At 49.8% G+C, this 47,742-nt stretch carries 51 protein-coding genes, 2 tRNA genes and 1 CRISPR repeat array; of the genes, 9 read left to right on the plus strand and 44 right to left on the minus strand.

Going from position 1 to position 47,742, the window contains the following annotated elements:
- Positions 1-256: 256 nt before the first annotated feature.
- The 13 genes from PGX44_RS09055 to nhaA form a co-directional block, all read right to left on the minus strand.
- A complete protein-coding gene (locus tag PGX44_RS09055; protein ID WP_498855128.1) occupies positions 257-1,261 on the minus strand; it encodes an NAD-dependent epimerase in 1,005 nt (334 codons plus the stop codon).
- 11 nt (positions 1,262-1,272) lie between these two features.
- Positions 1,273-2,439: a nucleotide sugar dehydrogenase gene (locus tag PGX44_RS09060; RefSeq protein ID WP_498855129.1), complete on the minus strand. Its 1,167-nt coding sequence runs from the start codon at positions 2,437-2,439 to the stop codon at positions 1,273-1,275.
- Positions 2,440-2,632: 193 nt separating this feature from the next.
- On the minus strand, positions 2,633-3,628 hold the full coding sequence (locus PGX44_RS09065; protein WP_498855130.1) for a glycosyltransferase family 8 protein: 996 nt from the start codon (positions 3,626-3,628) through the stop codon (positions 2,633-2,635).
- Positions 3,629-3,630: 2 nt separating this feature from the next.
- Entirely contained in the window at positions 3,631-4,686 is a 1,056-nt protein-coding gene (locus tag PGX44_RS09070; protein WP_498855131.1) for a glycosyltransferase family 9 protein, read from the minus strand.
- Complete coding sequence (locus PGX44_RS09075; RefSeq protein ID WP_498855132.1) at positions 4,683-5,474, minus strand: glycosyltransferase family 25 protein; 792 nt, start codon at positions 5,472-5,474, stop codon at positions 4,683-4,685. The genes PGX44_RS09070 and PGX44_RS09075 overlap by 4 nt, the downstream gene beginning before the upstream one ends.
- Entirely contained in the window at positions 5,467-6,690 is a 1,224-nt protein-coding gene (locus PGX44_RS09080) for an O-antigen ligase family protein (protein WP_498855133.1), read from the minus strand. The genes PGX44_RS09075 and PGX44_RS09080 overlap by 8 nt, the downstream gene beginning before the upstream one ends.
- Before the next feature lie 10 nt (positions 6,691-6,700).
- Complete coding sequence (locus PGX44_RS09085) at positions 6,701-7,633, minus strand: glycosyltransferase family 8 protein (RefSeq protein ID WP_498855134.1); 933 nt, start codon at positions 7,631-7,633, stop codon at positions 6,701-6,703.
- Positions 7,634-7,689: 56 nt separating this feature from the next.
- Positions 7,690-8,445, minus strand: coding sequence for a glycosyltransferase family 2 protein (locus PGX44_RS09090; RefSeq protein ID WP_498855135.1), 756 nt, complete (start codon positions 8,443-8,445; stop codon positions 7,690-7,692).
- A gap of 9 nt (positions 8,446-8,454) precedes the next feature.
- Positions 8,455-9,462, minus strand: coding sequence for a VirK/YbjX family protein (locus PGX44_RS09095; protein WP_498855136.1), 1,008 nt, complete (start codon positions 9,460-9,462; stop codon positions 8,455-8,457).
- 156 nt (positions 9,463-9,618) lie between these two features.
- Positions 9,619-10,608: a glycosyltransferase family 2 protein gene (locus PGX44_RS09100; RefSeq protein WP_498855137.1), complete on the minus strand. Its 990-nt coding sequence runs from the start codon at positions 10,606-10,608 to the stop codon at positions 9,619-9,621.
- Complete coding sequence (locus PGX44_RS09105) at positions 10,601-11,812, minus strand: O-antigen ligase family protein (RefSeq protein WP_498855138.1); 1,212 nt, start codon at positions 11,810-11,812, stop codon at positions 10,601-10,603. The genes PGX44_RS09100 and PGX44_RS09105 overlap by 8 nt, the downstream gene beginning before the upstream one ends.
- A gap of 36 nt (positions 11,813-11,848) precedes the next feature.
- The gene (locus tag PGX44_RS09110; protein WP_498855139.1) at positions 11,849-13,876 is read right to left on the minus strand and encodes an LTA synthase family protein; all 2,028 of its coding nucleotides are present in this window, start codon (positions 13,874-13,876) and stop codon (positions 11,849-11,851) included.
- Positions 13,877-14,068: 192 nt separating this feature from the next.
- On the minus strand, positions 14,069-15,229 hold the full coding sequence (gene nhaA, locus PGX44_RS09115) for a Na+/H+ antiporter NhaA (RefSeq protein WP_498855140.1): 1,161 nt from the start codon (positions 15,227-15,229) through the stop codon (positions 14,069-14,071).
- Positions 15,230-15,315: 86 nt separating this feature from the next.
- Between nhaA and PGX44_RS09120 the strand changes: the two genes are divergently transcribed.
- Positions 15,316-15,714, plus strand: a complete 399-nt coding sequence (locus PGX44_RS09120) for a thioesterase family protein (protein WP_288200969.1) — start codon at positions 15,316-15,318, stop codon at positions 15,712-15,714.
- Between the two features lie 78 nt (positions 15,715-15,792).
- On the opposite strand, the gene PGX44_RS09125 is transcribed toward PGX44_RS09120, so the two are convergent.
- The 20 genes from PGX44_RS09125 to dnaG form a co-directional block, all read right to left on the minus strand.
- Positions 15,793-16,227: a biotin/lipoyl-containing protein gene (locus tag PGX44_RS09125; protein ID WP_498855141.1), complete on the minus strand. Its 435-nt coding sequence runs from the start codon at positions 16,225-16,227 to the stop codon at positions 15,793-15,795.
- 35 nt (positions 16,228-16,262) lie between these two features.
- On the minus strand, positions 16,263-16,763 hold the full coding sequence (locus PGX44_RS09130; RefSeq protein WP_498855142.1) for a hypothetical protein: 501 nt from the start codon (positions 16,761-16,763) through the stop codon (positions 16,263-16,265).
- A gap of 14 nt (positions 16,764-16,777) precedes the next feature.
- Positions 16,778-18,307, minus strand: a complete 1,530-nt coding sequence (mmdA, locus tag PGX44_RS09135; RefSeq protein WP_498855143.1) for a methylmalonyl-CoA decarboxylase subunit alpha — start codon at positions 18,305-18,307, stop codon at positions 16,778-16,780.
- 259 nt (positions 18,308-18,566) lie between these two features.
- Positions 18,567-19,781: a MalY/PatB family protein gene (locus tag PGX44_RS09140; RefSeq protein ID WP_498855144.1), complete on the minus strand. Its 1,215-nt coding sequence runs from the start codon at positions 19,779-19,781 to the stop codon at positions 18,567-18,569.
- A 130-nt stretch (positions 19,782-19,911) separates the two neighbouring features.
- Complete coding sequence (locus PGX44_RS09145) at positions 19,912-20,781, minus strand: peptidoglycan recognition protein family protein (RefSeq protein WP_498855145.1); 870 nt, start codon at positions 20,779-20,781, stop codon at positions 19,912-19,914.
- A complete protein-coding gene (locus tag PGX44_RS09150; RefSeq protein ID WP_498855146.1) occupies positions 20,778-21,710 on the minus strand; it encodes a PHP domain-containing protein in 933 nt (310 codons plus the stop codon). The genes PGX44_RS09145 and PGX44_RS09150 overlap by 4 nt, the downstream gene beginning before the upstream one ends.
- A 189-nt stretch (positions 21,711-21,899) precedes the next feature.
- Positions 21,900-23,012, minus strand: coding sequence for a 4-hydroxybutyrate dehydrogenase (locus tag PGX44_RS09155; protein ID WP_498855147.1), 1,113 nt, complete (start codon positions 23,010-23,012; stop codon positions 21,900-21,902).
- A gap of 132 nt (positions 23,013-23,144) precedes the next feature.
- Entirely contained in the window at positions 23,145-23,378 is a 234-nt protein-coding gene (locus PGX44_RS09160; RefSeq protein ID WP_498855148.1) for a hypothetical protein, read from the minus strand.
- A 65-nt stretch (positions 23,379-23,443) separates the two neighbouring features.
- Entirely contained in the window at positions 23,444-23,644 is a 201-nt protein-coding gene (locus PGX44_RS09165; RefSeq protein WP_498855149.1) for a hypothetical protein, read from the minus strand.
- A gap of 90 nt (positions 23,645-23,734) precedes the next feature.
- Positions 23,735-24,187: a hypothetical protein gene (locus tag PGX44_RS09170; RefSeq protein WP_498855150.1), complete on the minus strand. Its 453-nt coding sequence runs from the start codon at positions 24,185-24,187 to the stop codon at positions 23,735-23,737.
- A gap of 132 nt (positions 24,188-24,319) precedes the next feature.
- The gene (locus PGX44_RS09175) at positions 24,320-24,520 is read right to left on the minus strand and encodes a hypothetical protein (RefSeq protein ID WP_498855151.1); all 201 of its coding nucleotides are present in this window, start codon (positions 24,518-24,520) and stop codon (positions 24,320-24,322) included.
- A complete protein-coding gene (locus PGX44_RS09180) occupies positions 24,504-24,734 on the minus strand; it encodes a hypothetical protein (RefSeq protein ID WP_498855152.1) in 231 nt (76 codons plus the stop codon). The genes PGX44_RS09175 and PGX44_RS09180 overlap by 17 nt, the downstream gene beginning before the upstream one ends.
- Entirely contained in the window at positions 24,700-25,161 is a 462-nt protein-coding gene (locus PGX44_RS09185) for a hypothetical protein (protein ID WP_498855153.1), read from the minus strand. Before PGX44_RS09185 ends, PGX44_RS09180 begins: the two co-directional genes overlap by 35 nt.
- 2 nt (positions 25,162-25,163) lie before the next feature.
- A complete protein-coding gene (locus PGX44_RS09190) occupies positions 25,164-25,370 on the minus strand; it encodes a CPCC family cysteine-rich protein (protein WP_498855154.1) in 207 nt (68 codons plus the stop codon).
- Between the two features lie 43 nt (positions 25,371-25,413).
- A complete protein-coding gene (locus PGX44_RS09195) occupies positions 25,414-25,626 on the minus strand; it encodes a hypothetical protein (RefSeq protein ID WP_498855155.1) in 213 nt (70 codons plus the stop codon).
- 14 nt (positions 25,627-25,640) lie between these two features.
- A complete protein-coding gene (locus PGX44_RS09200) occupies positions 25,641-25,847 on the minus strand; it encodes a CPCC family cysteine-rich protein (protein ID WP_498855156.1) in 207 nt (68 codons plus the stop codon).
- Positions 25,848-25,866: 19 nt separating this feature from the next.
- The gene (locus PGX44_RS09205; RefSeq protein ID WP_498855157.1) at positions 25,867-26,082 is read right to left on the minus strand and encodes a hypothetical protein; all 216 of its coding nucleotides are present in this window, start codon (positions 26,080-26,082) and stop codon (positions 25,867-25,869) included.
- A 111-nt stretch (positions 26,083-26,193) separates the two neighbouring features.
- Positions 26,194-26,268, minus strand: a tRNA-Ile gene (locus PGX44_RS09210).
- A 78-nt stretch (positions 26,269-26,346) separates the two neighbouring features.
- Positions 26,347-27,573 carry an RNA polymerase sigma factor RpoD gene (gene rpoD, locus PGX44_RS09215; RefSeq protein ID WP_498855158.1) on the minus strand — a complete coding sequence of 409 codons (1,227 nt, stop codon included), beginning with the start codon at positions 27,571-27,573 and terminating at the stop codon, positions 26,347-26,349.
- A gap of 26 nt (positions 27,574-27,599) precedes the next feature.
- On the minus strand, positions 27,600-29,390 hold the full coding sequence (gene dnaG / locus PGX44_RS09220) for a DNA primase (RefSeq protein ID WP_498855159.1): 1,791 nt from the start codon (positions 29,388-29,390) through the stop codon (positions 27,600-27,602).
- Positions 29,391-29,669: 279 nt separating this feature from the next.
- On the opposite strand from dnaG, the gene PGX44_RS09225 reads away from it, so the two are divergent.
- From PGX44_RS09225 to PGX44_RS09245, 5 genes are all read left to right on the plus strand, one after another.
- Positions 29,670-30,560, plus strand: a complete 891-nt coding sequence (locus PGX44_RS09225) for an RluA family pseudouridine synthase (protein WP_498855160.1) — start codon at positions 29,670-29,672, stop codon at positions 30,558-30,560.
- Between the two features lie 51 nt (positions 30,561-30,611).
- On the plus strand, positions 30,612-31,580 hold the full coding sequence (gene fba / locus PGX44_RS09230) for a class II fructose-1,6-bisphosphate aldolase (protein WP_498855161.1): 969 nt from the start codon (positions 30,612-30,614) through the stop codon (positions 31,578-31,580).
- Positions 31,581-31,672: 92 nt separating this feature from the next.
- Positions 31,673-31,939 carry a 30S ribosomal protein S20 gene (gene rpsT / locus PGX44_RS09235; RefSeq protein WP_186504315.1) on the plus strand — a complete coding sequence of 89 codons (267 nt, stop codon included), beginning with the start codon at positions 31,673-31,675 and terminating at the stop codon, positions 31,937-31,939.
- 89 nt (positions 31,940-32,028) lie between these two features.
- Positions 32,029-33,360 carry an MATE family efflux transporter gene (locus PGX44_RS09240; RefSeq protein ID WP_498855162.1) on the plus strand — a complete coding sequence of 444 codons (1,332 nt, stop codon included), beginning with the start codon at positions 32,029-32,031 and terminating at the stop codon, positions 33,358-33,360.
- 60 nt (positions 33,361-33,420) lie between these two features.
- The gene (locus tag PGX44_RS09245; RefSeq protein ID WP_498855163.1) at positions 33,421-34,662 is read left to right on the plus strand and encodes an aminopeptidase; all 1,242 of its coding nucleotides are present in this window, start codon (positions 33,421-33,423) and stop codon (positions 34,660-34,662) included.
- A gap of 71 nt (positions 34,663-34,733) precedes the next feature.
- Here the strand turns inward: PGX44_RS09245 and PGX44_RS09250 are convergent, their stop codons facing one another.
- The 6 genes from PGX44_RS09250 to PGX44_RS09275 form a co-directional block, all read right to left on the minus strand.
- A complete protein-coding gene (locus PGX44_RS09250; protein ID WP_498855164.1) occupies positions 34,734-35,300 on the minus strand; it encodes a DNA-3-methyladenine glycosylase I in 567 nt (188 codons plus the stop codon).
- Complete coding sequence (locus tag PGX44_RS09255; RefSeq protein ID WP_498855165.1) at positions 35,300-35,851, minus strand: phosphoribosyltransferase family protein; 552 nt, start codon at positions 35,849-35,851, stop codon at positions 35,300-35,302. Before PGX44_RS09255 ends, PGX44_RS09250 begins: the two co-directional genes overlap by 1 nt.
- A gap of 143 nt (positions 35,852-35,994) precedes the next feature.
- Entirely contained in the window at positions 35,995-36,537 is a 543-nt protein-coding gene (locus PGX44_RS09260) for an NUDIX hydrolase (protein WP_498855166.1), read from the minus strand.
- Between the two features lie 25 nt (positions 36,538-36,562).
- Positions 36,563-36,802 carry a hypothetical protein gene (locus tag PGX44_RS09265; protein ID WP_186504321.1) on the minus strand — a complete coding sequence of 80 codons (240 nt, stop codon included), beginning with the start codon at positions 36,800-36,802 and terminating at the stop codon, positions 36,563-36,565.
- Positions 36,792-37,970, minus strand: a complete 1,179-nt coding sequence (locus tag PGX44_RS09270) for a hypothetical protein (protein ID WP_498855167.1) — start codon at positions 37,968-37,970, stop codon at positions 36,792-36,794. Before PGX44_RS09270 ends, PGX44_RS09265 begins: the two co-directional genes overlap by 11 nt.
- Before the next feature lie 277 nt (positions 37,971-38,247).
- Entirely contained in the window at positions 38,248-38,931 is a 684-nt protein-coding gene (locus PGX44_RS09275; RefSeq protein WP_186504323.1) for an arginase family protein, read from the minus strand.
- A gap of 253 nt (positions 38,932-39,184) precedes the next feature.
- Here PGX44_RS09275 and PGX44_RS09280 point away from each other — a divergent pair, with 253 nt between their 5' ends.
- The gene (locus PGX44_RS09280; RefSeq protein WP_498855168.1) at positions 39,185-39,811 is read left to right on the plus strand and encodes a DUF47 domain-containing protein; all 627 of its coding nucleotides are present in this window, start codon (positions 39,185-39,187) and stop codon (positions 39,809-39,811) included.
- Positions 39,804-40,808, plus strand: coding sequence for an inorganic phosphate transporter (locus PGX44_RS09285; protein ID WP_498855169.1), 1,005 nt, complete (start codon positions 39,804-39,806; stop codon positions 40,806-40,808). The genes PGX44_RS09280 and PGX44_RS09285 overlap by 8 nt, the downstream gene beginning before the upstream one ends.
- A gap of 110 nt (positions 40,809-40,918) precedes the next feature.
- Here the strand turns inward: PGX44_RS09285 and PGX44_RS09290 are convergent, their stop codons facing one another.
- Both PGX44_RS09290 and PGX44_RS09295 read right to left on the minus strand, forming a co-directional pair.
- Entirely contained in the window at positions 40,919-41,695 is a 777-nt protein-coding gene (locus tag PGX44_RS09290) for an HD domain-containing protein (RefSeq protein WP_498855170.1), read from the minus strand.
- A 4-nt stretch (positions 41,696-41,699) separates the two neighbouring features.
- Positions 41,700-42,335 carry a class II aldolase/adducin family protein gene (locus PGX44_RS09295; RefSeq protein ID WP_498855171.1) on the minus strand — a complete coding sequence of 212 codons (636 nt, stop codon included), beginning with the start codon at positions 42,333-42,335 and terminating at the stop codon, positions 41,700-41,702.
- Positions 42,336-42,514: 179 nt separating this feature from the next.
- Here PGX44_RS09295 and PGX44_RS09300 point away from each other — a divergent pair.
- Positions 42,515-42,603, plus strand: a tRNA-Ser gene (locus PGX44_RS09300).
- Positions 42,604-42,662: 59 nt separating this feature from the next.
- Positions 42,663-42,962: direct repeats of the CRISPR family, unit length 32 nt; unit sequence ATTTCAATCCACACATCCGTGAAGGATGTGAC.
- A 666-nt stretch (positions 42,963-43,628) separates the two neighbouring features.
- Here PGX44_RS09300 and PGX44_RS09305 read toward each other — a convergent pair.
- Genes PGX44_RS09305 through PGX44_RS09315 form a run of 3 tightly spaced genes read right to left on the minus strand, consistent with a single transcriptional unit; the run spans position 43,629 to position 47,662 of the window.
- On the minus strand, positions 43,629-45,791 hold the full coding sequence (locus PGX44_RS09305) for a DEAD/DEAH box helicase (RefSeq protein WP_498855172.1): 2,163 nt from the start codon (positions 45,789-45,791) through the stop codon (positions 43,629-43,631).
- Between the two features lie 34 nt (positions 45,792-45,825).
- Complete coding sequence (locus tag PGX44_RS09310) at positions 45,826-46,731, minus strand: type I CRISPR-associated protein Cas7 (RefSeq protein WP_498855173.1); 906 nt, start codon at positions 46,729-46,731, stop codon at positions 45,826-45,828.
- Complete coding sequence (locus PGX44_RS09315; RefSeq protein ID WP_498855174.1) at positions 46,724-47,662, minus strand: hypothetical protein; 939 nt, start codon at positions 47,660-47,662, stop codon at positions 46,724-46,726. The genes PGX44_RS09310 and PGX44_RS09315 overlap by 8 nt, the downstream gene beginning before the upstream one ends.
- Positions 47,663-47,742: the final 80 nt, after the last annotated feature.

Genomic DNA, 47,742 nt, shown 5'->3' on the forward strand with positions numbered 1-47,742 from the left:
TAACGCATCTTCTTTTATGATACCTAAAAAAACTTACACACTTAACTTGACAAACCCTTCTATTCTAAAGAAAAAATTCGTATATTCATCAATGTTGTTCCTTTTCTCATTTAGTTATTTTACAACATGTATCATCATGGCGTTACCCGATATGATGAGCTGTTCTTTCATGCCATACATTCAGTTTGAATTGGTCCGTATAGTAAGACTGCCTCATGAGGAAGTGAATTTCTCACAAGGCAGTCCTTTCGTTAAATTACATACGATAATATTCTTTATACCACTTGGCAAACTTCCCCAAGCCTTCTTCAATAGTAGTTTTTGGCTTAAAGTCAAAATCCCGTTCCAGCTCTGTCGTATCGGCGTAGGTCTGGTACACGTCGCCAGGCTGCATGGGCAGGTATTCTTTTTTTGCCGTCTGGCCCAAGGACGCTTCCAGGACTTCAATGAAATGCATGAGCTTTTCCGGCCGGTTGTTGCCGATATTGTAGACTTTGTACTTATCGCCCAGTTCGTTTTCTTTTGGCGGGTTACACAGCATGCGGACGATGCCGGTGACGATGTCGTCGACGTAGGTAAAGTCGCGGTACATGTCGCCATGGTTGTAAATCTGGATGGTTTCGCCAAGGCGGATCTTGTTGGCGAATTTAAAATATGCCATGTCCGGCCGGCCTAAGGGACCATAGACGGTAAAGAAGCGCAGGCCTGTGGCCGGTATGCCGTAGAGATGGCTATACGTATAGGCCATGAGTTCGTCCGACTTTTTCGTCGCCGCGTAAAGGCTGATGGGATGGTCGACGTTATCCGTCGTCGAGAAAGGCGTCTTTTTCTGATTACCGTACACGGACGAGCTCGATGCAAACAACAGGTGTTCCGGCTGAAAATGGCGGCATGCTTCCAGAATATTAAAGAAACCAATGATATTAGAATCAATGTATGAACGGGGATTATCGATACTATAGCGGACACCGGCCTGAGCAGCCAGGTTGACGACGATGTCCGGGTGGTGTTCGTCAAAGGTTTGCTGCACCGTATCGGCATCAGCCAGGTCGCCTTGGATGAAGGTAAAGCCCGGCATATCATTGAGGAGTTGCAACCGCGTTTCTTTGAGAGCCACAGCGTAATAATCATTGACGTTATCCAGACCGATGACGGTCATGCCCTGCTCCAAAAGCCGTTTGGAAAGGTGGAAGCCGATGAAGCCGGCGGCGCCGGTAATGAGGACTTTCTTTTGTTTATCTAACGGTTTAATATCTGCCATGTCCTTCCTCCTTAATCGCGGTCAAAGAGATCGCGCGTATAGACTTTATCCTTCACATCTGTAAGTTCATCAGCCCAGCGGTTGGTGATGATGACATCGCTCATTTTTTTGAATTCACCTAAGTCGCGAATGACCTTGGAATGGAAGAAATCGTCCGCATCAAGAGCCGGTTCATATACTACAACGACAATGCCCTTGGCTTTGATACGCTTCATGACGCCCTGAATGGCGGACGCCCGGAAATTATCGGAATTTTGCTTCATCGTCAAACGATACACACCGACAATTTTGGGGTTTCGGCTGATGATTTCGTCGGCAATATGGTCCTTACGGGTGCGGTTCGCCTGAACGATGGCGGAAATCAGATTTTGCGGTACGTCGTGATAGTTGGCCAACAGCTGCTTCGTATCCTTCGGCAGGCAATAACCGCCATAGCCGAAGGACGGGTTATTATAGAAATCACCAATACGCGGATCGAGACAGACGCCTTTGATGATTTCCCGCGTCTTGAGACCCCGGATTTCGGCATACAAATCGAGCTCGTTAAAATAGGCCACGCGCAAGGCTAAATAGGTATTGGCAAAGAGCTTGATGGCTTCGGCTTCCGTCGAGCCCGTAAAGAGCATAGGGATATCTGTAGTTTCTGCGCCAGCAGCCAGGAGATGGGCAAAGATCTTAGCCCGTTCCGACCGTTCACCGACGACGATACGCGACGGATGCAAATTATCATACAACGCCTTGCCTTCGCGAAGAAATTCCGGCGAGAACATGATATTTTCCGTGCCGTAACGTTCCTTGATTTCTTCCGTATAGCCTACGGGTACGGTCGATTTGATGACCATGACCGCATCAGGATTGATAGCTAACACTTCTTCAATGACCGCTTCTACTGAGGAGGTATCGAAGAAATTCTTGTTGGGATCATAATTCGTCGGCGTAGAAATGATGACAAACGACGCGTCCGTAAAAGCTTCTTTTGCATCTAACGTCGCCTTGAAATGAATATCTGTACGCGCTAAAAAGCGGGAAATGTCTGCGTCGATAATAGGCGAAATGCCCTGATTGAGCTTGCTTACTTTTTCCGCATCAATGTCCAGCGCGACGACGTCGTTGTGCTGGGCCAATAATAAACCGTTGGACAAGCCTACATAGCCTGTCCCGGCAATGGCGATTTTCATTTTCGTTCCTCCAATTATTAACATATACAGACATTATACCACATTTGTGTATCAGTATATCAAAAAGTCTATGAGTCTCTTTGTAACCGGAAGCAGTTACTATTTCCAGATACCTTGTCCGCAGTTATTTACCAAACAAAAAAATCCAAGATGCATGCTTTCACAAAACATACATCTCGGATTTTTTAAATTTCTATAATTTGTAACGCAATCGCAACCAAGCATACCAGAACATGCCCCATACATACTCCATGAAGCTATCTTTTTTACGGTATTTCGCCCATTGCTTGAAGTCGTGGTAGTTTTCCGGTTTCTTAATGGGCAGGGTATTGGTTATCGTTTCCCATGGCGACATGGCGTTGTATGTTCTCCATTGCGGGTCAAAGGGCAGGAGTACCATTTGCCAGGGCTTGCGCCGGCCTGTCCAATGGATAATGACGCCTTTCCCCTGGTCATCCTGGCCACCGCCAAATTCATTGTATTCCGATGGCAGGAAAAGATTTGTCCCGTCAAAAGTCAGGTTCAGCACATCCTGGCTTTGGCCCAGGAAGCGTTCGCGCGGCTCTTTTTGGAAGGAAAAGGCTTTTTCCGTAATACCCTGTTTTTCCCATTCAGGAATATTGACAACCATAATTCCATCGTTAAAATATTTTCCGTTCTTCAGCTTCAGGTATTCGCCCCGATAGGCGGCATCCTTAGGCCGTTCGGAAACGGCTCCCATAGCATAGCCGGTCATGTCCAGGGAAAATAGCGGTGCCAGCGAAGCGATAACCATGGTGTCGGCATCTAAATAGACGTAACGGTCCGTCATGTCCTTTAAAACTTTCGGCATATAGATGCGGCCGTAGGTGATGCGGGAGAAGCGGGCTACCTTGACGTGGAAATCCTCGAAGGGTGCCATATTGAGTTCGTATAGAATGCAGCGGCAATGCCATTGTGCGGCCAGTTGACGAACCTTATCCCGATTTTCCTGGCTATAGCCGTCGGTAAACAAATGAAAGACCAAAGGTTGATCCTGATTATTTTCTAAAACGGAAACGATGGAGGCGCCCATAATGGTAAAAAAAGGATCGTTTACGTTGTAGGTAATATGCCAAGGAGTACTTTCTAAATCCTGCAAAAAATTAAAGTCCTCTTTCTTGACAATAAAGTTTTCTAAGGCAAAGAAACCTGACTCAAATGTTTTCATGATTAATTAAACACGCTTTCTATGGCTTCTTGGACCATGGGTATAGTAAGGACATCGACGCAGTCTGTTTTAGTGCAACGTTTAGGACCGGCACAGACATATTTTCCCGAGCAGGGCGCATGACCACTGACGCAGAGGGAGCGAGGTCCCGGTGCCTGATAAAGGGTCGGCGAATTATGGGTAAAGAGCGTAATGACAGGACAACCGGCCACACCGCCTACGTGTGCTGTGCCTGTATCCAAGCTGAGCAAGAGATCCATGTGGGACAAAAGTCCGGCCAACTGCTGGAAGGACGATTTGCCAATGAGATCGACGACCTGGTCAGGCCGCGCTATGCCCTTCAGGATTTCTTTCGCCCGGGCCTCATGACTGGGAATACCTGTCAGATATAGGCGTGCGCCATACGTGTCGATAAGCCAGTTACAAATATGGCTGAACTTTTCTTCCGGCCAATCCTTCGTAGGACTACTGGACTGAATGCACAAGGCAACGTGCTTTGGGGCCGGATACCGGGCCAATACGTCCGCGCACCAAGCCTCTACCTCCTGCGTAAAGGGCTTAAACCGGGGTGATACATATTGGCTGTCCGTATCGTGAAAATAGAGGCGCAGCATTTGCTGAAAATTTGCCGACAGGCTATGTGCCTCAAATTCCCAGCCTGTTGGCAAGGGCAAATCCTGTGTATATAGCATTTTTTCCCAGCCCAGTTTCCAGCCCAGGCCCTGTTCCATACTGAGGCGCACAGGCATACGGGCAAGCCACTTCATGAGTGTTACCCGTTCCCGAGGGTCCAGGGAGATGCCCAAGTCAAACTTCTCGCGTCCCAAATTTCGGGCAATACGAAATACATCGCGCGTGCCGCCACCGCTCTTATAGGTATAGGGAATCACCCGGTCCACCCCGTCGAGCATCTCTGCCACAAAGGCCAAATCAGCCGTCGCTAAATATACGATTTCCGCATCAGGACAGTGTTTGCGCAAAACGGGCAATACAGACGCCGTCATGAGCATGTCCCCCATATGCATGATGCCATCGAGAAAGATTTTATGGTACGTCATTTTGATTGTACTTCCTTATCGTAATAGAGTTCCTGGATGTGGCGCCAGAATCGCTTGCCTTGAAGTAAAAGTTTTTCGCTTAGAGATAATTGGTTGTAAAAATCATCTATCCGTTTTTGCTTCATCTTTTTTAGATATTTCAAATCCTTGCGGTCCCGTGAAGCTATTGTATCAATAAGAGAATTTTGTGCATATAAAGCATTCAGTTGCACTAATTTTTCTTCCATACAATAAATTTCCAAGAGATTAAACTTCAAATATTGGGCCCATGCATCTATTTCTATCCTAGGCGGCGTCTGAAACCGCAGGATATTTTCAGCAGCTTTACGATTAATGACATAACCATGTCCGTCCGTACCTGCCAGCGCACGCAAAATAAATGGCTTACCTTCCTTATATACGATAGGCTTAGTATGTGCTACCGCTTTATATAAGAGAAGCACCAGTGGTTCCGTATGCCTGTCCAGAAACTTCTGCAAGTCTGCCAACTCTTGAAAAAAGACGGTATTTAGCTGAACATCATCTTCGAATACGAAGATATAAGGCTTCTGACTCTCAAGTAAATTTTTGTAAACACCTAAATGAGATAACGCACAGCCTACTTCTCCCAACCTCATCACACCCAGATCCACAGCTAAGGATTCCAATTCTTTAGGTGTCAACTCATTCCCCATAATGGCATCAAAAAATTGTGGTTCTACTCCATGACTTTGGAAGTTGGTTAAAATAGACGCTCTTCTATCCTCTGCATTTTTTGCACTGATTACATAATGGTAAAAATTACTCATCAGTCTTTCCCCCATTAGACTGTTTCAATTTATTATGCGTACAACTAGCTAAGGTAATGCCCCAAAAAGTAAAATACAAATGGAGTTCATATTTTGCATAAAACGTATTATCCACCATACCATGAACAAGCAGAAGCCCTATACAGTACCAAAGCATCCCATAGGGAATCAGATTTTTCGGATATTTTTTGATCAAATAGAGCAACAATAGCAGATTGCTGCCTAAAAATACCAGATATCCGGCGCCGCCCAAGGTTCCTGTGCCGGAAAAGAAGTTGGCCACATTATTATGCGGCAAGGTCAAGGTTGGTTCATGCGCGCCCGGTAAAATGTAATGGGCCTGATATTCCTTGTTCCAGCGATCAAAGCCTACGCCGTATACCTTATGATCTTGCCACATATGGTAGGCAGAGTGAAGCAACAATACCCGTTCATTATCATAGGAACGGGTTTGATACGTATTGGTAAAGGCGTAAAAGCCACTCCCCGATACGGCTAAGATCAGGCAAAAAACAATTGTCCGCAGAGGCATTTTCCAGGATTTCTTATGCGTCAACCCTGCATATATAGCAACAGTTAAAAGGCCTACGCCAAAACCTGCCGTACCGCCACGCGATTGAGCCATCAATAGGGTTCCCGTCATAAAGACAGCCGTACAACCAAAAAGCAAGGTATAGAGTATCCTTTTCTTTCCTTCTCCGCTATGCCAATGGTGAAATGTCGCTAAGTATAAGAAAGGCAATAATACTTCAAGCGTCATGGACATATGATTATACGATGCAAAAGGTCCCCGCAAGCGTTCACATATGTGTCCGGCCATGATGGCCTGCAACGGATAATAAGCCAAAACCCAGCTGCCACCCAAAAGGCCCCATTGGAAGGATGACCAGTCATGGTTGGCCTTTTGAAAGCCAAAATACGTTACCCATACAGGAAGTGAATATGCGATAAAGTTCCTGGCAGTCCGCATAGACCCTGCATCTCCTGTCAGAAAAGATGCCAAGGACACCATTGCCAAGAAAAAAATGTAAGGGCCAAAAAAGCTTAACGGTGGCAATGCAAACTTCTCTTTTTTTCTTAAAAACCAGATAAGCAGAACCACGATCAAGCCTGCACTAATGCTGAATCCGGCATTCCACTTTGTACTACAGACAAAAAGTACAAATAAATTTAAGGCCACACTAAGCAGATTTTCCCTGTTGATGCATATCTTCATGTTACACTCCCTATGACAATATTCTTTCCCACAGCTTCGCCACTTTCATCCGAAATTCCTGGCGCCCAATAGATTTCCCTTTCATATCGGCACTCGGTTGCGGCATCTCCACATCGGCAAAGGCCGTTTCTTTCAAGACGTCGTAATAGCGCTCGTTAAAAGCCCCGTCCCGTTCAAATTCCCAGGGCTTATAGCGTCCGGCCCAATGAAAGACGGCCGGATGTTTGGCTGCTTCTATGGCCTTATGGCGCCAGCTACTATGAGTGAGCACCTTCAGGGGCAGCGTAAAGATGGGCGGAATGACGTTCCAGCGCAGGGGCAAGGCCTGCCAATTGTCTTTAAAGACCAGGTTCAGTCCGTCCTGATCGTGGTGGCGGAACGCACCTTGTGCTACTTTTTCCAATACCTGCTGACCGTAGTGATGGCTTCGCCAGGCTGCAAGGTCCAATACCATGACGCCGGAATTAAAGTACAAATCTCCTGCAGGAATGCCCAAGGTCGCCTCTTTTTGCTTTACCATGCGTTTGGAGCAGAGAATGCCCAGGTCGGGTACGGCCGCCATAGGTTTTCCTTCCAGAGGCGTATGCCAAAGGGTTTCTATATCATCCAACACCAGCAAATCCGTATCCAGATACATCACTTTCGTAACGTTTTCCGGCAGGAGCTGGTCCAGCATGAGACGCAAATAGGCCGCCCGGTTGATGTGGCCGCTTGTATGCGCCTGGATGGCAATGTCACCGGTAGCAATAAAGGAAATCTTTCCCTGGAGACGGGTAACAGTAGCCGTAATGGCAGCTTCTTTTTCTTTTGATATGTTGTCGCTCAAGAAATATACGTGTACGGGGCAGCCCCTCTGGTGCTGCAGCAAAATCGACGCACAGGCTACGGCACCATGCTGGGCATAACGGTCATCGGCAGCTACGGCTACGGCTATTTCATCCATGTGGATCTCCTCATTTCCAGTTCTAGAACACAGGCAGGGATACGTACTCCCCTGCCTTATTTTTGTTTCATCCGTTGCTGTTCATGCAACTTCAGGTATTTCATGGTTTCATAAAAAAAGTGATGGCAGCACATAAAGACGCCCATCCAGCCATCAAGGAAGCCCAAGCGGCCGAAAAACATCTTGAAAAAGCCACCCAGGCTATGGAGAAAGACGCCGCTCAAGGAAATGCGCCGTCCCCGTTCATAGGCTTCTTCTGCCCAAATGGACGTATACTGCATGACCTTTCCTTCCCACTGGGCCCACGAGCGATACGTGTAATGTTCCAAATACCCCGGTAGTTGTACTAAGGGCAGGTCGCATTCCGGGTGTTCATGTACGGGATTGACCCAGGTCACGGCCGTGCGCGGAAAGAGACGGGCTACGTGGTCCGGCTTCAGGACGCCGTGATTGAATTTCGTGCCAAAGGCGACGGATTTGCGGGTTACGCTGTATTGCTTGGCTTCGTTTGCAGCGACGACCTGCTCTACGGCCTGCGCCAGTTCCGGCGTAATGCGTTCATCGGCATCGACGTAGAAAACCCAGTCAGCCTCGGTCTGCGTCAGGGCAAAGTTACGCTGGGCGGCGAAGTCATTGGTCCAGGCCCGGAATACGACGCGGGCACCATGCGCTTTGGCCAATTCGACCGTACCATCCGTACTGCCCGAATCGACGATGAGGACTTCCGTGGCACAGGCTTTGGCCGCTTCGATGGCATCGACAATATTGACTTCTTCGTTTTTCGTTAAGATGATCACGGCTAATGAGTTCATGGCGTCTCCTTATTCCTGCGTTTTAGGCGCTTCAATGGGATCGTAATCAGCTGGCTTTTCCGTAATGGCCGCTTCGTCGATGGCCGACGGCGTAGGGCGGAAATCGTCGCGGAAGAGCTCTTTTACGTGTGCAATGTAATCAGGGATGATGTCATCCATGAGGAGATAGCGCTTGCGGAAAAGATTGCGCTTGCGCGAAGGGATATCGTCGTATTTGCGGCGTTTTTCCGTAATCGGCATTTGCCAGTAAAACTCTTCCGACGGCGTCGCTTCGGCTCCTTCTTCTTTCCAGAATACATCGAGGCTGGTTTTCTTGCTGCGGTTGCCGCGCAGAATATGGCTGTTCGTATAAAAGCCGGCATCGGTGATGGCATAGAGGTCTTTAATGCCCAAGGTCTGCGTAAAAATACGCAGCAAATAGAGGATGAAATTCTTCGGCCGGTAGCCAAAGAGCTTCTTCGTAATTTCCTTCGTCAGTTCCAAGCCTGCCTTCGAACCCTGGAGGGTACCGATATAAAGGGCCGGTTCACCGGCTTTATTGTAATCAAAGCGGAAGTTGAAATGATAGAGCATATCTTCACGGCTATAGAGATAGAGGGACAAGAAGCCTTCCTTACGCTGGCCCGTATCAAAAATAAGCCGTACCTTCAAGGGATTCGCTGCATCCTGGGACTGCCACAGGGTATAGCCTTTGCCCCAATAGATTTCTTTGATGACGTCATCGGAAAAGAACTGGCGCAAAATAGTAAAGTGATGCTTCACTGCGTCCAGGCGCTGGCGCATGGTCGAGTTTTTAAACAAGAAGACGCGCGTAATGACTTCCTGGAAATCCGGATCATGGGTTTCCAAAAAGCCTTTCATAGGCGGATATTGATCAAAGAAGGTATATAATTCTTCAAAAAGAGCGCGGTTGGAAATGGCTCTGACGAAGAAGACGACGGCCCGCTTATTTTCCTTAAAGTTCCGCGGTCCATAAATGCCACGGGAGACGTTCCAAAAATGAGATATGCTGTGCATCGATCCGTTCCTTTCTACTTGCTATTACGATGTGGCAGGCAGGGTTTTCCTGCCTGCCGGCATGGGTGCTGGTGTTACGTATTAGAGTATATCATTTTTTCATAGGACTGACTACTTTCCGTGCTTACCAGACCGCTAATACTCTGTAAATTCTTCTTATTCTCTGCCCTTGCGGCTGACGAGAAGCTTCTTTTTACCGAAGTGATAGTGAAACAGGGAGGCCAGGAAATAGGAGCTCGTATAGGTCTGGTATTCCAGCTTCTTGAAAAAGCCCAGCTTTTGTCCCTGCAAAAACTGCATGAGGTCCCAGCCGTAGGAAGACCGCGTTTCTTCGTAGAGGTCACGTTCCCGATGCTTTACGGCATAGCGCAGGAGATCCAGGACGGAACGAATGTAATTACGGTAGGCTGCCTGCTGCAGGTCTGTGCCGGCTTTTGCACTTTCCTTCATGCGCCAATAGATGCGTTCATTGACCCGGAAGTTGCCGTCCCACGTAGCAAACGTATCCACCCAGGACAAGCCATCGGCATGCTGTAAATAATGGTAAAACGGATTGTCCATAAAGGCTACCTTACGGGCATTGAAAAAGGCCATCGTGACGAAGAGTTTATCTTCCAGGAAGGAAATGGTGTCGTCAAAATGCGTATCGCCAATGACGTCGCGCGTAAAAACCTTGTTGAGGATACTGTTGATAGAGCAGCCCTGCTTCGTAAGGCAGGTCAAGGGCTGGTCTGAAACAGTGATGGCTTTTTCCGTATAGGGTGTAGGTACATAGATTGTTTCCCTGTCCATGCGGCAATTGACGATATCTGCGTTCTGCCGTTTCATGACAGCCAGCATGGCTTCATACATGCGCGAGTCGATGCAGTCATCGGCGTCGACAAAGGCAATATATTTGCCCTTTGCCTCACGCAGGCCAAGATTACGGGCTGCACTGACACCGCCATGTTCTTTCGTAAAGACACGGACACGTGCATCTTTAGCCGCTACAGCCTGACAAATTTCCAGGCTTTGATCCTGAGAGCCATCGTTGACGAGAAGCACTTCAAGATTCGTATAGGTCTGCCCCAGGATAGCTTGCAGGGTCTGGGGCAACGAGGCCGCATCCTGATAGACAGGCACAATAACACTTAATAAATCATTCAATCGGATCAGCCTCCTTTTCCGAAAAGGCTATCGTTCCCAGACAGAGGCCCCACAAGAGCCAATAAAGCTGCAACATAGTGCGGCCAAAGAAGGTATCGTCCAGGAACCCAAAAATATATACTGAAAGGAGTGCCAAACTCAGGCTGGCCAGCCAGGGAAAGGCACGTTGTTTGCGCCGGTACACGTTCCGCAGGCAGGAGATGATTTCCTTGCCCTGCCAAAGGATGAGAGAGAGAAAGCCGGCGAACCCGATGAGACCGGTTTCAGCCATAATCTGCAGATACACGTTGCCTGGCGAAGGCCTACGCACGGTACTACTGGGATTGTGCGCAGCATAGGCAGTCTCGTATACGTTACTCCAGTTCCCCATCCCGATGCCAACGAGAGGATGCTCCCGGACTATGTCAAGACTCGTTTCTGCAAGATAGATACGGTTGGCCCGGCCAAGCTCACGGCGCACGCTCTGAGACATATAGGCCGGGGAAATGCTGGCCACGCCCAGGCAGGCAATGACGACGGCGGCCCCCATAAGCCTGAGGGATACCAGGTCCCGGCAGTGATAGACGAGCCCGGCCAGAATAGCACAGCCAATGGCAAAGGTAAGATAGCCATTGCGGGAGCCCGTGCAGATAAGCATGATCATCGCCAGAATGCAGAGAACCAGGGAAATGATACTGCGCGAACGCAGATGATAGCGGTACTTCACAGCGCCAAAGAACACGATAGGCACCAAAAGGGTCAAGAGACCTGCCAGCGTATGCGGGCTGTCAAAAGGGCCGAATAGGCGCCGGTCATGCCAGCCCGGATGGACGAGCACGACCAGGCAGAGCCAAATAAGGGCTGCCATGACACCGTACCAAATAGCATGATAGGTCTTCGTGCCAGGCCGCATCATAACGACAGCCAGCAAAAACGGCGCCAGGCAGGAAATATAGGTAAGAAGCAAAGTCACGCTCCCGCCGTTGAAGGGCACCGTAATACCAGCTGCCACCAAGGCAATCGCGATGACCAGCAAACTTTGTTTGAAATGACGGCTTCTGATGACCGGCCCAAGAAAGGGCTCATGGTACTGACGGCAGAGCACTACATACAAAATAGCGGCAAGGGCCATGACCATGCCTGACGACACGCCACAGCCGGTTACCAGCAAAAATAAGGGCAACTGGCGAATCCAGTCCCGCTTACGGGTCAATATTTCTTTCATTTTTTCCGCTCCCCATACAAGGTCGCGACAGGCTTACTAGTTGAGCAGGTCTGGCACGGACTGCAATAATTCCGGATGCTGCAAAATATAGGCAGACAAACTCTTTTCGGCTTCACATTCGACAGCAAAAGGCGTCGTCCCGCGGATGACATCGTCCCCTCTGACAGCGCTGAGCTTCTGGTAATACTGTTCATCACAGCCGCCAACGAATTCATTCGTTGCCCAGTGATAGGGTGTCACACACTGCGTCACCGGTTCCGTCAGAGACGAAAAGAGGGAATAATACGTAAAGCCCTTGGGCGCAATGAGTTCCATGATAGTCGGCAGGATATTCATATGACCACCAATGACGTTATTTGCCAAGGAGTCCTTGTCGAGGTTCGGATGCTGGAACATGAGGACCGGCGAATGGAGTTCCCGGAAGGTATATTCCCGCTTCATGAAGGACGTATGCTGTAATTCCGAGCAATGGCAGCCATGGTCACCGGTGACGATGAAGAGACTATCCGGATAGAGCCGTTTCATCTGGTCGATAAAATCGTTAATCGCCTTGTCTGAATACCAGAAAGCGCCAAGAATCTTAGGAATGATTTTTTCCTTCAGCACGTCATCCTTTACGTTCAGTATTTTTTCAGCCTCAAAGCCCAGCTTCTTCATGGGCATCTTGTAGGGGCCGTGGTTGGACGTCGTGTAGAGATAGTGGAACTGCAACGGGGCCTGGTCTGCCTGAATCATCTCCCCTGCTTTGCCGAGGAAGATGTGATCATAGACACCGACCCACGAGCGCGGCGCATCGGGATCGCAAATATCCGTGGCCGAATAGGCATGGTCAAAGCCGCAGGCCGGCGCAAAATGATTAAAGTTGCCATGGGCCATACTGCCGCCGTACCAGTAATTCGTCTGATAGCCTAATTTACGCAGTTGTACGGGCATAGACGTCGGCAAGGTACCCTGCCAGAATTGTTCCCGTTCATTGAGTTCCAGGCCCGCATCGAAAATCCCCAGCATGAGGCTGACGATAGAAGGCCGGGAAATGATTCCTGCCGAAAGGGCCGTGCGGATCCACGCCGTATGGGGATCGTCCATGAACGCCTTGCCCCGGTCGGCAACGTGCAAATCCGCAAAGGCCGGATCGAAATACTGCTGGGAGTAGCTTTCACCGACAATGAGGAAAATGTGAGACGGCAATTTCATTTTCGGGCCCTTGGCGACGTGCGTAAAGGCCTTGAGGGCGTCGTCATAAGACGCTACGCTGCCGCCCGTTGCTTCGATAAGGGGCTTAGCCAGTTCCAGATTTTCTTTGTCGCTCCGCTGCATCGTTACGCCCAGGCGCTGCCGCTTGAGAAGCTTTAAGGCGATGAGATCGTCCACCGTCGCCTTGGACAGGAAGGGGTCATCTTTGACGATGTCGGGAATCGTATCCCATTCGGGCTTATCGTCGTGCATGAACGTGCCTCCGTAGCGGAAGAAATAGAAGAACGCAATGAGAGCCAGGACGATGACCGTGTTGAACACATAGGCCCAAGCACCGGCAAAGTGCGGATAGGCCAGCACCGGCGTGTGCAAAATGCCGAAGATGCCGAAATAGACCAGGATGGCATAAGGAATGATGCAGGCCAGGCGGCGGGCACCGTGATACTGGTTGAAGAAGACGTCGACGAGGTTGTTCTTCTCTGCCTTCTCCCCTAAGAAAACGATATTATTGAAAATATCGTGGAATTGCGCATAAAAAATCTGCTTGCCAATGAAGGCCAAGTAAATAGCCATGGCATAGATCATGCCCAGGACCAGGCGGATCGTATCGCCGTGGGCGGCCCAGGGAGCAAAAAATAAACCCGGCAGTGTCACGACTACCAGGGACAAGACGAACACGTAGGCGTTGATGTCCATGCCCCACCAAAAGCCGAAGCGGAAGCACTGAAATAAGGCCTTCCCCTTCCCTTTAAGGGATCCGTCGGGCTTTTGCGTAGCAATGAAGATAGCCCGGAAGATAGCACATAGGATAGGAAAACAAATGAATAATTTGAGATCCTGCTGAGCTCCTAAAAAGAATTGTTCAAACATGCCTTTACCTCTCTTTTATCCATCCTGCCTGGAGCGCTGCAAGCCGCTCCGGCAGGATATGAACTTGCTCCCACAGGGCCGTCAAAAACGCCGACGTACGGAAGTCTTTTTTTGTATTACACATCATATTATTTTACCATACTCACACCGTCAAGTACATATTTTATGCCTATGTACGGCCTGCCGTGATGATCAGACCCGCTTCAAAACGAGGGCGCCGGCAATACCGGAGAGGACGGAGGCGCTGACGATGGCGAGCTTGGCCGTATCGAGGCTGCCTGCGTCGGGAAAGGCCAGGGCGGCGATAAAAAGAGACATAGTGAAGCCGATGCCGCCGAGCATGCCGGCACCGAGGAAGTGGCCCAGTTTGACACCGTGCGGCAAGGTGGCGATGCGGCTTTTGATGAGGATCCAGGTCATGCCAAAGATGCCAATGGGCTTGCCGAGGAAGAGGCCAGCCAGGATGCCCAGGCTGATGGGCGAAGCAAAGGTGGCCATACTGCTGCTGATGAGGGAAATGCCGGCATTAGAAAGGGCAAAGATAGGCATGACGCCGTAAGCCGACCAGGGCGTGAGCCGGTGCTCCACTTTGCTGAGGAGACTCTTGGCATGGGTTGCTTCTGTGCCGACCGGAATGGAAAGGCCCAGGATGACGCCGGCAATGGTCGGATGGATGCCGCCGCGCAGGAAAAGATACCAAAGGATAAGTCCTCCTGCGAGATACAAGGGAAAGAAGGAAATCTGTTTCTTGCAGGCCAGGAATAAAAGGGCCATGACGACCAGGCTGGCCAGAAGCAGAGATAGCTGCAGCTCTGACGAGTAAAAAATGGCAATGACCAGAATGCCGCCTAAGTCATCGACGATGGCCAGGGCCGTGAGGAAGACGACGACAGCCCGCGGTGCCTTCGGCGCAGCAAAGGCCAGGATGCCCAAGGAAAAGGCAATATCCGTCGCCATCGGCACGCCCCAGCCGCTGATGGACGGCAGACCCATATTGAAGGCGGCAAAAAAGAGGGCTGGCACAGCCATACCACCGGCAGCGGCGGCAATGGGCAGAATCGTCGCCGACGGCGATTTCAGTTCGCCAAAGAGGAATTCCCGTTTGATTTCCAGGCCGATGACAAAGAAGAAAATCGCCATGAGGCCGTCGTTGATCCAATGCAGTAACGACATAGACAAAGGCCCTAAGGCAAGTTCCGTGTGTAACAAATGCTCGTAGACAGGGCCCAAGCCCGTATTGGCAATCACCATGGCTACGACAGCACAGACGAGGAGTGTCATGCCACTAGAGGCTTCCTGCTGAAAGAAATTCGTTACCGCTCGTTTCACTTTTCTTTGTACTTTTTTTCTCATATGCCCTTCCTTTCGGTATTAAAAATTGCGTCGCCGTGTTACAATAAATGCATAGTGCCAAGAGGCACGCATAAGGAGGTACCACCATGGATTTCACACTTACATTACAGTCTTCTGCCGAAACGACAGAAAAAGTCACCGATGCCAATACGGCTATTCAGTTTGCCAGCGGCACAGCACCGGTATACGCGACGCCGGCCTTAGTCGGCCTGATGGAACACGCAGCGGTCCTCGCTTGCGATTCCCAGCTGCCTGAAGGCTACGGCACGGTTGGCATTTCCATGAACGTCAAACACGTTTCGGCTACGCCTGTAGGCATGACCGTCCGTGCCAAAGCCGTTCTTACGGAACAGGACCGCCGCAAGCTGACCTTTTCCATCCAGGCTTGGGACGAAGCCGGCCTCGTCGGCGAAGCCACACACGAACGCTTCATCATCGAATCGAAGCCCTTCGTGGAAAAAGCACAGAGCAAGCTGGCCAAATAAGGCATCTGATAAAAAAACTGTATCCTGCGGAGTCGTTTAGGGCTTCGTGGGGATACAGTTTTTTTGTGTCCTTCGTTTTTACTGGATAACGACGAGGGTATCGCCGGTTTTTACGTTATCGCCTACCTGAACGCGCAGGTCATAGACCTTGCCATCGCCAGGAGCCATAATGTCGTTCTGCATCTTCATGGCTTCGAGAACGACGAGTACATCGCCCCGTTTGACGTCGGCATCATTCTGCGTCTTCACGGCAGAAATCTTGCCCGGCATCGGTGCCTTGACGACCGTTGCGCCTGCGGGAACGGGGCCGCGCGGTGCTACTGCTTCTGCTGCCGGAGCCGGAGCTGCTTTAGCTGCCGGGGCTGCCGGAGCGGGTGCTGCCGGGGCCGCCGGAGCCGCTTTGACTACGGGAGCAGCCTGTACAGGAGCTGCTGCCGGGGCGCTGGCTACGCCCGTTTCTTCTACTTCTACTTCATACGCCTGTCCGTTTACGGTTACTTTAAATTTTCTCATTATCTATTCCTCCTGGAGCCTAGTTTCGATCTATTTTATCGCATGCCGGCTAAACGGCCTGCCATAACCCAATTGTGACTGCGGCTGTGGTGCTGCTGGGGCCGGATGCTGCGAATGGCTGCGGGATCATAGCCGCAGGCAGCGACGGCTGCCATGATGACGGCGACGATTTCCGGCGAAAGTTCTCCGTCCATAGCCGCTGCTTCTGCTGCCGGTGTTTCTTCGGCTGCCGGCGTGGCCACAGGCGTTTCCCCGGCTACGCCTTCGGCTGCGGCTTTTGCCACTTCCGGGGCGGCCGCTTCTGCCGGGGCTTCCTCAGCCGGGGCAGCTGTTTTTTCCTCAGCTGCTGCGACAGGCGTTTCCCCTTTTTGTGCCTGCAGTTCTTCTATAAGACGCGTCAATTCTTCATTTTTTTGCTGCAGTTCATGTACCCGTCCGTTGACGGCCTGAAGACGGTTGGACAAGGTATACCAAACCAGAACGACCAAGAGCGCCAGGGCAACGAGGGCAATGATGACGAGATTCGTTTCTTCCATAATCTGCCCCCTCCTTACAACGGAATATTGCCGTGCTTCTTATGCGGCCGTTCTTCCCGTTTGCTATAGAGCATAGCCAGGGCGTTAATGACCTGCGGCCGTGTATTTTTCGGTTCGATGATGCAGTCTACATAGCCGTGTTCCGCAGCCTTGTAGGGTGTCAGGAATTCGTGCTTGTATTCTTCCTTCTTCTGTTCTTTTTCCGGATCGTTCTTGAAGATAATATCGGCTGCGCCATCAGGACCCATAACGGCGATTTCCGCTGTAGGCCAGGCGTATACCATATCGGCACCGAGCTGGCGGCAGCACATGCCGATGTAGGCACCGCCGTAGGCTTTACGGACGACGACGGTAACCTTGGGCACGGTAGCTTCGCAATAGGCATAGAGCAGCTTTGCACCGTGGCGGATAATGCCTTCGTGTTCCTGGTTCGTGCCCGGCAAGAAGCCCGGTACGTCGACAAAGGTGACGACAGGGATATTGAAGGCATCGCAGAAACGGACAAAGCGGGCTGCTTTGTCAGACGCATTGATATCGAGGCAGCCAGCCAGGAATTTCGGCTGGTTGGCAATGATCCCTACAGTCTGGCCGTCGAAACGGGCAAAGCAGGTGATCATGTTGAGGGCATAGTTTTCGAGAACCTGATAGATATTGCCGTCATCGACGCAGGCCCGCAGGACGTCGAGCATATCGTATGCAGCCGTATCGCTGTCAGGTACGATGGAGTCGAGGCTTTCGTCTGTCCGGTCAGGACGGTCTGCCGATTCTACGACCGGCGCTTCTTCCATGTTGTTGCTCGGCAGGAAGTCGAGGAGTGCTTTGATCTTGTTGATGCAATCCGTTTCGTCTTCGCAGGCGAAATGAGCTACACCGGAAACGCTGCTGTGCGTCTGGGCACCGCCCAATTCTTCTGCCGTCACTTCTTCCATGGTAACGGATTTAATGACCTTCGGGCCTGTAATGAACATATTGCTCGTGTTCTTGACCATAAAGATAAAATCCGTCAGGGCCGGGCTGTATACGGCACCGCCGGCACAAGGCCCCATGATAACGGAAATCTGAGGAATGACGCCGGAAGCCATGGTGTTGTTCATGAAAATACGGCCAAAGCCGGACAAGGCGTCGACACCTTCCTGAATACGGGCACCGCCGGAATCGTTGATGCCGATAATGGGCGCACCCATCTTGAGGGCCATTTCCTGGACTTGGCAGATCTTGTGGGCGTGCATTTCGCCAAGAGAACCGCCTTCGACAGTGAAATCTTCGGCATAGGCGAAAACGAGACGGCCATGGACATTGCCATAGCCCGTTACGACGCCGTCACCGGGGATTTCTTTCTTTTCCATACCGAAATTGGTGCAGCGATGCTTGATGAACTGGCTGATTTCCGTGAAGCTGCCTGCATCAAAGAGCAGGTTGAGCCGTTCCCGGGCCGTCATCTTTCCTTTTTCGTGCTGCTTGTCAATCTTCTTTTGACCGCCGCCCATTTCTATTTTTTCGAGCTTTGCTTTAAACTGCTCGATCTTTTCTTGCACTGTTGCCATAAGGCACCTCCCATACATTTATTACATAGATTTTTATTATATCATATTTCCTGCTGTCTTTCGACATAACTCTGTTTTATTATAATACATTTTTCACATAGAGAAAAGGATACAGACCTGATGCATAAGAAAAAGGCTATTTATTTGCCAGCGTTTCTTTTTCTCGTATGTGTATTTACCTAAAAGTTTTAAGAAATACTACGCCTGCAAGAAAGACAAAAAGAGCATATACAAGATGTACATACTCTTTTTGCTATATTTATCTTTCTTTGATGGCCTTGACGATCCGTTCCATCCCCTTTTGGATAATGGAACGCGGCATAGCGAGGTTGAGGCGTACGTAGCCCTTGGCGTTGCCGACGAAGAGGGCGTCGCCGCCTTCGAGGAGGACACCGGCCTTATTGGCCATGAAATCAGGAATATCCGGCACATCAGCTAGGTACGGATTGAGATTGACCCAGGCCAGATACGTAGCTTCGGGAATCACATAGGTTACCTTTTCCAAATCCCTGTCGAGAATATCCTTGACGAGCTGGAAATTGCCGTCCAAATAGGTCTTCAGCTGATCCAGCCATTCTGCGCCGTAGCGGTACGCCGCCGTATGCGCTGCAATGGACAAGGGATTGATATTCATAGCATAAGAGTTCGTATAGGCAATGTACTTCTGACGCAGCTCCGCATTGCGGATGATCATTTCAGCAAACATGAGGCCGGCCATATTGAAGCACTTCGAGGCCGACGTGCAAACGATGAGCTTTTCATACTCCGGCATGATCTTGGCCATAGGGATATGGTGTACGCCCTGGCGCAAAATATCGCAGTGAATTTCATCGCTAATGATCCAGAGATTGTATTTTTCTACGATGGCTGCGACGTGACGCAATTCGTCTTCTGTCCAGACGCGGCCCGTCGGGTTGTGCGGATTGCACCAAATGAGAACCTTGGCAAAGGGATTGGCGCAGGCCTTTTCCAAATCGCCAAAATCGATATGCCAGTTGCCCAGGCCGTCGCTGATGAGGGGCGTATGGATGGCCCGTTTATGCCGTTCGTCAATGGCATGCTGGAAATAGCCGTACGCCGGCGTATGAATAATGGCGTAGTCGTTGTCGCCCAGAAGCATATCCGACAGCGTGTACAAGCCGGGAATAATCCCTAAGGAGAAGCAAATTTCTTCCTTTGGGTAGGTCCAGCCGTACATCTTCTGGTTCCAATCGTTGTACGCGTCATAAAACTCCGGTTCAAAAACCTGGCTGTAGCCCAGGATACGCTGGTCGGCCCGGTCCTTAATGGCCTGGATAATAGCCGGGCACATGGCAAACTCCATGTCGGCTACCCACATGCGGACGAACTCGTCGTCCTTGAAGGGAAATTTCTTTTTGCCTTCAAAATCATGAAAAATATAGCCACGGAAACCGTCTGTATTGAGGGCATTCGTGTGATAGCGGTTTACAATTTCATCAAAGTTATATGGCATGCGTGTCGCACTCCTCTCGTAGGGCCGCGTAAAGCCAGCCCATGGTTATAACTCATTATAACATATATGCATGAGACAAGACAGAAAAAAGCAGATACAAAGAAGGACTTTCTTCGTATCTGCTTTCGCTTTAGTTCCCCATATTAGCCTGGACGGGTACGTCTCTGGCAACAGACGTATCGACCGGTGCTTGAGGCTGTTTGTGCAGCTTGAGGATGTGCGTATCCTTGAACTTGTCGACGAGGAGCTGGGCTTTCACATCAGCCCGCAGCGGCGGCAAGAGGGCGTAGAGGTTCTTGCCCGGGCAGTCCGTATCGTTCAGGTCGCGGTGACCGACGATAGTCGTCGCACTTGGTTCGATGTGGTAAATCCGGCACAGTGCCGTGACGAGTTCCGTCAGTGATTCCAGCTGCGCTTTCGTCGGGATTTCCTTATCGAAGTTTCCCGTTACATTGATACCGACGGTATGGTAATTTTCCCCATAGGCGTGGGCTCCGACTGTAGCCAAGGGACGGCCCCGTTCGATGAGACCGTTCTTGCGGATGACGTAGTGATAGCCAATACCGGCCCAGCCGTTGGCCAAATGCGCCCGGTGAATGACCGCAGCGGACGTATCGCCATCAGGCACGCCGACGTGGTGGATGACGATCGTATCGGTCTTAGGCCGTACCAGCAAGGGTTCGCTAAACTGGAAATTCGTTTCTTCAATAGGCAGTCCTTCTGCAGGTGCTGCATCCTTGGCCGGATCGTAAACGGGCAGGCTTGGTTCCGCTGCCTTCTTATCAGCCCCTTTAGCCTTGGGATTCGTCGTGCCGGCCTGCGCAGCAGGATTGCTCTGCTCCCCTTTTTGACTGGCCGTACTCGTCTGCAAAGGCTGCATGGCCTTTACGGGCACTGCCACGCGGATGGTCTTTGCGTCCTTTGCCAGGCCTCCTTGAGGCAGGCAGGCCAAGAGGGCGCAGACACAGACTCCTAACAGGATACCGATTTTTTTCTTCATCTTAAATCGCTTCTTTCTCTCTTTGGATAGATGCCGCCGCGGCCGCTGATGACGGCGCACAGTCTGTCGTACACGTCCTGCGGGCGGGGATGGCTGTACCGGCCCAAGTCGATGTTGGGCTTCGTACGGTGGCCGTGGTAATCGCTGCCTAAGGTCGCTATGAGGCCGTATTGTGCAGCTATGCCGGCGTAAAAGGCAGCCGTTTCGCCATCATGATAGCTGCAGTACGCTTCAATGCCGTCAATGCCCGTAGCAATGATTGCCTCTGTCCGCTCCCGGTCTTGCCCCATATTGGCACCGGGATGGGCCAGGACAGCTGCGCCGCCGTGTTCCTGAATGAGCGCTACAGCTTCTTCAAAGGTGATTACTTCCATGGGAACGTTGCAAGGCTTGCCTTGGCCACAAAAGTCCCAGCCAAAATTGACGTACGGCGTATCACTGCGGGCCCCGCCGGGCCGGTACGGCGCCAGGAGCTCATTTTCATCGTTGCGCGGATCCGCCAAGGCCGCCCGGGCAATGAGAACGGAACCGATGGAACCGTTGACAGAAAGAGCCCAGACCTTGTCTGAATCGACAGCAATGCCAATACGCCGTACGGCTTCGATCATGGCTTCGCTATGGCTTTTCCGCTGGTCCTGCATGGCCTTTTCCAGTTTCACAAAGGCCGGGTCGTCGTAATGGATGCCATAGCCCAAAAGGTGAAACAGCTTGCCTGCATGGGTACAGGAGATCTCAATTGCCGGGAAATACGAAAGGCCCAGGCGCGCTGCTGCTCTTCCGGCCTCTGCGTTGCCTGCGACGGCATCGTGATCCGACAAGGCCATAGCCTGCACGCCTGCAGCAGCGCACTGCTCTACGATTTCCGTCGGTGTATATTGTCCGTCCATACTGTAAGACGAATGCATATGCAAATCGAGCCACGTTGCCAATGGCGTCACACTCCTTCAAAAAAAAATTAAAACTACCGGCACGCCGGTTCTATCTGTACAGCCGGTTTTCTCATCAACGTGTAGTCCTAAGACGTGCCTTATTATATCCCTTTGTCCTCTTCCTTTCAACAAAAAAACCTGAAACAAGCATCGTGCTTCAGGTTTTTCGTATAGTCAGTTCTTATGTGTTTAGTACAAGCTTTGGTAAATGCCCAGTACTTTGTCATAATCGAGAGGCACGAAATTGTGCTTCATAAGGCGTCCCTGATTTTCCATGACCGATTTGGCGAAGACCGGCAATTCTTCTTCTTTGACGCCGTATTCGTGGAGAGCCTTCTTGGGCAGGATGACGTTGAGGAGCTTTTCCAGTTCTGTGTAGACGTGAGCCGGTTCGCAGCCTAAGATATCGGCAATGAAGCGATTGAGCTTGGCAATTTCCCCATCGGACTTGATAGACATGTAGCAGTTCATGACGCCCGTAAACATGGCGTAGTTCGATTCCCCATGCGGCACGTGATACGACGCACCCAGGGGATAGCTCATGGCGTGAACGGCAGCACAGCCTGGCACGCTAAAAGCAATACCGGCCCAGTTGCTGGCCATGAGGAAATCCTTCATAAGCGGCAGCCGTGCTTCCGGCCCATGGTCGCGAATCTGCAAATAGCCTTTCAAGATCCGTTCGATTGCCTGGTAGCTAAAGGTACGGAAGCTGGCCGTTCCATCAGGAGACAAGGCCGATTCTACAGCGTGCACGAGGGCATCGATAGAGCTCGTAGCAAAGACCTTCATAGGCAGCGTTTGGAGCAGCGACGGAATGAGCACCGCCTTGTCAGCATACAGCGCTTCATCGGCAATGCCCTTCTTCGTATGACGGCTAATGAGAGCCATGACAGACACGTTCGTCACTTCACTGCCCGTACCGCACGTCGTCGGCACGAGGATCAGCTCCTTCCCCTTCACCAGTTCGATGTTGCCATCGAAAAGATCCAGCACAGGACTCACCTGCTTCAGACAAAAAAGCTTGCACAAATCGAGGATCGTACCGCCGCCAATCCCGATAATACGCGTCACATCCTTAGGCATATCCCGGTAAATAGCCTCTGCCATCTCATCAGACGGTTCGCCGGCACCGTATTTTTCCTGGAACAATACATGGCACGGCAAATCAAGGCCTTTAAAATGGGGATCGTAAATATACTCATTCGTCACGATCAAATCATGTTCACCAATCTGTACATCTTCTACGAACTCCCGCACCGTATCATACGAATAGATAACCGGCTTCAACTGTAACTCAATCATTTCTAAGATCTCCTTTATATGAAATTGTACCGCTCACAAACCTCCCTAAGCCATAGTATAGCAACGTCCCAAAGGACATTCAAGGGAATATAGAGAAAAAAACAGGCTATTTGTGCAGTATGAATGGAATTTTCACAATGAGAAAGTGGAGATGAGATTTTTGTATGCTAAAGGAGATACGAAACTAAAAGCAGCTCCGGTCAGCGTGCAAGCTTCCGGAAAATCATTCCGGTTACAATAATTGAGTATGTACGTTACAAAATGCTGGGCAAATAACGTCGCCGCCGCTTCATTGTTTACCGTGCCAATAGTTTTGGCTGCCGTGACAATATCAGCGACCGCAGTTTCCGCCGAAATATAAGCCACCGCGTTCACCTCCTTCTTTCGGGCAATAAAAAAGCACTCATTTCTGAGTGCTTTAACGCGTATTTCTAAAATTCAAAGCCACCATTCTTTTTTTCTTCTTCAATCATTTCAGCCCGTACTTCTTCAAACCGTTTTTTCCATTCCCCGTATAATTCTTTTGCCCAATCTGGGGCATTGTCTTTAACTTGACCTTTGTCGTTAAGATAGGGATAAATTTTATCATGAATTTCCCACCATTTTAATTCTTTTTCAGTCGACAATCTCATCTTTCAGCACCTCTATTTTTTTCTTGATGTAATCGACTACCATATTCTCCTCAGAATTTCTAATAGTAAAAACCTCTGCCATTAATTCATCTATTTTTTTAAGAATTGACAACAATTATAGGCATACTTTCCAACAAGATGTACTACCTCTTCATCCCAAAAAACTTTACTAGGGCAGAAGTAACGTTTAATTTCTTCTTCAAATTCTTCTTTAACTACATTGTAGCTTGTATTTCTTTTGCGTGCAACCTGTTCGAGAATGGTTTGATAATAATGATGGCCAATTTCATGCAGATAGGGGGATTCAATAGAGGTGTTAGCAAAAAGGCCTTTTTCCTTATTTAAATAGGCTAGAATGGAATTTTTAGTTTTATAATGTGCATTGATGAAAATGTTACCTGTTGACCGATCGTGAGCACCGATTACGTCTGGTTTAAAATTATACTTTCCAAAATCAATAACATAAAAATCCGGTAAAATAAGGTCTTCCGGTAAGTCTGCACTAATACTTCGCAATACTGTTTCACATAGTTTAACAGCCATGTCGTGCCAATGGTTTTGGCTGCCGTGACAATATCAGCAACCGCAGTTTCAGCCGAAATGTAAGCCACCGCGCTCACCTCCTTCTTTCAGGCAATAAAAAAGCACTCATTTCTGAGTGCTTAACGCATATTTCTAAAATTCAAAGCCACCATTCTTTTTTTCTTCTTCATCCATTTCTTCACGCATTTCTTGTAACCGTTTTTTCCATTCACCATAAAGTTCTCTGGCCCAATCCGGCGCATCTTCTTTTAACTGTTCATTTCCATTGAGATAATCTCTGATTTTTTCGTCAATTTCTCTCCATCTCAATTGTTTTTCAGTCGGTAATTTCATTTTTAAGCTCCCCTATTTTCCTCTTAATATAGTCAACTACCATATTATCTACAGAATTTCTAATTGTAAAAGCTTCCGCCATTAATTCATCTAGTCCATTATTCCCTGTGCAATAATCATAAGCATATTTTCCGACAAAAACCACCTGCATGGCTGCAAGTCGTCTGTCACGATTTCGTTCAGGTTTCCTCTTTATCTTCAAATGGGGCATCATTTTTTATTCTAGCAAGATATATTACCATCTCTCCCGGCGTATTAGCCCAGCCATGTTCAATAGCGTATAGAAGTTCTTCGGCCTCGTCTTCCGTGTCAATAAGTCCCATAATATCATTCAGCCATTTTTCATCGTCCCTATAGGTTTTCAGCGTTTTTCTCAGCTCATCCCGATACAGTGTATTTCTCTTTTCTGCATCGTCAATCGTTTCGCGTTGTATGCTCTCCTTTTCTGCCAAGGCCCAAGCATAATCAACAATATCAGCCGGACTTTTGCAATACTTCGTTTCAATAGCATCTATGAGGTTTTGTCTATCCTCTTTTTTTCTTATCAATAGCGGCATTGCTTGAATGGTAGATTCTTCATTATGGAGTGGACCCCTGATCAGATTTTTAAATACTTCATCATCCATCAGATCTGCGTTCATAATTATTCTACCTTTCTTCCTTGTTTATAGGCCTCTCTGGCTTCGTTCAAACTCATTTTGTTCGCGCCTCCCTTATAATCCGGCATGTCATTTTGTACACCATCATTTTCCCAACCGCAAACAGGGCATATGTCGAAATCGTTGGTGAACTCAAAATAATATTGCTTGCATACGGGGCATACTAATTCTTCAGCTCTATCTTTTTCCATCTTTGCATTTCCTTTTTAGTTAAACCGCCACATTATATCTCTTTCAGTTTTCTTCTTCGTCTACAAATGGGGCGTTTTTCTTGATGCTTACAAGATATCTTACAATATCCCCAGGCGTTTTAGCCCAGCCGTGTTTAATAGCATATAGAAGTTCTTCACAAACATCTTCTGTATCCGCAACACCGACAACATTATCCAGCCATTCTTCATTATCCCGATAGGTTTTCAGCGTTTTTCTCAGCTCATCCCGATACATGATATCCCTCTTTTCTATTCTATGGGTTTCCCATTTTTATAGGCTTCTCTGGCTTCGTTCAAACTCATATCATTGCCACAATTCTTTAAATCCGGTTTATCCCGTTGCACAACATCATTTGTCCAGCCGCAAACAGGACAGACATCATAATCGGCAAAACATTCAAAGTAATGCTTCTTACATACGGGACATAGCTTTTCTATATCTTTATCTTTTTCCATGATGCTGATTCTCCTATATTTAACTGTCATTTTCGTCTACAAATGGCGCATCATCACTAATTAGCCATGCATAGTGTATAAGCTCTGCCGATATTTTGACATACCCAACTTCAACAGCGTTAATTAGCTCTCTCCGTTGTTCGTCATCTTTCAGGAGTAAAGCAATGCCCTGCACTGTTTCATCGTCGTCCGGGATGTATTCTTTTAAGAATGCTGTGAATTTCGCAGTTTCCACGGTGCAGCTCCTCCTTTATCTTTTCAAATGATTAGCGAACTATGGGAATCAAAAAGGAAAAATATAAAAATATCCGGACCGTCACATGGACAGTCCGGATGCTTTTTTGGTTGGTGGGCCTACTTGGATTCGAACCAAGGACCAACCGGTTATGAGCCGGGGGCTCTACCGCTGAGCTATAGGCCCAAAGAGTGAAGCCCCTAAGGACTTCACCAAAATATTATAATACGCTTTGTGGTTCAGCGTCAAGGAAAATCTTATCTATCAAAGGAAATCCTTAATCTTTTCGCGCTTGCCCCAGTTGCGGAGCTTGCTCAGGGCTTTGCCTTCGATCTGGCGGATACGTTCACGTGTGACGTTGAAGTACTGGCCTACTTCTTCGAGGGTGCGGGGACGGCCGTCTTTGAGGCCGAAGCGCAGGTAGAGGACTTTCCGTTCGCGGTCGGTGAGACAGGAGAATACGTCTTCGATCTGTTCCTTCAACAGGATGAACGAGGCCGCATCGTCCGGTGCAATGGCTTCCTGGTCTTCGATGAAGTCACCGAGGTGGGAGTCTTCTTCTTCGCCGATTGGTGTTTCCAGTGATACCGGTTCCTGGGCTATTTTCATGATTTCCCGGACGCGGTCGACAGAAATGTCCATTTTTTCTGCGATTTCTTCCGGCAAGGGTTCACGCCCTTTATCCTGCAGGAGCTGACGGGAAATACGGATGAGTTTGTTGATCGTTTCGACCATGTGTACAGGAATACGGATGGTTCTGGCCTGGTCGGCAATAGCACGGGTAATAGCCTGACGGATCCACCACGTAGCGTACGTACTGAACTTGTAGCCCTTGCTGTAGTCGAATTTGTCGACAGCCTTGAGGAGGCCCAGGTTGCCTTCCTGAATGAGGTCGAGGAAAAGCATGCCGCGGCCGACGTAGCGTTTGGCAATGCTGACGACGAGACGCAGGTTGGCATCGGTCAGTTTCTTCTTGGCAACTGTGCCGGCTTTCTTTTCTTCTTCTGTCGCATCGGCGGCGTTGCCCCGTTCGATAGCCTTAGCCAGCTTGATTTCTTCTTCTGCCGAAAGGAGAGGTACACGGCCGATTTCCTTGAGGTACATACGGACAGGATCGTCGATATTGACGCCCTCAGGAACGCTCAAATCCATGTGGATTGTTTCCTTCGTGTCATCGTCGTCGTCACCATCGTCGCCAGTGTTGACGTCGTCTTCAGCGAGGATATCGATGCCCTTTTCCGCAAAGACTTCATACATGCGGTCCATCTGGTCGGCATTCAATTCGTCTTCTTCCATGACATTCATGATTTCTGTATACGTCAGGCTGCCTTTTTTCTGGCCCGTCTTGATCAGCTGCTGAATGTGCTGGAGCGCTATTTCCTGGCGTTCCTTTTCACTCAGCTGATTTTCCACCTTTTTCGTCTTGCTCGAGCGGGATGTTTTCTTGGTCTTCTTTTTTGTTACCTTGTTTTCGTCTTTCGTAGTTGCCATGTATTACAGGCTCCTTTCCTTGATGATCAAGCCCAACGTTTCATTTCATTTTGTATTTTCTTGCACATTGCCAGTGTTTCGACCAGCCTGGGGTCATTCTGCTGGCCATACGCAGCGGCACGTGCACTGTATTCCTTATATTGCTGTTGCAGCTCTGCCAAACGGAAGCGTTTGACGTAATCCGTAATGACCGCTTCGCTCATAGGCACTTCGGGAAGCACCATGATGCGGGCCAGTTCGCCACTTTCTTCCTGTGTCAGGAGCGGCTGGAGATCGGCCAGGGTGTAGGTTCCTTGTGTTGCCTGCAGCTCCAGGATTTTTTCAAAAATACCGGACCGGGCAGTACTCGTGAAAAACTTCGGTACGACGAGTTCACGCATGCGCGCACAGGCCTCCGGTTTTTCTACGAGAAAGCGCAAAATATTTTCTTCCGATACGGCATTCTTGCCCTTGCCGCGGACGGCGGCGTTTTCCTGATAGACAGAACGGGAAATGACAACTTGCTGCTGCCGCGTTTCCGGATGGGCTGTGACGTACTTGTTGAATTCGTTGCGCACAGCATTTTCATCTACCTGCAGCTTGGCGGCAATCTTTTTCATAAACGTTTCGAGGACGATGCGGTTGTCTTCCTGTGCAAGGACCGGAATGAGCATGGCCACAATATCGGCCTTCCCGTCCAGGGTCGTATCGTCGTATTGCTTGAGCGCCGTCATGAGCATGTAATCCAGGACATTTGGCGCATTTTCAATGGCTTCGCGCAATTTTTCCGGACCGGCCGTATTGATGTATTCATCCGGATCCTTCCCTTGCGGCAGCGTAACGACGCGTACGTGCAGGCCCAGGCCGCGGACGATTTCCATGGCCCGGAGCGTTGCCTGGCGGCCGGCCGTATCCATATCGTAGGACAAGACCAGCTCTTTTGCCTGGCGCTGCAGGAGCCGTGCCTGCTCTTCCGTAAAGGCCGTGCCCAAGGAGGCGACGACATTACAGATGCCCCGGTTGTGTGCCGATATGACGTCCATATAGCCTTCCACCAGAATGGCCCTGCCTTCGTCAAAGATGGCCTTGTGGGCCTTGTCCATGGCAAAGAGGAGGTGACGCTTATTGAAAATCAGCGTTTCCGGGGAATTCAAATATTTCGGTTTACTGTCATCGAGCACACGGCCGCCAAAGCCGACGATACGGCCGCGGCCATCGCGTATGGGGAACATAACGCGGTTGCGGAAGGCATCGTAATAGTGGCCGTTTTTTTCCTTGGCCAGGCCGACTTCCAGGAGCTCCTGGCCCGTGACGCCTTTCTTTTCAAAGGCCCGGGTCAGCTTGTCCCAGCTATCCGGTGCAAAGCCCAATTTGAACGAATGAATCGTCTCGTTCGTCAAATGGCGCCGGTGAAAATAGGCCAGTCCCGGTTCGCCATAGCGGGTCTTGACGAGACAGTTATGGAAGAAATTGCCTGCCATTTCGTTGATCTCGTACAAGCGGTCCCTTTTGTTGTCGCGTGCCATGTCTTCTGCCGACTTTTCCACTTCCGGCAAGGGAATGTGGGCCCGTTCGGCCAGGCGTTCTACAGCCTCGCTGAAGGAAATGTTCTCCCTGGCCATGACGAACTGGAAGACGTCGCCGTGGGCGTGACAGCCAAAGCAGTAATAGAAGCCTTTGTCCGAGGCGACGCTGAAGGAAGCCGTCTTTTCATTATGGAACGGGCAGCAAGCCCAGAAGTTACGGCCCCTCCGCTTGAGGGATACGTAATCCGATATGACGCTGACGATATCGTTTGCCTGGCGTACCTGTTCTATAAATTCACTGGTAAACCTCATATAGTACATCACCTGCAAAAAGAGTCTTCAACATAGCGCATGGTAGCATGCGATCTGGGCGTAGGCGTTTCTTATATACCCATAATAATAGTATTCCATAAAAATTCTCAAATTCCTTTTTTTAGGTAATTTTTCTAACAAAACCTGAATAGTTCTGTCTTTTTATTGATTTTACGAGCCACTTTCGCTACAATAAAGATATCCTATTAACAGCTTGTGTTAATAGGCCTGGCAGCCTAAGCCGCTGCAGGCATCCCTGTGTAAGGAGTTTATTAGAATATGATTCAATTTACTGTAGGCCCGTTGCAAAAGAAGACGTCCCTCCTTGGCGCATTGCGCCATTTCGGTGTATCGTCGACCCTGCGGCGGCGCATCAAGCACAGCGGTGTCTGTAAAATCAACGGCCATGACGCGACGACAAAGGATTTTGTCGTCGAAGGCGATCGCGTCGAAGTTACACTGCCAGAAAAAAACAGCTTCACCCCTGAGGCGATTCCCTTGACAATAGCCTATGAAGATGATTATATCATAGTTGTCAATAAGCCTGCAGGATTACTTATGCACCCTACGTCCGGCGCCCATACGGGTACCCTGGCAAATGCCCTGGCCTGGTACTATGAAAAAACAGGCCAAAGCTGTGCCTATCACCCCATGCACCGCCTGGACCGCAACACGTCCGGCCTCTGCCTCATTGCCAAGCAGCCGCAAATCCAGTACGCCTTCAGCCGCCAGGACCTGGCGTACCACCGTTTTTACGCAGCCCTTTGCGAAGGCGTCTTTCCGGCACCGCTGGTAACCATGCACTGGCCGATCGAACGCCTGCCGGGCAGTATTATTCAGCGCCGTACAGGCGTAGCCGGCAAGGCGGCCCATACGGATATCCGCCGGCTCGCAGCCTGCGCCGACTACAGCCTGCTCGAAATGGTGCTCCATACAGGCCGGACCCATCAGATCCGCGTCCACTGCGCCAGCCTGGGCCATCCCCTCGTAGGCGATGATCTCTACGGCGGTTCACGGCGCTTTATGGAACGCCAGGCCCTGCATGCCTTCCGCGTGCAGTTTATCCATCCCGTAACGGGAAACTATATTACAGTTAATTCCCCACTGCCGGCAGATATGCAAGCCCTTGTCCGCCGGGCTGGCTGGGATTATAACGGAGATTCTGTTTGAACGTCCGACTCGTCTCCTATATTTCACACAACGTTGAAGGAGGAAACACACATGTCATTAGTTACTACCACAGAAATGTTCAAAAAGGCCTATGAAGGCCACTACGCTATTGGTGCCTTTAATATCAATAATATGGAAATCGTACAGGCACTGGCTGATGCCGCTTCCGATTTGAGCTCCCCTATGATTTTGCAGGCTTCTGCCGGCGCTAGAAAATATGCCAAACCGAGCTATTTAAAACACCTCCTGGCCGCAGCCCTGGAAGACCATCCGGAACTGACTGTTGCCCTCCACCTCGACCACGGTGCCGATTTTGAAACCTGCAAGGATTGCATCGACGGCGGTTTCACATCGGTCATGATTGATGGTTCCAAATATGCTTTTGAAGAAAACATTGCCCTTACAAAGAAGGTCGTTGAATACGCGCACGCCCACGGCGTCGTCGTAGAAGGCGAATTAGGCCAGCTCGCCGGCATTGAAGACGAAGTCAAAGTCGCTGCCCACGAAGCTTCCTATACACGTCCGGAAGAAGTAGAAGAATTCGTTACCCGTACGGGTGTCGATTCCCTGGCTATTGCCATCGGCACGAGCCACGGTGCTTACAAATTCACACCGGCCCAGTGCACACGGAACGAACAGGGCGTTCTCGTACCGCCGACACTGCGTTTCGATATTCTCGAAGAAGTAGCCAAACGCCTGCCGGGCTTCCCGATCGTTCTCCACGGCGCTTCCTCCGTCGTTCCTGAATACGTCAAGATCATCAACGCCAACGGCGGCAACCTGGCTGACGCCATCGGTATTCCGGAAGACCAGCTCCGCAAGGCTGCTTCCATGGCCGTTTGCAAGATCAACATCGACTCCGATATCCGCCTGGCTATGACCGCCGGTATCCGCCAGCACATGGCCCAGCATCCGGAACACTTCGATCCGCGCCAGTACCTGACAGATGCCCGTCAGAACGTATACAACCTGGCCTCCCACAAGATCAAAGACGTACTCGGCTCTGATCACAAGGCCTAAAAGTTAGGAATTTTATCTATCTCTATTGCTTTTTAAGAGGGAGTATGGTAAAATTTCTTCTAGTGTTCTTGTAAATTAGGGAGGTGAACCAATTGCCGCAAATTAAATCCAATATCAAAACGATGGAAAAAGATGCAGCTCGTCATGCAGCAAATTCTCGCGTAAAATCTTCGGTTCATACAGCAATCCGCCGTACGACTGAAGCTATCGCCACAGGTGATGCTGAAGCTGTAAAAAAAGCATTTGATAAAGCCAGCAGCGTTATCGACAGCGCTGCCCAGAAGGGCGTTCTCCATAAAAATACTGCAGCCCGTAAGAAATCTCGTCTGGCTGCTAAAGTAAATGAACTGGAAAAATAATCGGAATGCTGACAAGCTCCACTAATTTAGTGGGGCTTGTTTTACGTATACGGCTATTTTCCCAAATCTAACCACAGGAGGTTCTCTACATGCCTACGAGCAAGCAAATACGTCATTTTCTCGTTCTCTTCTTTCCCCTGCTTTTGACGCAGATTGCCCAAATCGGCACGACGGTCTTTTCCAGCATCTTCAGCGGCCAGGCCAGTACCGTCGATTTGGCCGGCGTTGCCGTCGGCAGTAACATCTGGTACCCTGTCTTTGCCGGCATGTGCGGCATCTTCTTTGGCATTTCGCCTATCATTTCCCAGCTCCGGGGCGCGCAAAAATACGACGAAATCCCGAGCTATATCCAGCAGAGCCTCTACGTATCGATCTTTACGGCCCTGGTCATGCTGGCTCTGGGCTGGCTCTGTCTCGATCCCTTCCTGTCCATTATGGGCTTGGAGCCGCAGGTCTACGCCATTGCCAAGGAATACCTCTTTGCCATGGCCTTAGGGATTTTCCCTATGTTCATGCAGGCCACGCTCCGCTACGTAACAGACGCCCACGGCCTGACGCACGTATCCATGGCCATTCTCTTCGTCAACCTGGCCATTACGGTCGCCCTCTTCCGCCTCTTCGTCTTTGGCGGCCTGGGCATTGCCCCCATGGGCGGCGTCGGCACAGGCTACGCCATCACCATTGCCGCATGGATTACGTTCTTCATTTTTGTGCTCCTCTATCAGTTCGGCAAGCCCTTCCGGGCCTACCACGTGTGGCGCACGCTCCGCGGTCCTGACTGGCCCTTTATTTACGACCAGCTGCGCATTGGCATCCCCATTTTCATCGCTGTCTTTTGCGAAACGAGTCTCTTCTCCATCGTCGGCCTCCTCATGGCCGAATTCGGCACGCTTTATTTGGCCGCCAACCAGGCAGCCATCAGCTACGCCACCTTGGTCTACGTCTTCCCGTGGAGCATCAGCCTCGCTTCGACCATCGTCATCGGCTACGAGGTAGGCGCCAAAAACGGGCACGCTGCGCGGCAGTACGCCGTCATCACGCAGGCTACAGCCTTTATTATCGTCCTCTTTACGGCTTTCATTACGTATACCTTCCTGACGCCCATTAGCGGCCTCTTCACCAAGGATCCCCAGGCCCTGGAAACGATCCGTTACTTCATCGCCCTGGCCCTCATCTTTTCCTTCTGCGATGCTGCCGGCACGCCCGTCCAGGGCATCCTGCGCGGCTACAAGGATGTACGCGTCATCACCGTCGTCGCCTTTACGACGTACTGGATCATTGCCGTACCTATGGGCTACGCTGCAGCCCACCTCACGCCGTACGGGCCTTTTGGCTACTGGTACGCCCTGATCATCGCCCTGGGCATCAACGCCATAGCTCTCAACACACGCCTTTGGAAAAAGACAGCCTGGACACTATAAGGTGTATACAAAGCGTACTATTTTGGTGTAGAATAAGAGCATATAGAAAGGATGATGTTTATGACAATTGAACCAACCATTGCAAAATTACTTCCCGGGTACGCCCAGGTATTATTAAAAAAAGGGATTAACCTCCAAAAAGGCCAGATTCTGGTCATTGCCGCACCGGTAGAAGCCAGCGATTTCGTAACCATCCTCAGCAAAGCAGCCTATGAAAACGGCGCCGACCAGGTCGTCGTCAATTGGCGCAGTGATGATCTGGCACGGCTCCGCTACGAACACGAAAAGATGGAAAATTTCACGTCTCTCCCGGACTGGCGCCGTGATTTCAGCCTCTATTACTATCGTAAAGGCGCAGCCTTCCTGAGCCTCATCGCTGCCAACCCGTACCTCATGGACGGCATCGATACGAAGAAAATCTTTGCCTGGCAAAAGGCCTCCAACGAAGCCCTGAAGGAATACGTAAACGGCGTCATGGCGTCAAAAACGACATGGCTCGTCGCGTCTGTCCCGAGCCTCGTCTGGGCCCGCATCCTCTATCCGGACCAGAATGATGAAGACGCCTACAATTCCTTGTGGCGCCAGATTCTCGCCTCGTCCCGTGCCGACGGTGCCGATCCATTGGCCGACTGGGACCAACACTTGGCCAACCTCAAGAAGCGCCGTGACTGGCTGACAAAAGAACATTTCGCCAAGCTCCACTACACGAACAGCAAGGGCACTGACCTGACCATTACCCTGCCGGCCCGTCATATTTGGCAGGGCGGCGCTGAAGAAACGACATCCCACATTCTCTTCAACGCCAATATTCCGACGGAAGAGGTCTATACGGCACCGCAGGCCGACGGCGTAGACGGCATCGTCTATAATGCCAAGCCCTTGGTCTACAACGGCAACGTTATCGACGATTTCTGCCTGACCTTCAAAAACGGCCACGTCACAGATATTCACGCCGGCCAGGGTGAAGACGTGCTGAAGCAGCTCATCAGCGTCGACGAAAACGCCGGCCGCTTGGGCGAAGTAGCCCTCATTCCCTACCATTCGCCTATTTCCCTGTCGAATATCCTCTTTTATGAAACCCTCTTTGACGAAAACGCGTCGTGCCACCTGGCACTGGGCAAAGCCTATCCGACGTGCCTCGCCGGCGGTCCTGACATGGACGACGACGCCTTGCAGGCAAACGGCCTGAACGAATCGGTCATTCACGTTGATTTCATGGTCGGCACAGACGACCTGTCCATTACGGGCATCAAAGCAGACGGCACAGAGGTTCCCGTTTTCCGTAACGGCGACTGGGCCTGATCCCTTATAATATAGTATATATAGAAATGCGCTCCCAAAGCACCAGACCGGTGCTGCGAGAGCGCATTTTTTTAGGTTCCGCTGTAACGGAAGCATTCCTTCGTATGTGAGTTGATGACCCCTACGGCCTGCAAATAGGCGTAGATGATGGTCGTGCCGACAAATTTCATGCCTCGCCGGCGCAGATCTGCCGAAATGGCATCGGACAGGTCCGAATGGGTCTTGTCTGTTTCGTAGCGTATCTGGCCGCCGGTCCAATGCCACAGGTACGCACTAAAACTGCCCCATTCCTTTTGTATGCCCAGGAAAATAGCCGCGTTGCTTACAGCTGCCTTGATTTTCAGCTTATTGCGGATAATACCCGGGTTTTGCCGCAGCTCTTCACATTTGGCCGCATCATACTGGCTGATCTTTACGGCATCGAAATGATCGAAGGCGGCTGCAAAGGCGTCGCGTTTGTTGAGGACGCATTCCCACGATAAACCGGCTTGAAAACTTTCCAAGATGAGCATGGCAAAGAGTACGCCGTCGTCGTGAACCGGTACGCCCCATTCTTCATCGTGATAATGGATGTACGCAGCGTTACGGGGATTACACCAGGCACAGCGCTGCTTGCCATCCGGCCAGGACGTCGTCATTATTCTGCGTCAAACATCGGCAACGGTGCCAAATAGATAATATCGTCGCGGTCGATGGCATCGCCTTCAGCCAGGATAGCCGCCTGGGCAATAACCTTTGCACCGGCTTTTTCGGCCAGCGCTACGAGGGCCTTCATGGAGCCGCCCGTGCTGATGACGTCGTCGACGAGGAGGACGTTTTTGCCCTTCATTTTGGCTACGTCGTCTGCCGATAAATACAGACGCTGTTTGCCTGCCGTCGTAATCGATTCGTCTTCTACCCAGATGGGATCATCCATATAGGCTTTGACGGATTTACGGGCAACAATGTAGTTATTGCGGTCGCTGAGACGGGTCATTTCATGAGCCAAGGGAATGCCCTTCGTTTCTGCCGTCATAATAATATCTGTACCGGCAGGAATCTTTTCAGCCAAGGCCTTTGCCGAAGCCGTGACGATTTCTACGTCACCGAGAATGACGAAGCCGGCAATGGCCACCTTGTCATTCAGATTGATAACCGGCAGCTGGCGCGTACAGCCTGCTACCTGCAATTCATAATATCTCTTTGCCAATGTGTACACCTCACAGTAGGGTTTCCAAAAAATTCCACGCTATATTATACCGCGAAATAATGCGACTGGCAACAAAGAGGGGAAAAGGAACCTCCCGTCCCGCCGTTCCAGTTACTGCAGCCCTACAGGTAAAGACCTGCTTTTTACTGTATATCCGGCCGGTCTTCCCGGATAAAGCCATTCGATTTGCGCATGTCGAAGAGGCACTGAATAAAGCTGTCCATATAAGGCAGGAAGAGGTCCTTGTGCATCAGGGCCAACACCTCTTCCCGCGTGGCATAGCGGGCAGCCCGTACTTCGTCATCCTGAAGGCGCAGGGACTCGATAGGAACATCCTCGTTCAGGACGTAAATATCATCGAAGCCGTTGTTAAAGCGCAGCCGCATGAGCGGTGCCTGATGGGTCAAATCGACGTGAATACCCATTTCTTCCTTCGCCTCACGCATCGCTGCTACCTGGCTCGTTTCGCCGCTATGAACGTGGCCGGCAACGGTCACATCCCAGCAGCCGTCCAGTACATCGCCGGGCTTGCGCCGCTGCTGAATGAGGAGTTCTCCTTTAGAATTAAAGACGCACACGTGAACGATGAGGAAATACTGGCCCTGAGCCAGCTCTTCCTCGTGCTTGCGGTCAATGGTCTGTCCCGTCGGCCGGCCAGCGTAATCATATATATCTAAGCGTTCCATACCTTTTCCTTTCTGAGTCCTTGGTTCACTGTTTCTTCAAAAAATCCCGCAGGAGCCGCCGCAAAAGGACCGATGGCTTTTCATCGGCCCCTTCACAGTAGCGCTGCAAGGCACGCCAGTCCGTATCGTCCAAATACGTATCCACCTTGTGGCGTTTCTGCCTTGCTACGGCAATGCGCGTCTTGCGCTTAGGTTCTTCCTGCTTCTTTTCTTCCGGAAAAAAGTCCTGTATTTTACGGTGTGGCCGGTTGTCATCAAATTCCATCGATCTGTGCTCCTTCCTCTGGCAATGGCGGCACCAGGTCTGCCTCTTTCCATTCCGGCTGGCTTTGCCAAAAATCCAGTACCTGCCGGGCTTCGTCCCGTTCCTTATTCAAAAGCGCAATCTCTGTCTGCCCTTTATCATAGGCCATTTCCAGCTTCTTGCCGTTTTCTGTATTGTTTTCCTTTTCGTCTTCCAGGCAATCCTGCAGGACGATGACGTATTCGCACAGCTCATCACACGCATCGAGAATACGGTTGCACTGCCGTTTGAAATCGGCCCAAAGGGTGTAATACAATTCATGCAGCTCGTCTTCCCGGTCGGCCAAATCGTCCTTCATCTGGTCCAGGCGGTGGCCGCGACGGCTAAAATCAAAGACAGGCTTGCGGCCAAAGGCGCCGGAATGTTCATATTCCGCTTCGGCCTCGTAAATATCCCGTTCTTCCTGGACAATATCCGAAATCCCTTGGAAATAGGCATCCCGGCCGGTGAGCCAATCGAGCCAAAACTCCTCTGCTTCAATGGCCGTCTGTTCGTAATCGCCCAAGGTGTGGGCCAGACTGGCTGCATCCGGAATCTTGGCAAAGGCTGCCTGCCACGAGGAAAAATTGCGGATTCCCTGGACCAGACGGCCATAAAATTCGCCCAGCCGTTCAGGCTCTTCGATTTCCGGCTCCCGCACTTCGGCATACGTATCATCGTATTCCGTTTCCAAGGCATCGACAGTCTGCACAGCCTGACGCAAGGCAGCGCGGATACTGTCCAGGGCTTTAGCCCGCGTAGCCAATTTTTGCCGCGTATAGTCATGGCCGCTGAAATACTCTGCCTTTGCGTCCCGTTCCGTTTCTACCGTAAAGATACGCTGTTCCAGCTGGCGGCACACGCGCGGCACTTGCTGCCAAATGAGCTTCATCTGTTCCTGCGGCGCCAGGGATTCCTCATAGGCCAGCTGCCAAAAGAGCTTCGCTTCCCCTGTAAAATGGCGGCAATGGACGAGGCGGGATGCACTGTTTTTGAGACGTGTCGTCAGCCGGGCATAGTCATCGCCTGGTACGGGCTCGGCCACGGCCTCATAGCGGCGTATATCGTCCAGCACTTGATGCGTATCAGGCTGGGCCTGCTTTTCTATTTTCTTTTTGACCTCGTCCATGGTCTTTTTGAACCAGCTCATGGAATGCCTCCTGCGTATCGATTTTCGCTACTTATTATACCAAATTCACGCCGCCTGCGCCACAAAACAGGCATGTCCCGGCCCTATGGAGCAGCGCGGACACACAACCACAGAATATACTATTTTTTATTTCAATCTATTATGAAATAATCCTTTTTTGTTGCCAAAAAAAGCGTATAATAAAAATATATAGAAATCCCCGTTTCCGGGAAAAACCGAAGACGGGGAACACGTGAAGTATGCAGTTACAGGCTTTTTCCCGGTATGCGGAAAGAAATCAGAGCGTTTCGCCCCAGGCCAGAATACGATCGAGGGCCGGCGACCATTTACCGCACGGCAAATAGCCTGTCAGGCTGGCTCCGGCAATGCGGTACTGCTGTTGCAGCTCATGTAAGACAGACAAGAGCGTTTCAGCGGCTATGCCGCCATGCAGCGTCGCAGCCGGACTGGGAATTTCCTTGGCTTGCAACAGGGTTACGCCCAAATGTACATAGACATAGGTCTTGCCGGCCTGCTGCAGCGCGTCCGTACAGACTGCCAGCAGGGCGTCTGCCGTCGCCGGGAACGACCGGGGCGTAACGATTTGCGTGCCTTGGAGGCCCTGCTTATTGGCCAGACCGGCCCGGGCCGCCACGAGGTCACACGGCGTATGATCGAGCCAGAGAATGGCCAAATCACCATGACAGCGTTCGCTTGCCAAGAGGATACTGGCCAGATCGGCCGTGCTTTCGCCGCCAATGGTAAAGAAATGGTCTGCATGGTCGTTTTCCAAAACATCCAGCGCCGCCCGGTTTTGGGCCTGAATCGTTTCCGGACCATCGGCACGGTTGGCCGACGCTTCCGGTACGACGCAGAACGGCCGGTTTTGTAAGTATATGAGCTCGATTTCCCGGGCACCCTGGTAGAGCCGGTAATCGGCGCTGTGCTGCCACTGCGGATTGAGTAAGATTTCTGTTTCCATTGTAAATCGCTTCCTTTTATGTAAACCACAAGACTTTCTTGAAAGTCTTCCCTATAGTAGTACAAATGGTTAAGAAAGTCTATACCCTAAGTGCTATGCGGGGCCTTTTTGATCCCATGGAAAGTCATTATTTATTATTTTTCAAATTATTTTTTACATAGATTTTACATTTGTTTTACACGGCTATGACATGGCCATCATATGATATAAGATAGGCTACTGTGTAATAGCACATTTAGGAGGAATACAATCCATGTTCAGCATTAGCAACAAGCACGAAGAATTTTTTGATTACCTGATTACCAACGCCAACTCTTTTAAGCGCGGCGCTATCATTGCCTATGAAGCCATGAACGATCTGACGGTTCTGCCGGAGCGGATGAAAGAAATTACAGAGCTCGAGCACAACGCCGACAAGACCAATTTGGATGTCATGGTACAGCTGGCACGGATTTTCATCACGCCTATTGACCGGGAAGATTTTTACAATCTCACATGCAGCCTGGAAGAATGCATCGACAACCTGCACGGCTTCCTCATGCGCGTCGACATGTACCACATTGAAAAGACAACGCCGGCTGCTGTAGAAGGCACGAAGGTTCTCGTCGATATGGGCGATGAGCTCAATGCAATTTTCGAACTCCTCAAGAATATAGACAAAAATCAGGCAGAACTCATGCACCACGCCGAACGGCTGAACCGCATGGAAACGGAAGTGGACAAGATTTACCGTCAGGAAATGTCCCGCCTTTTCATGGGCGACGTTCCCCTCTTAGACGTTATGCGCTGGAAGGATATTATGAGCGCTATCGAAGAAACGTCGGATAAAGTCGAAGCACTGGGCAACCTCATCAAAGGAGTGATCATGAAGTATGCTTGATACGTCCCTGATTATTCTCGTCGTCGTCCTGGCCCTGGCCTTTGACTTCATCAACGGCTTCCACGACACGGCTAATGCCATTGCTACGTGCGTATCTACGCGCGCCATCCGGCCGGGCCTGGCAATTATCGGCACGGCCGTCCTCAACTTCCTTGGCGCCATGATCTCTACGGGCGTTGCCAAAACGATCGGTGGTGATATCGTCATCTCGGCGACCATGATCAACGAACTGATTATCATTGCCGGCCTGTGCGGCGCTATCGTCTGGAACCTCATTACGTGGTGGTTCGGTATGCCGTCCAGTTCCTCTCACGCCCTCATCGGTGGCATGATCGGTGCCGTCTGTATTTCCGTCGGCTTTACAGCCCTCAACGGCTGGGGGATCCTGAAAATCGTTGCCTCCCTCATCCTTTCCCCAATTACCGCAATCATCATGGGCTACATCATTATGAGCCTGCTCTTTTATATTTGCCGCAACTACAAGCCTGCAGCAGTCAACATGACGGCCAACCGGCTGCAGGTCGTTTCGGCAGCCCTCATGGCCTTCTCCCACGGCTCTAACGATGCCCAGAAGTCCATGGGTATCATCACCTTGGCTCTCCTTTCGGGCGGTTACATCGACAGCCTGGAAGTACCGACTATGATCAAGCTCCTCTGCGCCCTGGCAATGGCCCTGGGCACGAGCGTTGGCGGCTGGAAAATCATCCGCACCGTCGGTGGCAAGATTTTCAAAATGCATCCTATCCACGGCTTTGCAGCCGACCTCAACTCGGCAGTCGTTATCTTTAGTGCGACGCTCCTGCACCTGCCCGTTTCTACGACCCACGTCGTATCAGGCTCCATCATGGGCGTCGGCGCAGCCCAGCGCGTCAAGGCCGTACACTGGAACGTAGCCCAGCAGATGGTTTCCGCCTGGGTACTCACCATTCCCTGCACGGCTGTCATGGGGGCTATTGCTTACCTCATCATTACAAACGTGCTCTACGCAATCTTTTAACAGCAAAAACGGCGTATGTCCTCCCTTCGTTTGGGAACATACGCCGTTTTTTTGTTTTATTATAAAAGCTGGGGACGCGTGAAGAATCCCCTGTCTGCCCCTCTCTTAGATCAGACCCTGCACCTGCGGCAGGCCTCTACGCTAGCCCGCAGGTCAGCAAGAAAGGCCTCGGTCTCCGGATTATCCGAATGAGCCGCCAAGAGCCGTCCGTAATAGCCCTGGGCGTCAGCAATTTGCCGGCTCACCGGATACACCAGCTCAAAGTAGAGGCAGAGCATGCCCACGTAAAAGTCCATGAAGGTCTTTTTATACGCTGTCGGAATGGCCTGCTCCTGGCGCGCTTCTGCCAGGACGGCTGGCGAAAGGACCTGCTGGGCCGGCGCATTCCGTTCGTCGTCACTAAACGTGTGAATATCCGTTACGTGCTCGGCATAAACGCGGAAAATATCGATTTTGTCGGCATCCCGCAGGATCTGGCAAAAGAGGCGTTGCCGCGCCGTCAGGTCCGGCCGCAGACGATACACATTGTGCTGGCCAATGGCGACGCTGAGGAGGTCATCCTCGTCAGACGGTGTCAGGAAATCCCGGATGTGCCCCTCTTCAAAGAGATAGTGCACACCGTACCGGGCGTGGTCCATAGAGCGGTAATCAATAAACGTATCGTACTGGCGCAGCTGCTCAAAACGGCCTACATCGTGGAGGACGCCGAGACACCAGGCCAGGTCCTGATCTTCTGGGGGCAGGCCCAGGGACCGGGAAATACGCCGGCAGAGCACACTTACGCGCAACGAATGGCCATATTTGAGGCGCACAGCCGCATCAGCTGTATCAAAGGTGCCCACATAGGCAGCAAAGGCCTGGAGAACCTGCGTTTCATCGATTTCCATCGGCTTAGATGGTAAAGACAGAAGCCAGGTTTTGGAGCTGGCTTTCCTCTTTAATGATTTTGTACGAAGCATTGAGAACCATGGCGTTGCGGTAAATCTTGGCAACAGATTCGAGCGTTTCCATACGGTAAAAAGCCTGGGCCAGGGAATCACCTACAGCGCAGGCCCCATGGGACGCCATGAGAATGACATTTACCTGCTTCAAGGCCTGGGCACACTTTACGGCCAAATCGAGAGACCCCGGTTCCGCAAAAGGCACCGTCGTCACAGGACCGAGAAAATCCCGTCCCTCTGTAACGACATTACTGGGAAACGACTGGCCCGCTACAGACACAGCCGTCGCCGTCACAGGATGACAATGAACGATAGCCTTCACATCAGGCCGGGCCTTGTAAATTTCCAAATGAAGACTCGTTTCCGACGAAGCCTTGCCCTCACCCTTGAGAATATGGCCCTCCAAATCCATCCGCAGCAAATCCTGCGGCACGAGCTCGCCCTTAGGCACACCGGACGGCGTAATCACGATAGACCCGTCATCACGACGATAACTCAAATTCCCATCACAAGCCACCACCAAGCCGCTCTCCATCATCCGCCGGCCAATACGGCACAACTCTTTTTTAGAATCAATATGTCTCATTGGAATTCACTCTCTTTCGCACAAAAAGGAATATCTTTTCTCTCTACTCTCAGCTTACATATGTATCTGTTATTATTGTAGCCTAAAAAGACCCGAAATGACAATATGCAATCGCTGAAACCGGACCAGGAAAAATTTGACATAAGCTACAATTCATGATAAAATATCTGAGTATCCATGGAGCGGTATCGAAGTGGTCATAACGGGGCTGACTCGAAATCAGTTAGGCCGAAAGGTCTCGTGGGTTCGAATCCCACCCGCTCCGCCAAATCAAAAGCGCAGTCTTAAGCCATTTGTGGGCCTTAAGCTGCGCTTTTTTTGTTGGGGGGTTCAATCCACACATCCGTGAAGGATGTGACTGTCATACGCCTCAAGAACGATATTAACTACACCGGATTTCAATCCACACATCCGTGAAGGATGTGACCCAATGCTCGACCGCTTAAACTATACCGCGTACATTTCAATCCACACATCCGTGAAGGATGTGACCACGGATTGTGAAGCAGGCTGACGGAGAGCTGCAGATTTCAATCCACACATCCGTGAAGGATGTGACTATGTGGTCAGACAGGTTTATTCCTGCCCAATGTGAATTTCAATCCACACATCCGTGAAGGATGTGACAGCCTCAAAAAGAATACACATATTTGCTCAGCTCGCAGTCTATGTAGCGCGAACCGGTTCTTACCGAACTTAATTTTGTTCTCATCCTTGAGGCTTAACATGCTAAAAACCTGATCCTGGACGCATCGCGAAGCGGCCATACATTTTATGTTTGATTACACTTCGCGTTGTCGGGAATCTTTTCAAAGCAGACGTGAACTCCCCCCACTTAATGCTACTGCATTTGAAGTGGGAGCTTCTAGGATGTAATCTTACTTCCATTTAAGAAGGTTGGTATTTACGTTTCTACCTGTTATCTCAGGCAATCCTTATTCTTACGGGCGTGTCCACCGTCGCCCCTAGTGTATAGAGCCTCTAGGCTCACAACATTACTTTTACGCAGGATGTTCCATGCGCCATTTACATCGGCATTGAAACACCTTCCATTAGCAGTGCTGTATAGTCCGCGTTCTACACGTCTGCCGCTAAAGAAATGCGGTATGGTATCGTCTGCGCCATATACGGGAATATCATCTCTATCCCAAAAAGAGGCTTTACATGCATACTGTCTATATGTTCTATTATATCATATTGTATTTTAATCTTACAATTGTTATCTTATTCAAAAGAGGCATTCATTCCCCACCTATAGAGGATAGAGGTCTTCTGCCTAATTCCAATAAATCGTTATTTCTGATTAATAACGCCATCCATATATCCTAAAAATGGATCATAGTGTCTTGTCCATTGATAGACGCCTTTTGCAAGTTCTCGCAAGTTCCAAGGTTTTATTTTTGTAAGACGGATTGATACAGATTTTTTTTGTATTTCTCGCCAATTTCCTCTTCCCTGCAAGATTTCAAAAGCAAGTCTTTCATCTACAATGGCAGGTATTGTATCCGATTCTATGACTTTAAATTTCTGTTCCACCTCCTCATACGCTTGATTAGACTCTGCCTGTAACAGGTCTTTTATTTCTTTTATACCAAAACCATGGGAAAGTTCATCTTTTATCCCTTGCGTACTCAATTCTGCCGTAATCAGACGTCCTTCCCTGAAGTAGTTTTTCAAAACGCTACTGGCATCACGCAAAGATTCATTTCTCGTCAGCCGTGAGTCATCCATCATAGAAAAACTCCACATTTCCGCATTTGAATATAATCCATGACGATTAACCCGGCCTGCCGATTGTAGTAAAGAAAGCAAAGATGATAATTCCCGATACCCCGTACGAAAAGAAAGGTCTACGCCGGCCTCTACACAGGACGTTGCAACAAGCGTCCAATCTGTGTCGTTTTTATTTTGCAAGCGTTTTTTGATGCGCTTTATTGTAGTACTACGGTCTATCGGGGTCAAAGCTGTTGATACATGTTCTACTTTATCTCTACCGTATTTTTGACAAATCTCATTCGCTACTACGGCAGCCGTTTGTACTGTATTCATAATGAGTAATCGAGGTCCTGGCGCTTTCTGCGTCCATTGGATAAGTTCTTCACAGCGCAACGGTGTGTCGTGCCAACAAAATCTGATTCGATTCTGTTCATATTTCATAAGTTTGGTACGCAGTGACAGATCTACTAAGGTCTGAATATCCGGTTTTTCCAGCTCTATTCCTGGGAACACATCGTGTTCCCAGAACCGCACTAAAGAACCAGAAGCCATAACCCAATAACATCCCCACTCATTGGCAAGAGTATTCATCCACTGCCACCCTAAGGGTAACAGCTTAATAGGCAAAGCATTGTGTGATTCATCAACAAAAATCATGCTTCCCGGTAATTCGTGCAGTTTCCGCAAGGATGCAGGTTTGTTTGATGCCAGTGTTGTATAGAAGGCCACAGCCGTTGTAACAATGATGGGCGCACGCCATAAAGACGTAAGGTATCGGACTTCCGCATCATCAAACTCAGCCCGGCAATGCAATCCAACAACAACAGATTCAGGATTTTCTCCTGGCAGCACTAATGCCTTTCGGTAAACTTCAACTGACTGATCAATGATGCTGGTATAGGGCAAGACAACAATTATTCTTCGTGCATGTCTCAACTCTGCCTGTCGCAATAAATGTGCCATAACTGCAGTTGTTTTGCCAGACCCCACAGGACTATCACAGATAGAAAAGTTAGTCGTTATCGCTTTATTACGACACATTTCATACATGATTCGCCGCAAATTACTTCGTTCATCATCTCCACCCAGCCTTGCTACATAGCAGTCCAACGCGGCCAATCTTTCGTGAGCCAACAAAGCCGGCAGATTTTCAGCGTCATCGCCATGACCATAGGCTGCTGCTGTATCTGAGTGATCCGCATCAGCCAGACAGGAAAGCAGCATTCGCGTATATACATTGGGGTTCCCTTTATATCGCGAATCTTGTCCTATGTGTATAGTAGGCAGAACGGCATGATGTAGAGCAACTAATTGGGCCAGTGTAGCATCTGTATGTGCTCTCACAGATGGCTTTTCATCGCGAAAAAAAGACTTATCACGAATTCCCTCTTTAATCATATCTGGGAGGCCTCTATGGTGGGCATAAACCAGCAAGGCCGCCATAAGGTGCTGTGTAGCAACCAACTCCGCACTACCGGCATCTACATGATTAATGGGCAGATGCCGGCTTGTTTCTGCAGTATCTTGCAACACGTGTTGATTTTTCTGTTCCAATTTCCCCAAATCGTGCCAATAACTGCTGGCTAACACGATATTTTTGAGTTCTTCACTATCAGGATGGTACTCCCTTAACTCATCAACATAGTGACTGCTACGACGGAGCACACCCTGAATGTGAGCAGCATATGTTTGTGCCGGCCGGTTTCCTCTGGCACTATGGGCCAAATATTCCATCACCATTTTATCAAGTCCTTGCAACTTTCTACACGTTGTTTTAAGTCACAATGAAATTAGGCTTAGGATTCATCAAATCCTCGCAACTTTCCACACGTTGTTTCAATTTATCATCCAATTCGGTTGGGTCTTCATAGTCACTCCAAGCATGAGATGGTTCATTGGCATCCCCTTTCTTTTTCGGCGTCAGACTTTCAATCAGCAAATATTCTGGACAACTGCCCAGAATACTTTTATGTTCAATATACCAGGCGTGACGAATTCTGACATCCGGGCGGATGGCTGAGCGGCTCAAATCATATGCGTAGGGGATAAGCAGTTTCAGTAAATCAATATCTTCTTTTGTACAACCCGATTTTCTCGCATAATTGGGATTGACATAGAAAGGCATGCAATATACGCCATGTTCAACAATACGATATGCTAAAGGTGCCATGCCTGCATCTTTATCAGATTGTACACCTGATTTATTGGTATTCGTTTCCCGTAAGATTTCAATTGGGGCCAGAGATACACCCATGCCAAACTGCACAACACCCGTTTTGATAAAGCCTTTGTTTATATCTGCTTCCAAAAAGGTATTACCAAAAACGCGGGCATCCCAATACCTCTTAACAAATTCACTACCTAAAAATTCGTTTTCTTCGAACTCCTCCGTATTTTTTCCTAATTCTGTCTTAATTTTTTCACGATTCCGGCCACGTTGTTCCAAAACGCAGTAGTGTTCACTATTTTGGCTATACTTTTTGGGCAAAGCCTTAAAGAACTGCGAATCATGATCATCCACCAAATCACGCAATTTTCGTTTAAACGATACTGGGGATATTTCTCCACAACCATTCGGGCGTTGACGAGGGTCATTCTCCCGGTCCGGATCTCCATTGGGATTAGAATTTACGACCTCAATGACCAATAAGCCTGTTGCTCTTTTGATTTCATCATTCATGATTTTCTGCCTCCTTTATGTCTTCCGGCTTTTCATTTTTAGGAAATGCCGCCAAGTAGCCAATAAATAATTGCACTTTTTCAGAATCATTGAACCGAGTCTTATCGGTCCATACAGCATGTAATTGCGTCATAATTTTTTCGCACATTTTATAGAGCCAGGCTGCACGCCAGCTTTCTTTTCCTTTTTCTTGAATATTTTTGCTACGGTAACTGCGTGCCCACGTGTAATATGGCATGAGCCTTTTGCTTAATAAATTGAGTGTCCGCATCGGGGCTTCTGCAGCTTGTTGATACAAGCTACCTCCAATAAGCTGCGGCGGTACGTCGCCACCGCGGACAACCTGGCAATACAATACGTGTATTTCGTCCGCTGCCTTGAGTAGCTGGCCATAAAGATACGGTAAATTATCCATGTAGTACTCCTTTCTGATGCCACGCTGATAGAGCAGTAGCCCTATGAGTGCCATCATTTTTCTGATGTCATTCCATATCGGATTCTTCCAATCTTTCATGATGCTTTTCTGGCCCAATAGACCTGCTATGGTCACGCTACGTTGAGACATTATATGCAAATCTGTTGCCGTATCGCAGGTTTCATCGAGCAGCATAGTTAAGCCACGGAAAGCAGGAATAGTTCTTCCTTTTTTTTCAATGATCTCTCCATCTTGCTTCCAGACGCCATTTTCGATAGTCGCAATTTCTAGTGGAAATAAGGCTTTCATTCTTCCGAAGGAAAAGGATGGCACATTTTCCGTACAGCCAATAGTCCAGGTTTCGCTACGTTGTTCCAATATTTCCGCATCTGTTTGCCAGGTATACACTACTTTGGTACGGGCCTTATCAAGTTTACGCAGTACAAATAAGCGGATACCTTGTGCATGAGGATCTGTATCCGGGTTTCTTGTCTTTCTCAATTCATCGAGAAACAATCGTGCCTGCGTTGAAAAGGTTGGGAGTGTAAAATAGTTTGTGTAAATCGGTATTGCATGAATCTACTTTATGCCCCATA

Origin of the sequence: Caecibacter sp. AF58-12pH5A (genome assembly GCF_027681725.1) — a bacterium.
Taxonomy (GTDB): Bacteria; Bacillota; Negativicutes; order Veillonellales; family Megasphaeraceae; genus Megasphaera; species Megasphaera hominis.

Coding starts and splice junctions, on each gene's coding strand:
- PGX44_RS09055 (WP_498855128.1), bottom strand. CDS start 1,261: ATGGCAGATATTAAACCGTTAGATAAACAAAAGAAAGTCCTCATTACC.
- PGX44_RS09060 (WP_498855129.1), bottom strand. CDS start 2,439: ATGAAAATCGCCATTGCCGGGACAGGCTATGTAGGCTTGTCCAACGGT.
- PGX44_RS09065 (WP_498855130.1), bottom strand. CDS start 3,628: ATGAAAACATTTGAGTCAGGTTTCTTTGCCTTAGAAAACTTTATTGTC.
- PGX44_RS09070 (WP_498855131.1), bottom strand. CDS start 4,686: ATGACGTACCATAAAATCTTTCTCGATGGCATCATGCATATGGGGGAC.
- PGX44_RS09075 (WP_498855132.1), bottom strand. CDS start 5,474: ATGAGTAATTTTTACCATTATGTAATCAGTGCAAAAAATGCAGAGGAT.
- PGX44_RS09080 (WP_498855133.1), bottom strand. CDS start 6,690: ATGAAGATATGCATCAACAGGGAAAATCTGCTTAGTGTGGCCTTAAAT.
- PGX44_RS09085 (WP_498855134.1), bottom strand. CDS start 7,633: ATGGATGAAATAGCCGTAGCCGTAGCTGCCGATGACCGTTATGCCCAG.
- PGX44_RS09090 (WP_498855135.1), bottom strand. CDS start 8,445: ATGAACTCATTAGCCGTGATCATCTTAACGAAAAACGAAGAAGTCAAT.
- PGX44_RS09095 (WP_498855136.1), bottom strand. CDS start 9,462: ATGCACAGCATATCTCATTTTTGGAACGTCTCCCGTGGCATTTATGGA.
- PGX44_RS09105 (WP_498855138.1), bottom strand. CDS start 11,812: ATGAAAGAAATATTGACCCGTAAGCGGGACTGGATTCGCCAGTTGCCC.
- PGX44_RS09110 (WP_498855139.1), bottom strand. CDS start 13,876: ATGTTTGAACAATTCTTTTTAGGAGCTCAGCAGGATCTCAAATTATTC.
- nhaA (WP_498855140.1), bottom strand. CDS start 15,229: ATGAGAAAAAAAGTACAAAGAAAAGTGAAACGAGCGGTAACGAATTTC.
- PGX44_RS09120 (WP_288200969.1), top strand. CDS start 15,316: ATGGATTTCACACTTACATTACAGTCTTCTGCCGAAACGACAGAAAAA.
- PGX44_RS09125 (WP_498855141.1), bottom strand. CDS start 16,227: ATGAGAAAATTTAAAGTAACCGTAAACGGACAGGCGTATGAAGTAGAA.
- PGX44_RS09130 (WP_498855142.1), bottom strand. CDS start 16,763: ATGGAAGAAACGAATCTCGTCATCATTGCCCTCGTTGCCCTGGCGCTC.
- mmdA (WP_498855143.1), bottom strand. CDS start 18,307: ATGGCAACAGTGCAAGAAAAGATCGAGCAGTTTAAAGCAAAGCTCGAA.
- PGX44_RS09140 (WP_498855144.1), bottom strand. CDS start 19,781: ATGCCATATAACTTTGATGAAATTGTAAACCGCTATCACACGAATGCC.
- PGX44_RS09145 (WP_498855145.1), bottom strand. CDS start 20,781: ATGAAGAAAAAAATCGGTATCCTGTTAGGAGTCTGTGTCTGCGCCCTC.
- PGX44_RS09155 (WP_498855147.1), bottom strand. CDS start 23,012: ATGATTGAGTTACAGTTGAAGCCGGTTATCTATTCGTATGATACGGTG.
- PGX44_RS09165 (WP_498855149.1), bottom strand. CDS start 23,644: ATGAGATTGTCGACTGAAAAAGAATTAAAATGGTGGGAAATTCATGAT.
- PGX44_RS09170 (WP_498855150.1), bottom strand. CDS start 24,187: ATGGCTGTTAAACTATGTGAAACAGTATTGCGAAGTATTAGTGCAGAC.
- PGX44_RS09175 (WP_498855151.1), bottom strand. CDS start 24,520: ATGAAATTACCGACTGAAAAACAATTGAGATGGAGAGAAATTGACGAA.
- PGX44_RS09180 (WP_498855152.1), bottom strand. CDS start 24,734: ATGATGCCCCATTTGAAGATAAAGAGGAAACCTGAACGAAATCGTGAC.
- PGX44_RS09185 (WP_498855153.1), bottom strand. CDS start 25,161: ATGAACGCAGATCTGATGGATGATGAAGTATTTAAAAATCTGATCAGG.
- PGX44_RS09190 (WP_498855154.1), bottom strand. CDS start 25,370: ATGGAAAAAGATAGAGCTGAAGAATTAGTATGCCCCGTATGCAAGCAA.
- PGX44_RS09195 (WP_498855155.1), bottom strand. CDS start 25,626: ATGTATCGGGATGAGCTGAGAAAAACGCTGAAAACCTATCGGGATAAT.
- PGX44_RS09200 (WP_498855156.1), bottom strand. CDS start 25,847: ATGGAAAAAGATAAAGATATAGAAAAGCTATGTCCCGTATGTAAGAAG.
- rpoD (WP_498855158.1), bottom strand. CDS start 27,573: ATGGCAACTACGAAAGACGAAAACAAGGTAACAAAAAAGAAGACCAAG.
- dnaG (WP_498855159.1), bottom strand. CDS start 29,390: ATGAGGTTTACCAGTGAATTTATAGAACAGGTACGCCAGGCAAACGAT.
- PGX44_RS09225 (WP_498855160.1), top strand. CDS start 29,670: ATGATTCAATTTACTGTAGGCCCGTTGCAAAAGAAGACGTCCCTCCTT.
- fba (WP_498855161.1), top strand. CDS start 30,612: ATGTCATTAGTTACTACCACAGAAATGTTCAAAAAGGCCTATGAAGGC.
- PGX44_RS09240 (WP_498855162.1), top strand. CDS start 32,029: ATGCCTACGAGCAAGCAAATACGTCATTTTCTCGTTCTCTTCTTTCCC.
- PGX44_RS09245 (WP_498855163.1), top strand. CDS start 33,421: ATGACAATTGAACCAACCATTGCAAAATTACTTCCCGGGTACGCCCAG.
- PGX44_RS09250 (WP_498855164.1), bottom strand. CDS start 35,300: ATGACGACGTCCTGGCCGGATGGCAAGCAGCGCTGTGCCTGGTGTAAT.
- PGX44_RS09260 (WP_498855166.1), bottom strand. CDS start 36,537: ATGGAACGCTTAGATATATATGATTACGCTGGCCGGCCGACGGGACAG.
- PGX44_RS09265 (WP_186504321.1), bottom strand. CDS start 36,802: ATGGAATTTGATGACAACCGGCCACACCGTAAAATACAGGACTTTTTT.
- PGX44_RS09270 (WP_498855167.1), bottom strand. CDS start 37,970: ATGAGCTGGTTCAAAAAGACCATGGACGAGGTCAAAAAGAAAATAGAA.
- PGX44_RS09275 (WP_186504323.1), bottom strand. CDS start 38,931: ATGGAAACAGAAATCTTACTCAATCCGCAGTGGCAGCACAGCGCCGAT.
- PGX44_RS09280 (WP_498855168.1), top strand. CDS start 39,185: ATGTTCAGCATTAGCAACAAGCACGAAGAATTTTTTGATTACCTGATT.
- PGX44_RS09285 (WP_498855169.1), top strand. CDS start 39,804: ATGCTTGATACGTCCCTGATTATTCTCGTCGTCGTCCTGGCCCTGGCC.
- PGX44_RS09290 (WP_498855170.1), bottom strand. CDS start 41,695: ATGGAAATCGATGAAACGCAGGTTCTCCAGGCCTTTGCTGCCTATGTG.
- PGX44_RS09295 (WP_498855171.1), bottom strand. CDS start 42,335: ATGAGACATATTGATTCTAAAAAAGAGTTGTGCCGTATTGGCCGGCGG.
- PGX44_RS09305 (WP_498855172.1), bottom strand. CDS start 45,791: ATGGTGATGGAATATTTGGCCCATAGTGCCAGAGGAAACCGGCCGGCA.
- PGX44_RS09310 (WP_498855173.1), bottom strand. CDS start 46,731: ATGAATGATGAAATCAAAAGAGCAACAGGCTTATTGGTCATTGAGGTC.